Raw genomic sequence first — 57,139 nt, forward strand, 5'->3', positions numbered from 1 at the left:
TTGGTGATGGCCATGGTCATCCCGCGGTCCTTGAACGAACCGGTGGGGTTCATGCCCTCGAACTTGAGCCACACCGTGGAGCCCGTGAGCTCGGACAGCGCCCGCGCCTGGATCAGAGGGGTGCCGCCCTCTCCCATGGTGATGACCTCGGTCTGCTTGGTGACCGGCAACCGGTCCTTGTACTCGTTGATGACGCCCTGCCAGACGTGTGCCATGCCGCGTGCTCCTCGGTTCGACTCGTGGCCCCGCGCCGCGTGGTGCGCGGGGCGCTCAAGAATTATTCTCCGGCTTCCACCGGTGTGACGGACACGATGTCCCGCACCACGTCCAGCTCGCGCAGGGCCGCGACCGTGGCCATGAGGGACGCGTGTCGGCCGCTGTGCGTCACGAGCCGCAGCTGGGACATCCCGGGGGCGTCCGGGTCCTCGATCTGCAGCATCGTGGAGATCGAGACCCCGTGGTCCGCGAACACCTGGGCCAGTTGCGCGAGCGCACCCAGTCGGTCCGTGACGGCCACCGTGATGGACAGCCGCGTGGTGGCGTCGTCCATGCTCACGGCGGGCAGCGCCGCGTAGGCGTCGAGCGGGATGCCCTGAGCTCCCAGCGCGATCGCGCGCGCCGCGGAGACGAGGTCGCCCAGCACCGCCGACGCCGTGGGGTGACCACCCGCGCCCTGTCCGTAGAACATGAGGGAACCCGCGTTCGCGGCCTCCACGAACACCGCGTTGTACGCGCCGTGCACACCCGCGAGCACGTGGTCGCGCGGGATCATCACGGGGTTCACGCGCAGATTCACGCCGTCACCGCAGCGCTCGCCCACGGACAGCAGCTTGATCACGTACCCCGCCTCGCGGGCGGCCGCGACGTCCTGCGCCGTGATGCCCGTGATCCCCACGCAGTGCACGTCCGCGATCGTGTAGGTCGAGTGGAACGCGAGGGACGCGAGCACGGCGGCCTTGGCGGCGGCGTCGTGCCCCTCGACGTCCGCGGTGGGGTCCGCCTCGGCGTAGCCGAGCTCCTGAGCTTGCGCGAGGGCGTCGTCGAACGCGGCCCCCGTGGTGTCCATCTGGTCCAGGATGAAGTTGGTGGTCCCGTTCATGATGCCCAGGAAACGGTTGACCCGGTCCCCCGCGAGCGAGTCGCGCATGGGGCGCACGATGGGGATCGCGCCGGCCACTGCGGCCTCGTAGGACAACTGGGCGCCCGATGCCGCCGCGGCGTCGTGCAGTTCGCGCCCGTGCTCCGCGAGCAGCGCCTTGTTGCCCGTGATCACGGACTTCCCGGCGTTCAGGGCACGCAGCACTCGCGTGCGCGTGGGTTCGATCCCGCCGGTCAGCTCCACCACCACGTCCGCGGCGTCGATCACCGCGTCCGCGTCCGTGGTCAGCAGTTCCGCGGGCAGCTCCGTGTCCCGCGGGGCTTGCGGATTGCGCACGGCCACGCCGCTCAGTTCCAGGCGCACGCCGCTGCGCAGGGCCAGCTCATGGGCGTGGTTGAGCAGCACGCGGGCCACCTGGGAGCCCACGGTGCCAGCACCCAACAGGCCCACTTTCAGCACGGGCGTCTCGCGGTCGGTTGCGGGTGAAGTGTTCATGGCTCCTGGTGTTCTGTCGGGGGCTTGCTGTCGGGGCGTGTCAATGGGTAGGGCCGCGCCCCGCGGGCGGTCGCGGCTCGGTGGGCGCGGCGGGGCGGCGCGGCGGGGCGGCGTCCGGCGCGGTGGCGGGGTGCGACGTCGCTCGCGTACCTCGACCGCGCCGGGCGGCTCACACCCCGGTGTCGCGGGCGAGCAGATCCGTGAGGGACTCGCGGCGCACGATCTCGCGGGTGTCCCCGTCCGGTGCGACCGCCACGATCCCGGGGCGGGGCAGCCAGTTGTAGTTACTGGACAGGGACCAGCAATACGCGCCGGTCACGGGCACCACGAGCAGGTCACCCGCGGTGACGTCCCCGGGGAGGTAGACGTCCTTGACCACGATGTCACCGGACTCGCAGTGCTTGCCGACCACGCGCGAGAGCACGGGCGTCTCCTCGGACACGCGGTTGGCGAGCACGGCGGTGTAGTCGGCGTCGTAGAGCACAGGACGGGCGTTGTCGCTCATGCCGCCGTCCACGGACACGTACCGGCGCTGCACGCCCGGGCTGACCGTGACCGTCTTGACGGTGCCCACCGTGTAGACCGTGCACCCGGAGGGCCCGGCGATGAACCGGCCCGGTTCGAAGGACAGGTGCGGGGTGGGCAGATCCGAGGACTCGAGCACGGAAGTGAGCAGCGGGGCGAGGTCCGCGGCGATCGCGGCGACCTCGCGCGGGCTGTCCGCGGCGGTGTACGCCACACCGTGGCCGCCACCCAGGTCGATCTCGGGCAGCGTCACGTCCCAGCGCTCGGCCACGGTCTCGCGCAGCGCGAAGACGCGCTCGGCGGCCTGACCGAAGCCCTCCGCCGCGAAAATCTGGGATCCGATGTGGCAGTGCAGCCCGCGCAGGTCCAGTGCATCGGAAGCGTCAACGCATGCAGCCACGGCCACGAGTGCGGGAGAGTCCTCCCCCTCCTGCACGGGGTTCAGCGAGAGTCCGAACTTCTGGTCCTCGTGGGCGGTCGCGATGAACTCGTGCGTGGACGCGTGCACCCCCGGGGTCACGCGGATCATCACGGGCGCGCGGGTGCCGCGGTCGCGGGCCAGCCGTGCCACGAGCTCGATCTCGGCGAGCGAGTCCACGACGATGCGTCCCACGCCCACCTCGAGGGCCCGGTCGAGTTCCTCCGCGGACTTGTTGTTGCCGTGCAACGCGATCCGGCCCGGGGCCACACCCGCGGCGAGCGCCACGGCGAGTTCCCCGCCGGAGGCGGTGTCGATATTGAGGCCCTCCTCCGTGGCCCACCGCGCCACGGCGGTGTTCAGCAGGGCCTTGGAGGCGTAATAGACCTCGAGTTCCACGCCGAGAGGATTCAGGGCGGCCTCGAACGCCTCGCGGAAACCGCGGGCGCGGTCCCGGAAGGTCCGTTCAGAGACCACGTAGCTCGGGGAACCGTGGCGCGCGGCGATCTCGGTCACGGGCACGGAATCCACGGTGACGCACCCCGTGTCATCCCGGGCGTACTGGGACGTGAAGACCACGGGGTCCAGTGCCGCGGGGTCCGCGGGGACCTGCAGCCAGGCCGGGGCGAGCGGGTGGGCGGGAGCGAGTTCGGTCATGGGATCACATCCTTTCGGGAGCGGAGACGCCCAGCAGGTCCAGCCCGTTGGCGAGGACCTGGCGCACGGCGTCGTTGAGCCACAGGCGGGTGTGGTGGACGGGCGCCACGGGGTCGTCGCCCTGCGGGGTGACCCGGCACGCGTCGTACCAGCGGTGGTACGCCCCAGCCAGGGCCTCGAGGTGGCGCGCCACGCGGTGCGGTTCGCGCAGGGCCGCGGCCTGGGCGACGACGGACGGGTACTGTCCGAGCGCGGCCAACAGGTCCGCTTCACGCGGGTGCTCGAGCAGGGACGCGTCGAACCGGGCGGCGCCGGCCTCGTCCGTGCGCGCGACACCGGCGGCGTGGGCGTTGCGTTCCACAGCGCACGTGCGTGCGTGGGCGTACTGGACGTAGAAGACCGGGTTCTCGTTGGAGCGCTTGGTCAGCACGTCCAAATCGATGTCGATGTTGGAGTCCACGGAATAGCGGGTCAGCGAGTACCGCGCGGCGTCCACGCCCACGGCCTCCACGAGGTCCTCCATGGTCACCACGGTGCCCGCGCGCTTGGACATCCGCACCGCGGTGCCGTCCTTGACCAGGTTGACCATCTGACCGATCAGCACCTCGACGGCGTCCGGGGAGTCCCCGAGCGCGGCCGCGGCGGCCTTGAGCCGGGCCACGTAGCCGTGGTGGTCCGCGCCGAGCATGTAGATGCACAGGTCCGCGCCACGGTCCCGTTTGTTCTTGAAGTAGGCGATGTCCCCCGCGATGTACGCGGCGTGACCGTCCGACTTGATGACCACGCGGTCCTTGTCGTCCCCGTGGTCGGTGGAGCGCAGCCACCACGCTCCGTCCTCGAAGTACAGCGCGTCCGAGGAACGCAGCTGGTCGAGCAGCGTCTCGACCTGGCCGTCCTCGAACAGCGAGTTCTCGTGGAAGAAGACGTCGAAGTCCACGCCGAAATCGTGCAGCGAGGATTTGATCTGGGCGAACATCAGTTCCACGCCCGCGGCGCGGAAGACCTCCTGCGGGTCCTCGGACTCCAGGGCGTCCGGGTGCTGGGCCAGGACCTCGTCCGCGATCTCGGAGATGTACTGCCCGCCGTAGCCGTCCTCCGGGGCGGCCTCCCCGCGGGCGCGGGCCAGCAGGGAACGGGCGAAGCGGTCGATCTGGTTGCCGTGGTCGTTGAAGTAGTACTCCCGCACGACCGAGGCACCCTGCGCATCCAGGATCCGGGCCAGGGAGTCACCCACGGCGGCCCACCGCGTGCCACCCAGGTGGATTGGACCGGTGGGGTTCGCGGAGACGAACTCGAGGTTGATGGTCGTGCCGGACAGGGTGTCCGCGGTCCCGAAGGCGCGCCCCTGTTCCACGATCGACTGCGCGAGCTCACCGGCCGCGGCGGCGTCGAGCGTGACGTTGAGGAAGCCCGGACCGGCGATGTCCACCGTCTTCACACCGGGGACGGCCGACAGGCGCTCGGAGAGGATCTGCGCGACGTCCCGGGGGGAACGGCCCACCTTCTTGGCCACCTGCATGGCCACGGTGGTAGCCCAGTCCCCGTGCTCACGGTTCTTGGGTCGCTCCACCTTCGCGTGCGGGAGTTCGGCGCCATCCACCGGGGTCAGTTCACCGGCGGCCACGGCGTCTTGCAGGCATGCGGACACGGCGGAGGAAAGTTCTTCAGGAGTCACTGTGCCAGTGTAACGGCGCGGGAGCACCCCGCTCGATCCGCGTCGATTGGTGCGCCCGCGCGACCTGGTAGTATCGTCGAGTTGTCGTCGCGGGCCTCGTTCTCGGGTCCTGTGACACGGCACGCCCGCGTAGCTCAGTGGATAGAGCGTCTGCCTCCGGAGCAGAAGGTCGTAGGTTCGAATCCTGTCGCGGGCACCACGAATGCCCTCCCCTCGGGGAGGGCATTTTCGCATTTTGGGGACCCCCACGCCCTACGGGGCCGGCACCCGGATCGCGGGTGGTTCGAGCTAGCGGGTCAGCGGTGACCGCGGCGCTGCTCGCGGGTCCTCAGGTGGGGGTTCAGCTCGAGTGGGTCGTACTCATTGACCACGGAGTCGCTGCCGTAGTGCTCTTCAAGCAGTTGGTCCTCCTCCACCGGGCGGGGTGGAGCCGTGCGCCGCAGCACGACCCCCACGATCGTGAGCAGGCCACCCACCGCGAGGGTTCCGAAACCCACCGCGATCATGGTCCACCCGCGAGTGTTCAAGGGCTCTCCCCCGTGGTCCGCCGCGGCCCGGCTCATGGCCACGAGTGCCTCCGGGAGGGTGAAACAACACACGAACAACAAAAGCAGCCCCACCGCGGTGATGACGGACGTGAAACGTTGTCTGCGGTGGGGCTGCTTCATAAGATCAATGGCCTTCCGGTGACACCCCCGGAGCGGAGGAACCACCCGTTGGGGCGCCGTGGGCGGGGGCACCCCGGGACGGGGCACCGGCCGGTTCGGCGCTGCGAGCTGTCTCCAGAAGCGTAGCGTCATCCAGGGCGGGTTCGCCCGTGGCCGCTTGCAGCTTGCGGAACTCGGCGAGCAGATCCGCCACGGTGGCCTCGGCCTTCTGCTGCGCGTCCAGCTCGAAAAGGATGCGACCCTCGTGCATCATGATGAGCCGGTTGCCCAGCCGCAGGGCCTGGTCCATGTTGTGCGTGACCATGAGCGTGGTCAGGTGACGCTCGTTCACGATCCGCTCGGTGATCTCCGTGACGTGCTGCGCACGCTGGGGATCCAGGGCGGCCGTGTGCTCGTCCAGTAACAAGATCTCGGGTGCGGAGAACGTGGCCATGAGCAGGGACAGCGCCTGGCGTTGCCCGCCGGACAGCAACCCCACCTTGGCCCCCAGCCGGTGCTCCAGACCCAGTTCGAGGGTCTTGAGCTCCTGCTCGAACTCGTGGCGTCGGGCGCGGGTGACGCCGCGCGCGAGACCACGGGAGCGACCGCGGCGCTGCGCGATGGCCATGTTCTGCTCGATGCTCAGGGTGGGCGAGGATCCCTTCATGGGGTCCTGGAACACCCGGGAGATCCACGTGGCCTTGCGGTGTTCGGGAAGCCGCGTGACGTCCCGGTCCCCCACCATGATCCGGCCGCTGTCCGGGATGATCGTCCCGGACACCGTGTTGAGCAGGGTGGACTTGCCCGCACCGTTGGAGCCGATGACCGTGACGAAGTCCCCGGGGTTGACCGTGAGGCTCACCCCGTTCAACGCCACGCGTTCGTTGACCGTCCCGGCGAAGAACGTCTTGTGCACGTCCTGTACGTTCAACATTCGATCACGCTCCCGTTCGTCCGGACACACCGGCGTCCACGGTGCGCCGGGCGCGGGATCGCACGTCCGCCTGCACCGCTTGCGCGGCCCTGAGGGTGCGGTGGCGCTTCCACCGCTTGTACACGCCGAGCTGCGGCAGCACGAGCGCGATCACCACGAGCACCGCGGAGATCAGCTTCATGTCCGAGGGGTTCAGTCCCGCCTGCAGCGCCACGGTGATCACCAGGCGGTACAGCACCGAGCCGAGGATCACCGCGAGCGTGGCGATCACCACGGTGCGCGTGCCGAAGATGCCCTGGCCGAGGATCACGGAGGCGAGGCCCACGACGATCATGCCGATGCCCATGCCGATGTCCGCGAAGCCCTGGTACTGCGCGATCAGGGCACCGGACAAGCCCACGAGGGCGTTGGACAGGCACAGACCGAGGATCTTCTGCCGGTCCGTATTCACCCCGAAGGAACGGATCATCTCCGGGTTGTCACCCGTGGCCTGCATGGCCAGGCCGGCGTCCGTGTACAGGAACCAGTCCAGTGCGAGCTTCACGAGCAGCACACCGACCAACAACAACAACACTCCCACGACCGTCCCCTGCAGCCCGGCCTCGCGCAGGGGCGTGAAGACGGTCTCCTCGCGCAACAGCGCGAGGTTCGCCTTGCCACCCATAAGCCGCAGGTTCACGGAGTACAGGGCGGTCATGGTCAGGATGCCCGCGAGCAACCCGTTGATCCGCGCCTTGGTGTGCAGCAGCGCGGTGATCAGACCGGCGAAGGCGCCGACCACGAAGCCCACGACGGTCGCAAACCACGGGCTGCCGCCGTGCAGGATCACCATGGCCGCGGTGGCCGCCCCGCTCGTGAAGGACTGGTCCACGGTCAGGTCCGGGAAGTCCAGCACGCGGAACGTGAGGTACACACCCAGGGCCATGATCGCGTAGATCAGCCCCAGTTCGATTCCAGCGATCACCGGCGTTACTCGATGACCTGGTCGGCCTGGTCCCGCAGGCTCTGCGGGATCTCCACGCCCATGGCCTTGGCGGCCTTGGCGTTAATGATGAGCTTGGTTTCTTTCTGGGACTCCACGGCCATCTCGCCGGGCTTGGCGCCGTCCTTGAGGATGCGCACCGCCATCTCACCGGTCTGCTTGCCCAGGTCCGTGTAGTTGATCCCCTGGGTTGCCAGGGCACCGCGCTCCACGGAGTCGCCCTCACCCGCGATCAACGGGATCTTCTTGGCCTCCGCGGCGGAGATCACGGCCTCGAGCCCGGCTACGACCTTGTTGTCGGTGGGCACGTAGATGGAGTCGGTGTCGAAGGACTCGGCGGCCTGGGCCACCTCCGCCGTGGTGGTCACGGTCTTCTCCTCAACCTTCAGACCCTCGGCCTGCGCGGCCTTCTTGGCCTCGTCCACCTGCACCTGGGAGTTGGTCTCTCCGGAGCTGTAGATGATGCCCACGGACTTGGCGCCAGACTTGAGCTTCTTGATGAGCTGGATCTGCTCGGCCACGGGGTTCATGTCCGTGGTGCCGGTGACGTTGGCGCCGGGCGCATCCATGGAGTTCACGAGCCCCGCGTCCACGGGATCGGTCACGGCGGTGAACAGGACGGGCTTGTCCGTGACGGCCTGGGCCAGGGACTGGGCGGACGGCGTGGCGATGCCCAGGATCAGATCGTCGTTGGAGGACGCGAAGTTGGAGGCGATGCTGGTCGCGGTGGCCTGGTCGCCGGAGGCGTTCTGCACGTCCAGGGTCAGGTTCTCACCCTCCGTGTAGCCGCCGTCCTTGAGGGCCTGCACGAAACCTTCGCGGGCGGCGTCGAGCGAGGGGTGCTCCACGAACTGCGAGATGCCCACGGTGACCTTCTTGGTCTCACCGGACTGCCCACCGTTGTCGGATCCGCAACCTGTGAGCAGCAACGCCGCGGTGGTGGCCACGGCGGCGACCGGGAGTAAACGCTTCATGACGGGTAATTCCTTTCCCCGAGGATCAATGATGAGTGGATATTATCTAACAATCGGTCGAAAAAGAGACGCAGCTCACATGTGCGGACAATCGGGCGCGTCGTCGGGCTCCCGCAGCGGCCCGTGGGCGCGTGTCGGCCGGGGCCCGTAGACTCTTCCGTTGACATGACTGAGCCCCGCATCCAGCCCCGCATCGTGTACCCGAACGACCTCCCCGTCAGCGCGCGCCGGGAGGACATTATGGCCGCGATCCGCGATCACCAGGTCGTGGTGATCGCGGGTGAGACCGGTTCCGGCAAGACCACCCAGCTGCCCAAGATGTGTCTGGAGCTGGGTCTGGGGGACGGCGGTCTGATCGGTCACACCCAGCCGCGCAGGATTGCGGCGCGTTCGGTGGCCGAGCGCATCGCCCATGAACTCGGGCAGCGCGTGGGCGACACCGTGGGCTACCAGGTGCGCTTCACGTCCGAGGTGGGCAAGGACTCGCGGATCAAGCTCATGACGGACGGCATCCTGCTGGCCGAGATCGGCCACGACCCGCAGCTGTCGCGCTACAACGCGATCATCATCGACGAGGCCCACGAGCGCTCCCTCAACATCGACTTCCTGCTGGGCTACCTCAAGCGACTGCTCCCCCAGCGCCCGGACCTGAAGGTCGTCATCACGTCCGCGACGATCGACCCGCAACGCTTCGCCGAGCACTTCGTGCTGCCGGACCCGCAGCACCCGGACGCCGACCCAGAGCCCGCCCCGATCATCGAGGTCTCCGGGCGCACCTACCCCGTGGAGATCCGCTACCGGCCACTGGCCCAGGAGCGCAGCGGGGACGGCGGCGAGGACGAGGACAACACCGGCGACGGGCTCGTGGACGAGGACCGCGACCCGATCGACGCCGTGTGCGACGCCGTCGTGGAACTCTCGCGCGAACCCCGCGGGGACATCCTCGTGTTCTTCGCGGGCGAGCGTGAGATCCGGGACGCCCAGGACGCGCTGCACAAGGTCATCGACTCGCACCGCTCCCTGGCCGGGACCCAGATCCTGCCGCTGTTCGGGCGGCTGTCCATGGCCGAACAGAACCGCGTGTTCGCGCCGTCCTCGCACCGCCGGATCGTGCTCGCGACCAACGTGGCCGAGACCTCGCTCACGGTCCCGGGCATCAAGTACGTGATCGACCCGGGCACCGCCCGGATCTCCCGGTACTCGGCGCGCACCAAGGTCCAGCGCTTGCCCATCGAGCGCATCTCCCAGGCGTCGGCGCGGCAGCGCGCTGGGCGCTCGGGGCGTACGTCCGACGGCGTGTGCATCCGGTTGTACTCCGAGGAGGACTTCGAGTCCCGGCCGGAGTACACGGACCCGGAGATCCTGCGCACGAACCTCGCCGCGGTCATCCTGCAGATGATCTCGGTGGGCGTGGTGGAGCAACCCCACGACATCACCCAGTTCCCGTTCGTGCAGAAACCCGATGCGCGCGCGGTCAAGGACGGCGTGGTGCTGCTGCGCGAACTCGGTGCCCTGCGCTCGGGTGCGGCGGACGCGGGCGACGACGCGGCGTCGTCGTCCGCGCGTGACGGGCACCGGGGGCGGCGCTCGCGGTCCGGGCGCCACCTCGGTCGGCAGAGCGGACCGCGGGGTCCGCTGACCCGCACGGGCGAGGTGCTCGCCGCGCTGCCGGTGGACCCGCGGCTGGGCCGGATGATCGTGGAGTCGCAGCGCCGGGGGTGCGTGCGCGAGGTGCTCGTGCTCACGGCCGCGCTCACGGTGCAGGACCCGCGGGAACGCCCGCTCGAGAAGCGCCAGGCGGCGGACGAGTTCCACGCACGCTTCCGCGACAAGACCTCCGACTTCCTGTCCTACGGTCTGCTGTGGCAGTACCTGCAGGAGCAGCAGAGCGAGCTGTCCTCGTCCCAGTTCCGCAAGCTGTGCCGACGCGAGTACCTGAACTTCCTGCGGATCCGCGAGTGGCAGGACCTCTACGCGCAGTTGCGACAGATCGCACGCCAGGTGGGGATCGATGCCGGGGCGTCCCGGGAGATCGACGTCGCCTCGCACCAGGAGGCCGTGCACAAGAGCCTGCTGTCCGGGCTGCTGAGCAACATCGGCGTGCGGGACGAACGCACGCGCGAGTACCGCGGCGCGCGCGGGACCAAGTTCGCGATCTTCCCGGGCTCGGCCCTGTTCAAGACGTCCCCGGACTGGCTCGTGTCCGCGGAGCTCGTGGAGACCTCCCGATTGTGGGCGCGCACCAACGCGGCGATCAAGCCCGAGTGGGCCGAGGAGATCGCGCCGCAGCTCGTCAAGCGCAGCTACTCCGAACCCCACTGGTCCCGTTCCCGCGGGGCCGTGATGGCGTACGAGAAGGTCACGCTCTACGGGCTGCCCGTGGTGTCCGAGCGGCCCGTGTTGTTCTCCCGGATCGATCCCGAACTCTCCCGGGAACTGTTCATCCGCCACGCGCTCGTGGAGGGCGACTGGCAGACCCGCCACACGTTCGTCAAGCGCAATCGCAAGGCCCTGGCCCAGGTCGAGGAGCTCGAGAACCGCATGCGCCGCAAGGACCTGCGCGTGGACGACCAGGTGCTGTTCGACTTCTACGACGCGCGCGTGCCCGCGGACGTGGTCTCCCAGCGGCATTTCGATGCGTGGTGGAAGAAGGCCCGCCAACGGGACGAGCACCTGCTGGACCTCACTCCCGAGGACCTGATCGCGCCCGAGGTCGCGGAGCTGGACACGGCCTCCTTCCCGCGGTCCTGGACCGTGGCATCCCCGGACGGCGAGCTGAGTCTGGACCTGGACTACGAATTCGCGCCCGGGGCGGAGACCGCGGACGGCGTCACGGTGCGGGTCCCCGTGCTGTTCCTGGACCGCCTGGCCCCCGAGCAGTTCGAATGGCACATCCCCGGGCTGCGTGTCGAGCTCGTGACCGCGCTGATCAAATCGCTGCCCAAGGCCGTGCGGCGCAACTTCGTGCCCGCCCCGGACACCGCCGTCACCGCCGTGAAGCACCTGGACGCCGAGTTCGATCCGGCCCGCGATTCTCTCCTGGAGTCCCTGGCCACCGTTCTGCGGCGGTTGCGGGGCCACCCCGTCCAGGCCTCGGACTTCCACCCGGAGGCCCTGCCCGCCCACCTGCGCATGCGCTTCGAGGTGCGCGACGCCCGCAACTCGGTACTGGGCCGGGGCGACGACCTCACGGAGCTCAAACAGCGGTTGCGGCCCAAGGTCCGCGCGGCGCTCGCCGAGTCCCTCGGGGGCGCTGCGGCCCAGCTGTACGACGCCGCTCGGGGCAGCACCGAGGGTTCGGCCTCGTCCGGTGACGACGCCGCCGCGGCCCGTCGCGGTCGCGGCAAGCGGGGCTCGGCGCGACCGGGCCCAGGGACTTCCCCCGGATCCGGCGCACCCCAGGCCGCCTCGCTGGAACGCACCGACCTCACGGCGTGGCCCGAACCCGATCCGCCGCGCCGCGTGGAGACGACCGTGGCGGGTCAGACGGTCACGGGATACCCCACACTTGTGGCGGTGCGGGACACCGATGCTTCGCAGCCACCCCGCGTGGACCTGCGGATCCTGAGCGACGCGGAGGAGCAGCGCGCCGCGCAACGCGACGGCGTGATCGCCCTGCTGCACCGGACCCTGCCGTCCGTGCACCGCTACGTGGTGGACCACCTGAGCCAGAAGGAACGGTTGATCTTCACCCAGAACCCCCACGGCTCGGTCGAGGCGCTCATCACCGATTGCACGATCGCCGCGATCGACCGGCTGGTACCCGAGGAGCCGCCGTTCACGCGGGACCAGTTCCGGGCGGTCGCGGAGCACGTACGCGCCGAGCTGATCGACACGGTCTTCGCCGTCACCGCGCTCGTGACCACCGCGCTCACCGAGTCCAACACCGTGCGCAAACGGTTGAAGAAACCCGGGTCACTCGGGGCGGTCGCCGCGTTCAAGGACATGTCCGAGCAGCTCTCCCGCTTGATCCATCCCGGCTTCGTGGCCCGCACCGGGTGGCGGGCCCTGCAGCACGTGCCGCGCTACCTCGCGGGGATCAACGTGCGCCTGGACAAACTCTCCGGCCACCTGCAGCGGGACGCCGTGGCCATGCAGACCGTGCACGATCTCGAGGCCGAGTACCGCGCCGCGGTGGACGCCGTCCCCTCGACCGTACCCACGCCCGCTGCGCTGCGGGCCGTGCGCTGGGACCTCGAGGAACTGCGCATCTCGTTCTTCGCGCAGGAACTGGGCACTGCGCACACGGTGTCGGAGAAGCGGATCCGCAAGCGGTTGCGCGAGCTCGGCTGAGTGACACCGGCGGTTAAAGCCCGCCGGCGACGGGTGCAATGCACCTGCCGCCGGTGCCCGTGAGCGAGGCCGTCGGTCGCTACTGCTGCGGGACCTCGTCGTGGTGGCCCTGGGCCTCGAGGGCCTCGCGGATCCGGCGGGCCGACTCGTCCAGGACCGCGGGGTCCGGGTCCTGATCCACCTGGGCGAAGTCGAACTCCTCGATCGAATTGGTGGGCCACACGTGCAGGTGGGTGTGGGGCACCTCGAAGCCCTGGATCATGAGCCCCACCCGTTTGGGCGTGAACGCGGCGTCGATGGCCTTGCCGATGAACTGGCTGACCTTCATGAGGTGCATGGCCAGCTCCACGGGTAGGTCCACCCACGCGTCGATCTCCTGGCGCGGGACCACCAGGACGTGGCCCTGGGACAGGGGCTGGATGGACAGGAAGCCCACGCAGTGCTCGTCCGCCCAGACGAACCGGCCGGGCAGTTCGCCCTCGATGATCCTGGTGAACACTGAACTCACGGTGATGTCCTTTCCGTCGGGTGGAACCGGCTGGTGGCCGGATGGGTCATGCGGTGTGGAGCTCCACGCTCTCGCGAGTGTCCAGGTGCCGGTACTCGGTCCCGTAGACCTGCGAGAAATGCTTGACCTGCTTCTCCACGACACCGAAGCCGGTCTCGGAGAGCAGCGCGTCGTGGATCTGGTACACCCGCTGCGCACGGGTCGCGATGATGAAGTCGATGACTTCGGACATCTTGGACCACGGGGCGTGCAACGGGACCAGGACCGTGGGAACGGTGAGCCCGTGCGGGACGGTGAAGGAGTCCCCGGGGTGGAACACGGCGTCGTCGATCACGTAGCCCACGTTGGCGATGGTGGGGATGAGGGGGTGGATCAGTGCGTGCTGACCCCCGTACGTGGCCACGGAGAACGGCCCCGCGGTGAACGTGGTGTCCGCCGACACGGCGTGCAACCGGTCCGTGTCCGTGATGTGCTCCGCGAGCTTCTCGATCACCTGGCCCGGGGCATGCACCGTGAGCTCGGGATCCGCCGAAAGGGCGGCGCCCAGCCGCTCGGCGTCGTAGTGGTCCGGGTGCTCGTGGGTGATGAGGACCGTGTCCGCTCCGCGCAGTGCCTCCTCGACCTCGGAGAACGTGCCCGGGTCGATCACGAGCACCGCGCCGTCCTTCTCGAGGCGCACGCACGAGTGGGTGAACTTGGTCAGCAACATGGCTTCACCCTAGCGGCTCGGTCCGGCCGTGACGACGCCGCCTGTGCATGTCCGCGCCGCACGTTAAGATGTCCCGGACGGCCGCTCGCGGAAAGGACACCTGGGTTGAGCACCAAGACCACCGGAACCGCGGAGGTTCGCAACACCAAGCAGCGCCGTGCCGTGACCGGCGCGCTGCAGGGGTTGGAGGACTTCATCTCCACGCAGGACCTGCACCGGCTGTTGCGCGATCGCGGACAGTCGGTGTCCCTGGCCACCACGTACCGGATCCTGCAGTCCATGGCCGAGCTGGGTCAGGTGGATGTGCTGCGCAACGCCGAGGGCGAGGCCATCTACCGCCGGTGCGAGGCCGAGCACCACCACCATCACATCGTGTGCCGCTCGTGCGGCGCGGCCGTGGAACTCGAGGCTCCGGACGTCGAGACATGGGCGGAGGAGACCGCGCGCCGCTACGGTTACGCGGACGTGGACCACACCGTGGAGATCTCCGGGATCTGTGCCGAGTGCGGGGCCCGGGGCCGCGTCGAGTCCTCCGACGCCCGAGAAACCGCGAAACCCGCCCGGTGACCCGGATGTCACGCCGCGAGATCCTGCTCGTCCACAACGGCGCCTCCCTCGTGGGCCGGAACGCGTGCGAGCGCGCCGTGGGCATCCTGCGGGCCGGCGGCTACGACCCCCGACCGCTCAGCGCGGCCACCGCCCAGGCCCTCTCCCGCGATCTCACCAAGACCCTGCGCGACGCGTCCACCCGGATCGCCGCGGTCGTCGCGGTCGGCGGAGACGGCATGGTCCACCTGGTCCTGCAGTCACTGAACCGGTTGCGCGAGCAGGGCGTCGAGTTCCCGTTCGGGCTGATCCCGGCCGGTTCCGGCAACGATCTGGCCCGGTTCCACGGTGTACCCGTGGGGGACGTCGAACGCGCGGCGGGCCGGGTGCTGCGCGGACTCGAGTCCCCCGAACGCAGCATGGACCTCGTCCACGTCACGTGCGCGGACGGCAGCCACCACGTGTGCGCGACCGCGGTGTGCCTCGGCCTCGACGCCCGCGTGAACGCGCGCGCCAACCGCTGGTCCAGCGTCACGCACTCGGTCAAGTACGTCGCCGCGCTCGCCGTGGAGGCCGTCTCCATGCGCGCGCGGCGTTACGACCTGAGCTGGACCGGCCCGGACGGCGCGTGCCACGTGAGTGACCGCACGCTGACTTTCCTGGCGCTGACCAACACCTCGTCGATCGGGGGCGGGCTGACCATCGTTCCCCGCGCGGATCCCACGGACGGCTCGGGTGAGCTGTTCATGGTCTCCGACGTGGGCGCGCTGCGGCTCGCGTGGCTATTCCCCCGCTTGTTCCTGGGCACGCACGAATCCCTGCGGGAGGTCACCGTGGTGCCCGCCACGGCCGCGACCGTCGCGGCCCACGGTATCCCTTCCGAGCCGCGGGACGCGGCCTACGGCGACGGCGAACGGTTGGGTCCGCTGCCCGCCTCGCTCAAGGTGCTCCCCGCCGCGGTGCGCGTCCTGCTCTGAACCGCGCGACCGGCGCCGAGCGGCGTCGTCGACCGCGGTGTCGAACGGCGATACGACGACGAGCGCTCACGCACCGCGCGCACGCACCGCGAGACGAGCCACACGACGAACGAGATGGTCGTGACGTACGGGCTGATCGGGACGTTGCCGCCCAGCGCCAGGAGGATCCCGCCCACCATGGCGAGCTCGGCGAAGACCACGGAGAGCACCACGGTGCGCGCGGGACTCGAGGTGAGGTTCATGGCCGCCGCGGCCGGGGTGATCAGAAGCGCGAGCACGAGCAGCGCGCCCACGATCTGCACGGACATCGCGACCGAGATCCCCAGCACGACCATGAATATGATCGCCAACGAGCGCATCGGCAGCCCCTTGGCCCGGGCCACGAGCGGGTCCGTGCTCGCGAACGTCAGCGGCCGCCACACCACAAGCAGCGTGGCGAGCACCACCACGGACAGCACGATCATCGACGTCAACTGCAGGGAGGACACGGAGACGATCTGGCCCGTGAGCAGGGAGAACTTGTTGGAGGATCTGCCCTCGTAGAGGGACAGGAAGAGGATCCCGAGCCCCAGGCCGAAGGGCATGAGCACGCCCACGAACGAGTTGCCCTCCCGCGCGCGCAGGCCCATGAACCCCATGATGAGCGCGGCGAGCACGGACCCCGCGAGGGACCCGGTGACCACATCGGAGCCGACCAACAGGGCCGCGGCGGCACCGGCGAAGGACAGCTCCGCGATCCCGTGCACCGAGAACGCGAGATCGCGCATCATCACGAACGTGCCCACGAGCCCGCCCACCAAGCCAAGCACCGCGCCCGCCCACACGGAGTTGCGCAGCAGGGACAGCAGTTCGCCGTAGTTGTCGAAGACGAACACGGAACCGAACAATGAGTTCCAGTCGATCGCGGCTAGGCTCACAGGATCAGCTCCTCCGGGGAATCGGTGTGGTGGGAGCTGTCCGGGCGCCCGGCCACGAGGATGCGACCGTTGCTGCGCAGCACCTCGACGCGGGTCCCGTACAGCTCGGAGAGCACGTCCGAACGCAGCACCTGGTCCGGCGTGCCGATCCGGAACGAGCCGTTGGCCAGGTAGAGGATCCGGTCCACGTGCTCGATGATCGGGTTCACGTCATGGGTCACGAAGACCACGGCGCACCCGCTGCGTTCACGTTGTTCGTGCACGAGCTCGCTCACCACGTGCTGGTGATGCAGGTCCAGGGACAGCAGGGCCTCGTCGCACAGCACGAGCGTGGGGTCCGCAGCGAGCGCCTGGGCCACGCGCAGGCGCTGTTGCTCACCCCCGGACAGCACGCCCACGGGGGCGTCCGCGTAGTCGGTGGCACCCACGCGTTCGAGCAACTCGTCCACGGTGCGGTGCACGCGGCGTGGATGCAGTCGGATCCCCCAGCGGTGCCCGTCCACGCCCTGCGCCACGAGGTCCCGGGCCCGCAGCGGCGTGCGCGCCGGGAAGCCGCGCTGTTGGGGCACGTACCCCACGCGGGCGGCGGCGGCCCGCGGACGGGTCCCGTTGACGCGTACGGTCCCGCTCGTGAGCGGGAGCAGTCCCAGCAGCACGCGCAGGAAGCTCGTCTTGCCGGTCCCGTTGGAGCCCAGGACCGCGAGGTACTCCCCCGGGGCGACGTCCAGGTCCAGACCGGACCACAGGGTGCGGTCCCCGAAGACCAGGCGCGCGTCCCTGAGCCGGACGACGGCGTCGTCGGCCCCGGAACGGGCGGCCACCTCGGGTGCGGATTGGGGTGCGTTCATGTCCCTACTTCTGGAGCGCGTGGGCCACGCGGTCCGCGTTCTGCGTCATCCACTGCTGGTAGTTCAGCCCGTCCGGGATGGTCTCGGTGAACTCCACCACGGGCTTGCCGGCGTCCCCGGCGGCCGAGCGCAACCGGTCGGTCTGCCCCGTGGAGGTCTGCTTGTTGAGGGCGAGCAGTTTCACGTCGCTTCCCTTGACGAGCCCGAGGGTGTCGTTGAGCACCGCGGGTGCGGCGTCGGAGCCGGCGTCGATGGCCTCGGTGAACGCCTGCGGGGTCTGGTCGTGCAGGCCGGCGTCTTGCAGGAGGTACCCGGGCAGAGGCTCGGTCGCGATGTATCCGCCCGAGGCTTTGATCCCCTCGACCTTCTGTTCGACCGTGCCGAGCTCGTTCTTCACGCGCGCGGCGTTGTCCCGGTAGTACTGGGCGTTCTGCTGGTCCACCTGGCCGAGCTGCTCGGCCATGCGGTCCACGACCATCTGCATGCTCTCGACGTCGTACCACACGTGCTCATTGAAGTCGCCGTGGTGGTGGTGTCCGGAGCCGTGGTCGTGGTCGTCGTGCGCGTCCTCTTCTCGCTGCAGACCGGAGGCCTCCACGGCGTCCACCACGTGCTGGCCGTCGGAGGCCAGATCGGTCATGAACTGGTCGTACCCACCCCCGTTGCACACCACGACGTCCGCCTTCTCCACCTTCAGCCGGTCCTGGGGGGTGGCCTCGTAGGAGTGGGGGTCCTGGGCGCTCGAGTCAATCACGGGGGTCGCGGAGACCTTGTCGCCACCCACCTGGGACGCGAGGTCCGAGTAGACGTTCGTGGAGGTGACCACGGCGATCTTCCGCGCACCGGGCGAACCTTGCGCGTCCGACGCGGTCCCGCTCGAACACCCGGCGAGCGCGAGACCCACCACCACGCCCGCGCCCAACACGCTCGTCCTACCCTTGCGCACGCTGCGCCCTGCGGTCATCGTCCATCTCCCTCGTCCGACCCCCGGCTCCCGCCAATGAGAATCAATGTCATGTAGCCGTGCGTGAGCATATCATGAACCATTCTCAATAAGGGGCGTGGTGAGAACGGGCCGCTCAGGCCCAGGACTCCGAGCGGGGGCGGCCCTCGTCGTACCCGGACTGGGACTGGATGCCCACCACGGCGCGCGCCGCGAACTGCTCGAGCGTGGCCGCACCGGCGTACGTCATGGAGCTGCGAACCCCGGAGGTGATGTGGTCGAGCAGGTCCTCCACGCCGGGGCGCTGGGGGTCCAGGTACATGGTGGAGTTGGAGATGCCCTCCTCGAACAGGGCCTTGCGGGCCCGCGCGAAGCGGTCCTCCCCGGCAGTGCGGTGGCGCACGGCGCGCGCCGAGGCCATCCCGAAGGACTCCTTGTAGGCGCGCCCGTTGGCGTCAATGTTGATCTCACCGGGGCTCTCGTGCGTGCCCGCGAACCAGGATCCGACCATCACCTGGCTCGCGCCGGCCGCGAGCGCGAGGGCGACGTCGCGCGGGTGCTTGACCCCGCCGTCGGCCCACACGTGCTTGCCGAGATCGGCCGCGGCCTCCGCGCACTCGACCACGGCGGAGAACTGGGGGCGACCCACGGCGGTCATCATGCGCGTGGTGCACATGGCCCCGGGGCCCACGCCCACCTTGATGATGTCCGCACCCGCGCCCGCGAGGTCTCGCACGCCGTCCGCGGTGACCACGTTGCCGGCCACGATCGGCACCCGGGGGTGCAGGGCCCGCACGGTGGACACGGCCTCCAACGCTTTGATCTGGTGACCGTGGGCGGTGTCCACCACGAGGACGTCCACCCCGGCCTCGAGCAGTTGCTCGGCCTTGCCGGAGACGTCCCCGTTGATTCCGACCGCGGCACCCACGCGCAACCGGCCGTCGTCGTCCAGGGCGGGTGCGTAGATCGTGGAACGCACCAGGCCCTGGTGGGTCAGGATGCCCACGACCTCGCGTCCGCGCAGCACCGGGGCCACGTTGACGCGCGCGGCGGACATCGTCTCGTAGGCGGCGCGCAACACCTCCGGGTCGGAGTCCACGGGGAAGTCGCTGTCCTGGAACTCGGGGCCCTCCGAATGCGCCAGGTCCCCCAGTTGGGTGAAGCGGTCCACGTCCCGGCAGTCGGAGTCCAGGACCATGCCGGCGTAGTGCTCGTCCGCGTCCACGACGATGACCACGCCGTGGGGGCGTTTGTGCATGATCCCCAGGGCGTCGTGCACGGTGTTGCTGCGGTGCATCACCACGGGGGTCTCGTAGCGCGGCGAGCGCTGCTTGACCCACGAGGTCACCTCCGCGATCACGTCCAGCGGGATGTCCTGGGGCAGGATGCCCAGACCGCCGCGCCGGGCCATGGTCTCGACCATGCGCCGCCCGGTCACCGCGGTCATGTTCGCGGCCACGAGCGGGATGGTGGAACCGGTGCCGTCCGCGGGGGCCAGATCGACGTCGAACCGGGAGGTCACCCGGGACATCGAGGGCACCAGGAAGACGTCATTGTAGGTCAGGTCCGTGGTGGGTGTCGTCAGGAATCGCACAAGAGGAGAGTCTACGTGCTCCGCCGCGGGCCGGCGGGCGGGCCGGCGGGTAGGTGGCAACCGTCCAGATGCCTCACTAGACTGAAAAACCGGTACGGCTTTGCGTGCGCGAAGCCAGTTCGCAAGTCCCGCGGCCGGTAAGCTCCGTGGGAGCCACACGAGGGCCGCAAGGACCAGCTCGCCGCCCGGGACACCCAGCACAGATGGAAGAGGCGTATCACTAGTGCCAGACCAGCCGCGTCACCTTATCCCTGAAGAATTTGCCGGCAACGAATGGCTCGTGGACGAGTTGTTCGACAAGTACCAGGCGGACAAGAACTCGGTGGACAAGAAGTGGTGGCCCATCTTCGAACAGATGGCCGGCGACGACCAGTCCGATACCCAGACGTCCGACACCAAGACCTCAGCAGCCGCCCCGTCCCAGGGGGCGGCTGCGCGGACGTCCGGGGGTGATCGTCCCGCTGGACGGCGCGACGACGCCGCCGCCAAGACGTCCGCGGACAAGGCCTCCTCCGGGACGGCGTCAACCTCGTCCAAGACCGAGCAGAACACCTCCGGTGCCGGCGCGGAGGCGCCCAGGAAGGCGCAGCGGGCCAAGTCCCCGGCGCCGTCGACCACCGGTTCCAAGGCGAAGGGACGACCCGAAGGCGTGGACACCGAGACCGAGACCAGCGAGGGCTCCGGAACCAAGCGCCCCATCCGGGCGCAGCCGGAGGACCGTGCGAAGGACAAGGGCCAGGACAAACCCGCCGAGGACACCGTGGTCAAGCTGCGCGGTCCCGCCAAGGCCGTGGCCGCCAACATGGACGCCTCCCTGACCGTGCCCACCGCCACCACGGTGCGCGCGGTGCCCGCCAAGCTGCTGATCGACAACCGCCTGGTGATCAACTCGCACTTGGCCCGTAACCGCGGCGGCAAGGTGTCCTTCACCCACCTCGTGGGCTACGCCGTGATCCGCGCGCTCGCCAACTTCCCGTCCCAGAACGTGATCTACGACGAGGTGGACGGCAAGCCCGCCGCGGTGCATCCCGCGCACGTGAACTTCGGGATCGCGATCGACATCCCCAACAAGGACGGTTCCCGCAACCTGGTGGTGCCCAACATCAAGGGTGCGGAAGAGATGTCCTTCCAGCAGTTCTGGACCTCGTACGAGGACATCGTCAAGCGCGGGCGCAATGGCGCGCTGACCATGGAGGACTACGCGGGCACCACGGTGTCCCTGACGAACCCCGGTGGCATCGGCACCGTGCACTCGGTGCCGCGACTGTCCAAGGGCCAGGCGTGCATCATCGGCGTGGGTGCGCTGGACTACCCCGCCGAGTACAAGGGTGCCTCCCCCCGCACGATCGCGCGCAACGCGGTCTCCAAGGTCATCACCCTGACGTCCACGTACGACCACCGCGTGATCCAGGGCGCCGGTTCGGGTGAGTTCCTCAAGCTCGTGGAGCACTACCTGCTGGGCGGCGATGACTTCTACGACCACATCTTCGAGGCCCTGCGCATCCCCTACGAGCCCGTCCGCTGGGCCGTGGACAACCAGGTCAACCCCGAGATCCAGATCAACAAGGTCGCCCGGATCCAGCAGCTGATCCACTCCTACCGCGTGCGCGGTCACCTCATGGCGGACACCAACCCGCTCGAGTACGTGATGCGCAAGCACCCGGACCTGGACATCCGCACCTACGGGCTCACCCTGTGGGACCTGGAGCGCGAGTGGCCCACCGGCGGTTTCGGCGGCCAGAGCCTGCTCACGCTGCGCGTGATCCTGGGTCGGCTGCGGGATGCCTACTGCCGCACCGTGGGCGTGGAGTACATGCACATCCAGGAGCCCGAGCAGCGCGAATGGTTCCAGTCCAAGCTCGAGCGTGACTACCAGAAGCCCGCGCGCGAGGAGCAGTTCCACATCCTCGAGCGGCTCAACGCCGCCGAGGCTTTCGAGACCTTCCTGCAGACCAAGTACGTGGGTCAGAAGCGCTTCTCGCTGGAGGGCGGCGAGTCGCTGATCCCGCTGCTGGACGCGATCATCTCCGAGGCCGCGGATGCTTCCCTCGCGGGTGTGGGCATCGCGATGGCCCACCGCGGCCGCCTCAACGTGCTGACCAACATCGCCGGGAAGTCCTACGCCCAGGTGTTCCGCGAGTTCGAGGGCAGCCAGGACCCGCGCGCCGCCGAGGGCTCGGGTGACGTGAAGTACCACCTGGGCACCGAGGGCGTGTTCACCTCCGACAACGGCAACGAGACCCAGGTGTACCTGGCCGCGAACCCCTCCCACCTGGAGGCCGCGGACCCGGTGATCGAGGGCATCGCCCGCGCCAAGACGGACGTGCTGGGCGCCGGGCCGGAGGGTAACGGTGAGTACCCCGTGCTGCCCATCCAGGTCCACGGTGACGCCGCGATGGCCGGACAGGGCATCGTCTACGAGGTCATGCAGATGTCCGGGCTCGAGGCCTACAACGTGGGTGGCACCATCCACGTGGTGGTCAACAACCAGGTGGGCTTCACCACCGCGCCCTCTGCGGGCCGCACGTCCACGTACTCCACGGACGTCGCGCGTACCGTGCAGGCCCCGATCTTCCACGTCAACGCGGACGATCCCGAGGCCGTGGCCCGTGTGGCGCAGCTCGCGTTCGAGTACCGCCAGCGGTTCCAGCGCGACGTTGTGATTGACCTGGTGTGCTACCGCCGCCGCGGGCACAACGAGGGCGACGACCCCTCGATGACCCAGCCGTTGATGTACTCCCTGATCGACGGCAAGCGCTCCACGCGCAAGGTCTACACCGAGAACCTCGTGGGCCGCGGGGACATCACGCAGGAAGAAGCGGACCGCGCTCTGAAGGACTACCAGGAGCGCCTGGAGCGGGTCTTCGCCGAGACCCATGAGGCCCAGACCTCCACGGTCCCGCTCGTGACCGGGGACGCCGCCGCGATCGCCAACATCGAGCGGCCGTCCGCGCAGCAAGCCGATTCCGGGGTGTCCGTGCCCAAGACCACGGCCATCTCCGAGGAAGCGGCTCACCGCATCGGTGACGCCTACGTGGACCTGCCCGAGGGCTTCACGATGCACCGCAAGCTGCACAAGCTCGCGGAGAAGCGCCGCGAGATGACGCGCGAGGGCGGGATCGACTGGGGCATGGGCGAGCTCATGGCCTTCGGTTCGCTGCTCATGGACGGTGTCCCGGTGCGGATGTCCGGTCAGGACGTGCGCCGCGGTACGTTCACGCAGCGCCACGCGGTGTTCTTCGACGCCGAGAACGGTGCCGAATGGACCCCGCTGAACCACCTCTCCGCGGACCAGGCACGGTTCTCGATCTACAACTCCTTGCTCTCCGAGTACGGCGTGCTGGGCTTCGAGTACGGCTACTCCGTGGAACGCCCCGAGGCGCTCACGGTGTGGGAGGCGCAGTTCGGTGACTTCACCAACGGTGCGCAGACCATCGTGGACGAGTTCATCTCCTCCGCGGAACAGAAGTGGGGTCAGCGCTCCAACCTGGTGATGCTGTTGCCGCACGGCTTCGAGGGCCAGGGACCCGACCACTCTTCCGCGCGCATCGAGCGCTTCCTGGTGCTGTGCGCGGAGAAGAACATGATCGTGGCCCAGCCCTCCACCCCGGCCAACCACTTCCACTTGCTGCGCCGCCAGGCGTACTCGCGCCCGCGCCGGCCGCTGATCGTGGCCACGCCCAAGCAGCTGCTGCGCCTGAAGGCCGCGGCGTCCCCGGTGGAGGAGTTCACGCAAGGCGGCTTCCAGACGGTCATCCCGGACACCGCCGGGCTCGACGACGCCAAGGTCACCGACGTCATCCTGGTCTCCGGTCGGTTGTACTACGACCTCGTGACCCAGCGGAAGAAGTCGGACGACCACTCCACCGCGATCGTGCGCGTGGAGCAGCTCTACCCGCTGCCCGTGGACGAGATCAAGGAACAGCTGGCGCGCTACCCGGAGGCCCGGATCCTGTGGGCTCAGGACGAACCCGCCAACCAGGGTGCGTGGCCGTTCATGGCCGTGAACCTCGTGCCGCAGCTGGACCGCCCGGTCACGCTCGCGTCCCGGCCCGCCTCGGCCTCCCCCGCCAACGGCTCGGCCAAGCGCCACACGGCGGAGCTGGAGACCCTGGTGCAGCAGGCGTTCGCCCGCGGCGAGTGAGTGCCGCCCGGCGCACGGTCCCGCGAGCTGCGCGGCGTCGTACGCCCCCGCCCGATCACCGGGCATGATCCGCCCGGGGGGCCGTCGCGAGACGGCCCCCCGGGTCCCAGCTAGCGAAGGATGTAAGAAGAGTGGACCAACGCAGGATCCGCATTGTGGCCGTGGGAGACGAATTGTTGGCCGGCGTGGACGACCCCCGCGCGCTCGGCTGGTTCGGACGAGTCATGGCGCGCACCCCCCGAGACGTGGTTCCCGTGGACGCCTACAATCTCGCCGCGCCTGGTCAGGGCAGTGAGACCCTCAACGACCACTGGTTCGCGGAGGCTTCCCGCCGCTTCGATTCCGCGTGCGACAACCGTCTGGTGATCGCACCGTCCGCCCTGGACATCGACCTGGGGATCACCTCCGCCCGGTCCCGGCTGAACATGGCCAACATCGTGGACCAGGCCACCCAGAACAACACCAAGGTGCTCGTCGTGGGTCCCCCGCCCACCCTGGACCCGCAGCGCAACCGCAAGATCGCGGACCTCTCCGCGGCCTACGGGGATGTGACCACGCGGCGCAACCACGTGTACGTGGACACGTTCAACCCCCTGCAGCACCACGAGCAGTGGCGCAAGGACCTCGCCGCCAACCACGGCAACCCCGGTCAGGCCGGCTACGGGCTCATCGCGTGGCTTGTGCTGCACCGCGGGTGGTACGAGTGGCTGCAGCTGCCCGAGCCGCGCTGAGGCTCTCGCCTCTCACCGTGGCGACCGCGGCGACCGCCGCAATGCGGGCGGCGGTTCCGGGTGACACCACCCGCGGCGCTGGCCGCAGGGTCCGGGGGCACCCCTATGGCATGGGCGGCACCGGAGCGGTGGCATGAGCACCGCCCGGAATGTGAGATACTGACAGACGATGTCCCAGCCAATCATCGCAGGAGGTACATCATGAGCAAGCGTGGACGTAAGCGCAAGGATCGTCGCAAGAACTCGGCAAACCGCGGCAAGCGGCCCAATTCCTGAGGTTCGGCGAACGCATCACGAAGCCCCCGTGACCGTCATCGGTCACGGGGGCTTCGCTCTGTCCGAGGGATCCGCGTCATCGGGTACTTCGTTCCCCGGGTCTCTGCGCGGCTGAGCACTCACGCCGCTGGGCGCCGCCGGCGACTCATCCCGCCCGGTACCGGCGCCGCCCGGTCCTCAGGCAGCGGGGTGCTCGTTGCACTGGGCGTCGATGCGCGCGAGGATCGAGCGCTTGAGCTCGTCCGGCGCGGTCTCGCAGCACGAACGCTTCACCACGGAGCGGATCACGCACTCCAGGTTGTACTCGCGCTCGCAGTCGGCGCAGTCCGTGAGGTGCTCGTGGATCTCCGCGAGGTCCTCGGTGGTCAGTGCCCCGTCCAGGTACTCGTAGATCCGCTGGATGCGTTCGTCGGTGCAGCCGTTGTGACACGGTTTCGCGGTCATGCTCTAGCCTCGATCCTTCGCTCGTGCGCCGTCCTTGGTCTTCTTCTGGACCTTGGACGTGTCGAATCCTCGTTCTTGGGCGTAGTCGCCCAGTTTCTCGCGCAGAAGCTTGCGGCCACGGTGCAACCTGGACATCACGGTTCCGATGGGCGTGTCCATGATCTCGGAGATCTCCTTGTACGCGAATCCCTCCACGTCCGAGAAGTACACCGCCAGGCGGAACTCCTCGGGCAACTCCTGCAGGGCTCGCTTGACGTCCGAGTCCGGCAGGTGGTCCAACGCCTCCGCCTCGGCAGAACGCAGTCCCGTGGAGGTGTGCGACTCCGCGCGGTGCAGCTGCCAATCCTCCACGGTGTCCGTGTTGGCCTGGCGCGGTTCGCGTTGCCGCTTGCGGTACAGGTTGATGTACGTGTTGGTCAGGATCCGGTACAACCAGGCCTTGAGATTGGTCCCCGGCTTGTACTGGTGGAACGCGGAGAACGCCTTGGTGTAGGCCTCCTGCACTAGGTCCTCGGCATCGGACGGGTTGCGGGTCATGCGCAATGCCGCGGCGTAGAGCTGGTCCACGTACTGCATGGCGTCGCGTTCGAAACGCTCACGGCGCTGCTGAGTGGTTTCCGCTCCGGAGGGCACCTCTTCGGGGTGTTCCACCGGATGGGAATCGTGAGTTCGCTGATCGTTCATCACGTCCCAGTCTAAGGTGGGGGCCGTCATCCTCCGCCGTCACCCACTTCCCTGGTCGTTGCCGAGTGTTACGTCACATATGTGGCGCTTCTGTACACCGTGGATAACACGCACGCGCCGTGCGAGTATTCCCGGCGGCGGCGCGAACTCGGGCCGATAGGATGGCTACAGTGCGTACCCGGAGATGCCGGGGCCGTAAGGAGGAGAACCATGAGCATTGTTCGTCGTCTCGCCCGCCCGCTGCTCGCCACCGGTTACATCGCCGGGGGCGTCAACGCGTTCCGCAACTCGTCCGCTGCCGCGAAGCAGTTGGACCCGGTCCTCAAGGCCCTCGAGAGCGCCGCCCCGCAGGTGCGCCCCGTGACCGCCAACCGCGCTCAGGTCGCGCAGGGCATCGCCGCCGCCCAGGTCGTCGCGGCGTCGCTGCTCGCCGCGAGCAAGCTCCCGCGCCTGTCGTCCACCGTGCTGCTCGGCACCACCGCGCTCAACGGCTACACCCAATACCGCTCCGCGGACGCGAGCACCACCGAGGGCAAGGCCGCCCGCAGGTCGGACCTGCTCAAGAACGTGTCCCTGCTGGGTGCCGTGATGATCGCGGCCGTGGACACTTCGGGCAACCCGTCCCTCGTGTGGCGCGCGAGCCACCTCGCCGACGACGTCCGCAAGAACGCGGTCAAGGTCGGCAAGGACACCAAGAAGAAGCTGGAGCAGGCCGAGAAGGCCGTCCAGGACGCCGTTTCCAACTAGGAGCACCGCCCCACGTGATGCCGAGCAACGGCGAACCGCAAGCCCTGGATGCCGCTCACTGGCGGGCCCCCTTCCCGGAGGGGGCCGCCGTGAGAGGCACGGTGGCCGTCCCCGGTTCCAAGTCCCTGACCAACAGGTATCTGGTCCTCGCGGCCCTCGCCGACGAACCGTCCGTGCTGCGCAAGCCGTTGCACTCGCGTGACAGCAGGCTCATGATCACCGCGCTCGAGCAGTTGGGCGCGGTGATCGAAGCGCTACCGGACCAGGGGCCGTTCGGTCCGGATCTGCGGATCACCCCCCTGCCCCGCGCGCACACTCTCACCGGGCCCGTGGCCGTGGACTGCGGTCTTGCGGGTACCGTGATGCGCTTCGTCCCGCCCCTGGCGGCGCTATGTTCCGGGGTCGTGGATTTCGACGGCGACGCCGGAGCGCGCGTCCGACCCATGGGTCCCGTGATCGCGGGGTTGCGCGAGCTCGGCGTGTCCGTCGAGGACGACGGCCGGGGCACGCTGCCGTTGCGGGTCGTCGGCACCGGATCGGTGACCGGGGGCACCGTGACGATCGACGCGAGCGGCTCGTCCCAGTTCGTCTCCGCGCTACTGCTCTCCGCGGTGCGCTTCAACTCCCCGCTCGTACTGCACCACGAGGGCGGCTCCGGTGTGCCCTCACTACCGCACGTGGACATGACCGTGTCCGTGCTGCGCGACGCCGGTGTGGCCGCCGAGCGCATCGGTGACACCGCGTGGCGGGTCAGCCCGAGCGACGTCGCCGGCCTGGACGTGACCGTGGAACCGGACCTGTCCAACGCCGGACCGTTCCTGGCGGCGGCCGTGGTCACGGGCGGGACCGTGAGCATCCCCGACTGGCCCGCCCACACCACGCAGGGCGGGGACCAGTGGCGGCGGATCCTGCCCCTGTTCAGCGCGGACGTCCGTGTGCAGGGCAGCACGTTCACCGTGACCGGTCCGGACGAGATCGCCGGGGTGGACCTGGACCTCTCGGAAGCCGGCGAGCTCGCGCCCACCGTGGCCGCGATCTGCGCGCTAGCCACCGGCCCCTCCGTGCTGCGCGGTATCGCCCACCTGCGCGGGCACGAGACCGATCGGCTCGCCGCGTTGCGCACCGAGCTCAACGCGCTGGGTGGGAACGTGGAGGAGACCGCGGACGGACTTCTGATCACCCCCACTGAGCTGCACGCCGGAGTCTTCCACAGCTATCACGACCACCGCATGGCTACCGCGGGAGCCATCCTGGGCCTGCGCGTGCCCGGGATCCGGGTGGAGAACATCGCCACCACCGCCAAGACGCTTCCCGATTTCCCGGGCATGTGGGACCGCCTCGTACGGCGGGGTTCCTGACGCAGTGGCCCGCAGGACCTGGGACGAGTCCGACGTCCGGATCCGCGCGAACAAGCGCGGCTCCCGCCCTCGCACCAAGCAGCGACCCACGCACGAGGACGCCGTGATCGTACGTGTGGTGGCCGTGGACCGCGGCCGGTACACGTGCGTGGTGGGAGAGGACGAGGAACAACCGCGCACGGTGACGTGCGTGCGCGCCAAGGAGCTGCGGCGCCGGCCCATCGTGCCCGGGGATCTCGTGGGCGTCGTGGGTGACGTCACCGGTGCCCCGGACACCCTGGCACGCATCGTGCGGATCGAACCGCGCGCCACCGTGCTGCGTCGCAGTGCCGATGACAGCGATCCCGTGGAACGCGTGATCGTGGCGAACGCGGACCGGCTCGTGCTCGTGCTCGCGGCGGCCTCTCCCACCCCCCGCACGGGATTCGTGGACCGCGGGTTGGTGGCGGCATGGGACGCGGGAATCACCCCCGTGGTGTGCATGACCAAGTCCGATCTGGCCGATCCCACGGAGTTCCTGGACTACCTCCACGACCTGGACGTGATCACCCTCAGCACGCAGCGCGCGACCGACCGCGGCGAACGACCCGAGGCCGGCATCCACGAGCAGTCCCTGGCCGTGTCCCCCGATTCCCTCGAGCGGTTGCGGTCGTTGCTGGACGGTCATGTGAGCGTGTTCCTGGGGCCCTCCGGCGTGGGCAAGTCCACGCTGGTCAACGCCCTCACGGGAGCGCAGCGGGCCACCGGCGGCGTCAACGACGTCACGGGCCGTGGCCGGCACACGTCGTCCTCCGCGCGTGCCCTCACGGTGCCCGGAACCCGCCCCGGGACCTGGGTCGTGGACACCCCCGGGATCCGTTCCCTGGGTCTGGCCCACGTGCCCGAGGAGGAACTGCTCAACGCGTTCACCGACCTGGTCCCCGCCACTGCAGACTGCCCTCGCGGGTGCCTGCACACGGAGGATTCCCCCGGGTGCGCGCTGGACGCGTGGGTGCACCGCCCGGGGGCCTCCCCGGCGGCCCCGCAGCGGCTCGAATCGCTGCGCAGGTTGCTCGCGGCGTCGCGCGGGCAGACACAGCGGGGGGACAGCGAGAAGCAGCTCGGACAAGCGATAACGTAGACGCATGCGTGCACCCAGCAGTTACACGGACGACCTCCGCCTGGCCCACATCCTCGCGGATTCCGTGGACGGACTGACCATGAAACGGTTCAAGTCCCAGGACCTCACCGTGGAGACCAAACCCGATCTCACACCCGTGACGGACGCGGACCGCGAGGCCGAACAAGTGATCCGCGCGCAACTGGGGCGCGTACGCAACCGGGACGCCGTGATCGGTGAGGAGTTCGGGACCACGGGTTCGGGCGGCCGCCAGTGGGTCATCGACCCGATCGACGGCACCAAGAACTACGTGCGCGGCGTACCCGTGTGGGCCACGCTGATCGGTTTGATCGAGGACGGTGAGGTGGTGTTGGGCGTGGTGTCCGCGCCGGCGCTCAACCGCCGTTGGTGGGCCGCCGCCGGGTCGGGGGCCTTCACGGGGCGCTCACTCTCGCAGGCCACGCGCTTGTCGGTCTCCTCGGTCAACCAGCTCTCGGACGCATCGCTGTCCTACTCGTCCCTGAGCGGATGGCGGGATCTGGGTGTGCGCCAGCAGTTCATCGAGCTCACCGATTCCGTGTGGCGCACGCGGGCCTACGGGGACTTCTGGTCCTACTGTATGGTCGCCGAGGGCGCGGTGGACCTCGCGTGCGAACCCGAACTCAACCTCTACGACATGGCCGCGCTCGTGCCCATCGTCACCGAGGCCGGCGGGCGTTTCACGTCCCTGGCCGGGCAGGACGGTCCCTTCGGGGACAACGCCCTGGCCAGCAACGGTCTCCTGCACGACGCCGCTCTGGACGTCCTCGGTACCGGCGCCCCCCAGGACTGAACGAGCCCGGTGTCACGTGCGTGACACCGGGCTCGTCCGTCTCATCCGAGGGGCGGGATCACCCGCGGGGACCTCAGGAGTTCAAGGAATCGTTGAGGGCGTTCTGCACGCACTCCTGGTACGCGGCGTCGTTTCCGGCCACCGCGAGGTCCATGCAGTCGGCGGCCTGACCGAAGACCCAGGCGAACAGCACGGCCATCAGGATGCCTCCCAGCAGCGCGAGTGCGGAGAGTACGATGCCCACGACCGCGAGCGCCGGGGAACCACGGCGCGACTTACGGATCTTGACCACGCCGATGATGCCGAGGATCAGGCCCACGAGGCCCAGTACACCGCCCAGACCAGCGAGCCAGAACGTGAGGATGCCCAGGATACCGAGCACCAGTGAGGCGATGCCCAGCCCGCGGCCCGGCACCGGAGCGTAGGGGTTGCCGTAGCCGTCCTGGTTGTCGTAACCACCCTGGTTGTACTCGTTCTGGTAGTGGGTGGGGTAACCACCCTGGGTGTCCTGGCCCTGGACGCCGTAACCCTGCTGGGGGTAGCCGCCGGCGCCGTAGCCCTGGTTGCCGTAGCCATGATTACCGTAAGCCTGGCCGCCGTAGGACTGCTGACCGGACTGGCCGTCACCGCCGTACTGGGTGGAGAGACCGTACTGGTTGGACGAGCCGTACTGATCGGACGTGCCGTACTGGCCGGTGGTGCCGTAGCCGCCGGCCTGAGAGGCGTTGTTCCCGTAGCCCTGGCCGCCCTGTTGAGCGGACGGATCGCTGTACTGGCCGTACTCGGGCTGCTGCGTCCCGCCCGCACTCTGAACCCGGTCGTCGGAGTACTGACCGTACTGCGGCTGGTCCCGGTGGGAGGCCGAGGACGAACCCGACTGATCGTTGGACCGCTCACTCATGGAAGCGCCTACCTCTCGGTTTCGATGATGGGTTTCCGGCTCAAGTCTTCCACATCGCACCGGGAATGCCGGGGGACGCCCCAGCCCACCCCGCTCGGGCACGCCCCTTCCGGCCGCCTTGAACCACTGTGCTGCACCACGCACATGTACCGGCCGGTACACGGTTTTATCGCAGTACAGTTGTCCCCGGGGCGCGGGCGTGGGTCCTGGCCCTCGTTCCATGTGCGGACTGCCCAGGCCCGGGCCCACCGCCGCAAGGTGCGGAAGGTCCCTGCCAGGGACCTCCGCCCCCAGGTAAGGTCGGCCCACCTCACCGCACTTCTCCACACCTCACTGCACCGCAGAGATCTCCAGGCGGACACAGTCCGGGTCCCGCTCCCCCGATCCCACGAACACGGTGTGGTTGAGCCACGTACACGGCCCGTCCTCGTCCGCGGTGAGCACGGGGCGCATCGGAAGTACACCCGCTGTGGGTCCATCGGGATCCCCTGGGCGATGGCCCGGGAGTCCTCCGCGCTGGCCACCCGCATCGCACGGTTGCCCACATAGACCGGGTGACCCTCGGCGAGTTCCAGGACGTACTTGGCCTCGAGCCAGGGGATCTCGGTACCAACCACCTGGTAATCGGCTCCCACGGGCAGCACACGCCCGGAGCCGTGGGGACCGGTCACTGCGCCGCCGGTGATCGGTACGACCCTGCGTGTTCCGGCGGCGGTCCGGCCCACGGTCAGGGGTGCGGCCACTTCCACCCGCACGGTGAACGCGTGCCGAAGGACTGGGGACTGTGGGGTCCGTCCTGCCTCCACCCTAGGTCCGAGGACTCCCGCCGGTCGGGCACGCATGCGGACATGGACCTCGGGTCCGCCGGACTCCCGTGCTTGCCCCTCCGAACGCGGACCCCTGGACACAAATATGTCCCGATAACGCACTCGGAGCCATCGGCCGCGTGCTTTTTCGGGACTCAGATGTTCCCGGGCTCAGGCAAACAAAAAGACCCTGAACCATTGGTTCAGGGTCTTCTCACGTCCTGGGACAGGACGACAGTGGAGATGGGGGGAATTGAACCCCCGTCCGATGCAGCATTGTCAGGGCTTCTCCGGGTGCAGTGTGCTTACAGGTTTCTCAGTTCCGGTCATCTCGCACACGAGTGACCGCCGAACTCAGTTACGTAAGAGTCCCACGAACGCCCGTAACCTGCGTCCGCAGCAGTGACCTTCTAGCTGATGGCAGGATCCAGGTCGAAGGTGAACCTGGGCTGCCAGACTGCTGTCGCTACTTACGCAGCGAGAGCGAAGTCAGTGCGCTTGGATTTGGCACTTATTGTTTTACAGAGAGCGTTTACGAGATAACTCTGCGTCCTCGACCCGCTTCCCCTGTCTCAACTCACATCGTCGAAACCGATCATCCCCATATTCATTTTTCAATGAGCTTCCACGTGCCAGCGGATCTCAGTGACTCGCCCGCTCATGGACACATCAGATTACGCCCACCCTAGCCATACCGTCAAATCGGCAGGGGCCGCGGACCGGGCTCCTCGGACCGCGCCGGCTCCACCCGTGCTGCCCTACCCTGGCCCTCCCCCGCGGGATGCCCTAGGGTGTAACGCATGTTCCGATGAGCCGTTCGACCTCCCCGCGCCCGTGGCCGCTGCCCGGCGGGGATCCCGGCTATCCGAGGACACCCATGGCTCATCCCCCGCATTCTCCCGCCACCCCTCATACGGCCGCGCACATCCGCGTGTCCGGCGTCTCCGCCTCCTACGGCTCCCACCGGGTGCTCACGGACATCAGCTTCTCCGTGACCGCGGGTGATCCCACGGGTCTGATCGGAGAGAACGGTTCCGGCAAGAGCACCTTGCTGCGCATCATGGCGGGCCTGCACGCGCCCGACACCGGTGAGGTCCGCGCCGTCGGCCCCGACGATTCGCTGCGCGTGGGCCTGCTGCACCAAGAACCCCCCTTCGCGCCGCACGACACCGTGGCCCAGGCCGTGGAGTCGGCGGTGCGGACCGTGCGGGACGCAGCATCCGTCGTCGACCGCGCAGCTGACGCCCTCGCCCGCGCCCCGGAGGACGAGGGCGCAGCCACCGCGTACGCCGCCGCCCTGGACACTGCCGAACGGATCGGCGCGTGGGACGTGGACACCCGCATCGACGTCACTCTGGGCGGGCTCGGCCTGGGAGGCGTGGGTCGTGACCGGCCCACGGGTGCCCTGTCCGGCGGACAGCGCTCACGGCTGTCTCTGGCCTGGCTGTTGCTCTCCACCCCGGACGTGTTGCTGCTCGACGAACCCACGAACCACCTGGACGACGCCGCCACGGACTTCCTGCGCGCGACCCTGCGGTCGTGGCACGGACCGGTGCTGCTGGCGAGCCATGACCGCGCATTCCTGGACACCGCCGTGACCTCGCTCGTGGACCTGGACCCCGCACCCCGACCGCATGCCGTCACCTCGGACCTCGTGGGTGACGGCACCGGGACGGGCATCGGCGTGACCCGCTTCGGCGGCACCTATTCCCAGTACGTGCTCGCCCGCATGGATGCCCGCGAGCGCTGGGAACGCACGTATCGGGACGAACAGGCGCAACTGAAGAAGCTCCGCGCGGCCGTGCGGGAGCAGCAGACCGTGGGCCACAGCGACCGGTCCCCCAAGACGGAGGGTCGTGCGGCGAAGAAGTTCTACGCGGACCGCAACGCCGCGGTGGTCTCCCGACGGGTCAACGACGCGCGGACCCGCCTGGCCACCGTCGAAAACGAGCAGATCCGCAAGCCACCCCGGGAGCTGTACTTCCAGGGACTCACCGCGGGTTTGTCCGGATCGGAGGCCGCACTGCACCGCACGGGCCCGGTACTGACCGCCTCCGCGGCCGAGGTCGCGGGACGGATGGCACCCGTATCCCTGGCCGTGAGCGCGGGTGAGTCGTGGCTCATCACGGGTTCCAATGGCGTGGGCAAATCCACCCTGCTGAGCCTGTTCGCCCGGCGACTGGAACCCACGCACGGTTCCGTGCACGTCGCACCCGGCGTACGCGTGGGGTTATTGGACCAGGACGCCACACTGCCCGGCGCCGACCCGGAGCGCACGGCGGCCCACATCTACCATGAGCTCGTGGGAGAGAGTCGCGCGGAGACCGTTCCCCTCGGGACGTTCGGCCTGCTGGCCGGGCGGGACGAGAACCGGCGGGTCGGTGAGCTCAGCGTGGGGCAGCGGCGTCGGCTCGCCCTGGCGGTGCTGCTCGCGGACCCGCCGCACGTGTTGTTGCTCGACGAGCCCACCAACCACTTCTCACTCGTGCTCGCCACGCAGCTCGAGGCGGCGGTGCCCGACTACCCGGGGACCGTGCTCGTGGCCTCCCACGATCGCTGGTTGCGCAGGAACTGGACCGGCCGGCACCTCGCACTGGAGGTACCGGCCGGGACGCCGTGAGTCGAAGGGCTCAACCGCGCATGTTGCGGTAGCGCATGGCGCGCTGGGCCTCGCGGTTGTCCTGCTTCTCTCGCAGGGTCTGACGCTTGTCGTACTCGCGCTTGCCGCGGGCCACCGCGATCTCCACCTTCACGCGCTTGCCGTGCACGAAGTACAGGGACAGCGGAATGATGGTGTAACCGGCCTCGCGCGTCTTGCCCGCGATCTTATCCAGCTCGGAGCGGTGCAACAGCAGCTTGCGCCGCCGCCGCGCGGAATGGTTGGTCCACGAGCCCTGCAGATACTCCGGGATGTGGGCGTGTTCGAGCCACAGCTCGCCGCGGTTGTCGAACTGGCAGAACGCGTCCACCAGGGACGCCCGCCCCATGCGCAGCGACTTCACCTCGGTCCCCATGAGCGCTAGTCCGGCCTCGTAGGTGTCGTAGATGTTGTAGTCGTGGCGCGCCTTCTTGTTGTTGGCCACGATCTGGCGGCCGTCATCAGCGTTCTTCTTGGCCATCGGCCTGTTCTTCCTTCACCGGGTCCCGCCGGGGACGACGCCGCTGTCCCGGCCCGGGGTGCGCGGGGCACCTGCCGGGCGGGGCGGCGTCGTCGTGCGGCGTGGAGCCCTTAGTCCTCGTCGTGCTGGCGGGCGTCCGCGCGCCAGCGAATGCCTTCGTCGATGAACGAGTCGATCCCGCCGTCGAACACGGAACTGGGATTGCCCTCTTCGTAGTTGGTGCGCAGATCCTTGACCATTTGGTAGGGGTTGAGCACGTACGAGCGCATCTGGTCACCCCAAGATGCCTTCACGTCCCCCGCCATCTCCTTCTTCTTGGCGTCCGCTTCCTGCTGGCGCAACAGCAGCAAGCGGGACTGCAGCACGCGCAGCGCGGCCGCGCGGTTCTGGATCTGCGACTTCTCGTTCTGCATGGACACCACGATGCCCGTGGGGATGTGGGTCATGCGCACCGCGGAGTCGGTCGTGTTCACGGACTGACCACCGGGACCCGAGGAGCGGAACACGTCCACCTTCAGCTCGGACTCCGGGATCTCAATCGTGTCGTCGGACTCGATGAGCGGGATGACCTCCACCGCGGCGAAGGACGTCTGGCGCCGCCCCTGGTTGTCGAACGGAGAGATCCGCACGAGCCGGTGCGTACCCGCCTCCACGGACAGGGTCCCGAACGCGTAGGGCGCCTTGACCTCGAACGTGGCCGACTTCAGACCCGCCTCTTCCGCGTAGGAGGTGTCCAGGACCTTGGTGGGGTACCCGTGGCGCTCCGCCCAGCGCAGGTACATGCGCATGAGGATCTCCGCGAAGTCCGCGGCGTCCACACCACCGGCGCCCGAGCGGATGGTGACCACGGCCTCGCGTTCGTCGTACTCGCCGGCCAGCAGGGTCTGGATCTCCAGTTCGGACAGCGCCTTGCGGATGGACTCGAGTTCCTCCGCGGCGGCGTCCCGGGTGTCCTGATCGTCCTCCTCCTCCGCGAGTTCCACCATGACCTCGAGGTCGTCGATGCGCCCGGAGATCTTCCTGAGCCGGTCCAGCTTGCTCTGCTGGTGCGAGAGCTGCGAGGTGACCTTCTGGGCCTCGTCCGGGTTGTCCCACAGGTCCGGGGCCGCGGCCTGCTCGGACAGGACGACGATCTGCTTCTTCATGGACTCGACGTCGCTGACCGCCGCCACGGAGTCGTAGGTGGCTCGGAGGGCACGGATTTCTGCAGCGTAGTCAATGGAGGCCATGACACATCACTTTACGTCATGGCCCCCGGGTCCGTGAGTCGGTAGGATTCCCTGCGACCCCACTGCTGAGGAGCCCGCCGATGGAACGCCCCACCGTACTCGCACTCATCCTGGCGGGAGGCAAGGGGTCTCGACTGGGCGCCCTGACCGATTACGTGGTCAAGCCCGCGTTGCCCGTGGGCGGCACGTACCGCTTGATCGACGTGTCCCTGTCCAACCTGGCGCACTCGCACATCCCGGACGTGTGGATGGTGCAGCAGTACCTGCCCCACGACCTCAACGCCTACATGGCCGGCGGTCGCCCGTGGGACCTGGACCGCTCCCACGGCGGGCTGCAGATCCTGCCGCCTTACGAGGGGTCCCACGGCGAGGGTTTCGCGAGCGGCAACTCGGACTCCATCTACCGCCAGAGCACGATCATCCGTGAGGCGGACCCGGATCTGGTCCTCGTGCTCTCCGCGGACCACCTCTACACGATCGATTTCCGGTCCGTGGTGGACACCCACCTGACCAAGCGCGCTGATCTGACCATGGTCACCACCGAAGTCCCCGAGGATCCCTCCCGCTACAGCGTGGTGCGCACCAACGAAGCCGGCCAGGTCATCGAGTTCGCGTACAAGCCCGAGGAGCCCAAGGGCAACCTTGTGGCCGGTGAGATGTTCCTCTTCTCCACGGACGTGCTGCTGTCGGCGCTGGACACCCTGCAGTCCGAACTGGGCGAGCTGGGCGACTACGGCGAGGACCTCATCCCCTACGTCCTGGAACACCACCGGGTGGTCGAGCACCGGCACCTGGGGTACTGGATGGACCTCGGGACCGTCCAGTCCTACTGGACCGCGCAGATGCAGCTGATCGACGGCGACGGCGCGACCCTCGACGATCCCGCATGGCCCATCTGGAGCGGCCAGGTTGCTCCCCCACCCGCGTTCATCACCGACGACGCCGCGGTCTCCCGGTCGTACGTGGCCCCCGGGGCGCGTGTGGCCGGCACCGTGGAACACTCGATCATCGGCCAGAACTGTGTGATCGAGGCCGGGGCCGTGGTGCGCAACTCCGTGCTGCTCGACGACGTGCACGTGGGTCCCACGGTGGAGCTCATCAACGTGGTCGCCGATTCGGGTGCGGACATCACCGGCGGTTCGCAGCGCGGTTCCGCGCAGCACGTCACGGTGATTGACCGCACCGGTACCGTGAGCCAGCGAGAAGCGTTCGACACCTCCGCGGTCCTGCCACGGAACCACGAACAGTACTGATCTCCTCCTTCGAAAGGTCGTCTTGTCATGAGCCGTTCCCGATCCACCCTGGGCCCCGTGCTGCGCCAGGTGCTGCGCTCCACCGTGCGCCGCCAGGCCACCCGCCGCCTCATCGGCGTGGTGCCTCCCGTGGCCGCATACCGCCGGGTGGCCACCGCCCGTCGCTTGCTGCGTATGCTGCGCCGCTGAGTCATGCCCACTGCAATGTGGCGAAGGCACGGCCGGGAATCTCCCGGCCGTGCCTTCGTCATATCGGTGCTTCGTTCAGTGCGGTGCATCACGCGTAGCGTGGCCGTGCTCCTAGCGGTGCGTGGTTCATAGCGACACCTCGCTTGTAGCGGGGCCTCGCTCATGGCGGAGCGTCACTCGTGACGGCACCCGTCATCGGGCCGTTTGGGGCATCGGGCCCAGGCGCAGGATCAGGAGGCCCACGGACACCGAGGGAGCACCGTCGTGCTGGACGACGGCCCAGGAGGTTGCGCGTGCGGTGTCGGTTGTGGTGGTCGGAGCATCGGTCATGGCAGTCCTACTTATCACGGAAAGTCACTCCGCCAGTGACGCGTCAACGGTACACAACACGTCACCTGTGAAACCGCTGGTCAGACGGCAAACCGGGTGAGGTGAATCACCGCTGCATGACGGCTCGCGCGTCCCCCGTGGCGCTGATCGGGACACCCGCCGGGATGAACACGTTGACCACCGGCGGATGCACCACGGCCGAAAGCGTGACCTGGGCGGTCGTCCCGTCCGCCGATCCCGTGGGCGCCGCGAGGGACAGCCCGCTGACATCGTGGAAAGCCCCCACGGTCCCCAGGTAACTCGTGGCCGAGGCGGCCACCGCCCCGTTCGTGAGGATGGGTGTGGGCGGACCCGAACCGGAGCGGTCCACGTTCGTGAACGTGTCCGCGGCGGCCCCCGCCGCCCGATCGGCGAGCGATTGAAGTTGCCGCTCCCCCACGTACACGCTGGTGATCGCCATGACTGTGACCACCAGGAGCAGAGTCACCAGGGCGAAACCGATCATCACGATCGTGGTCTGTCCGGAGTCAGGATCCTCGGGGTTCGCACGATGCGGTTCATCGCGGTCCTGGCTCGTCCCCTGCGCCGGGCACTCGTGTGGCCGCGGCCCGTCGAGGTCGTCGATCTGCGCAGTCGCGATACCGATGAGGGGCCGCATCACGTCGCGGCCGGATAGCATCGCACGCATCATGAGTACCGCCCCGCGATCACGGTGACGTCCGAGGACAGCGTGGCGATCCTGGCTGTGACGAACCCCGGCATCAAGGGGAGTTCCACGGTGACGGTGGCGTGGACCCGGGCCACCGAACCGGGTGTCTCACACGTCCCGTCCGAACAGCTCACCGTGACAGCGAGGTCCCGCGGGTCGAAACCGTGATCCTGGGCCGCGACGGCGGCGACGTCGTGCACCCTTACGCGATTGAGGTCCTTGGCCTCGAGAACGGACACGGCCTGAGCCGCCTGGTCCGCCGCCGCGACCACGGCGAGCGAGCCCGCCTGGACCCGGGCCACCGTGACCACCAGGTACATCACGGGCACGAGCAATAGCAGGCCCAGTCCGATGAACTCCACGATCGCGCTCCCCCGGTCCGGATCGTCCCCGGAACCGCGCCGCGCGAGGACCTCACGAATCCATGTCGACCGCATGCCCACTCACCTCCAGCGCGCGCGGCGGGCCCAGCGTGGCCACGACCGGCAGGGGCGAGACCACACGGATCTCGACCGCCGGCAGTGACCCCACGCTGGTACGGGACACGGAGATGTCCCGCGCATAACTCGTGCCCACGGTGTCGGTGATGATCCCGCGCGTGCGGGCGATGCCGTCCTCGTCGGTGCGGTCCGCGAGGCTCGCGTACCGGGCCCCGGCCGCGGCGGCGTCGATCAGGGTGTTGCGCACGTGCAGCGCGAATCCCACCTGCAGAATGAGGCCGAACAGCACGATCGCGAGCGCGAGGACCATGACGTATTCGGCCACCGCGTTGCCGGCGTCCGGGTCGAGCGCGGGGTCAGAGGCCCGAGACGCGGTTGATGGCATCCTGGAACAGCCCCTCCAAGGCGGGCCGGGCGATCAGCAACAACCCCGCCACCAGCACCGCGGACATGAGCGTAAGCATGACCCAGCCGGGTACGTCCCCCCGATCCGGGTGGTCATTACTCGGTGCGAGCCGAGCGGGCAGGGAGACGGTCAGCAGCCACACGGTGGCCGCATGACAGCGCATCAGGTGTTTCATGATTTTCTCCTTGTGTCGTCAGTGAGTTCGGGAGCCGATCCGTCAGAACCCCAGGTCCAGGACCGCGAGTCCGGGGAACACCGCGAACATCACGCTCAACGGCAGGATGAAGAACACGACCGGGACGAGCATCGCGATCTCTTTCTTGCCGGCGATCTCCATCAGGACCCGTTTGTCGTGGTCCCGCACGTCCTGAGCTTGGGCTCGCAGCACGTCAGCGAGCGGGGTGCCCCGTTCGATGGCGACGACGATGCCGTCCACGAACCTGCCCAGCGCCACGACGTCGGTGCGCGCCGAGAAGTCCTGCAGCGCCGTCGTCAATCCGGACCCGGCGCGCGTCTGGGCGAGCACCGCTCGGAATTCCCCGACCAACTCGCCCTCCGCGACCCGGCACACCCGTTCGAGCGCGCCCACGGTGCTTTCCCCGGCGCCTACCGCGAGCGCCATGAGCTCTGCCACGGCGGGGAACTCGGCGAGCATGCGCTTCTCCCGGCGCTGGATACTGCGGCTCAAGAGGTAGTTACGCAGCCATACACCGGTCCCCGCGCCGAGGACGGCACCCACGGCGAGGATCGCGATGTTCACGTCCGCCCGCAGCACCAGGGCCATTCCGATCACGCTGCCCACGACCGCTCCGGCCACACCGAAGAGCACCTGTTCGGCGCGGTAGTCCATGACATCCTTACGGGAACCGTCCCGCACGAGTCGTCGGGCGAGGACGTCCGCGTTGGAGAACAGGGGCGCTGCGCGCTGAAGGATCCAGTGCATGAGGGCGTTGCCCGCCGCACCCGTCAGGGACTGGCCGCGGGAGCGCCGTGAGCGCCAGGGGTAGTCCCCGAGTCCGGCGGAGAGCTCCGCGGCACGCAGTTGCGGGGCGATCCGGTCCGCGAAGCTGGGCGCTCCCACGGCCTTGGCCGCGGCAAGGATGAGCCACAGTCCCAGCGAGAGGACGAGTCCGAGCACCCCGGACAGCACGGTGAGGTTCATCGCAGCACTCTCCGCTCGGTGGGTAAGGCGCCCAGGCGCAGCATGAGCTGGTACGCCAGCACCGAGATCGCGAGCCCACCCAGGAGCACGGCGGCGCCGGTGGCCGTGTTGTAGGCGCGGACCGCTGCGGGTTGGGTGGCCATGAGCGCGAGGATGAGCCACGGTGCCGCCACGGACAGCCGAGCGGCGTTCACGGTCCAGGACTGCCGGGCTTCCAGTTCACTGCGGGTTCGTTCGTTCTCCCGCAGGAACTCGGACAGGGTGCCCAGCAACTTCCCCAGATCGGTGCCGCCCACCTCGCGGGTCACGCGCAGCGCCTCCACGATGTTGTCCGCCACGGGATCGGCGAGCCGCTGCTTGAGCATGGTCAGCGACCCGTGGAGCTGACCGCTAGCACGGTAGTCGGCCGCGAACTGGGCGAACGCGGGTCGCAGGGGTTCCGGTCCCCGGTACTGCAGTTGCATCAGGGCTTCGGGCAGGCCCATCCCCGCGCGGATCGCGGAGCGCACGTGGTCCACGACGTCGGGCCAGACCTCGCGCAGGACGGCCGTGCGACGTCGTGCGCGCCGTTTGACGAGCCACAGCGGGAGGCACAGTGTCACGAGGAAGACGCACAGGCCGAACACCGCGGCGGACGTCAGCGCCAGGATCAACACCCCCGCCACCAGGGCGAGAAGCAGGCTCAGCCCGATGAACGCCGCGGGTGACAGGCCCGGGAGATCCGCCCGTAACAACAGGGTGGGGAGGTAGCCTGCCCGCGCGTGTTTGGTCCGCGCGGCGGGTGGCCGGGTCCAGCACGACCACCACACGAGGAACACCCCGGTTCCCAGCAGTACTCCGAACAACGCACTCATGGGTCTCGCCGCCCCGTTCGCGACGCGTCGTCCGCGGGCGTGGCGTTGCGGCTGGCATCGTCGGACGCGGTACTCGCCGGAGCGTCGTCGTGAATCAGCGACGCCGGAGAATAACCCGCGCGCGTGAACTTGTGGGCCGAGGGCAGCTCCGAGGCCACCGCGCGCAGGGCACCGTCCTGTAAACGGAAGATCGGGTACGTCTCGATGACGCCGTTCTCCACCCGGTTACCGATGCCCAGGATCTCGGCGACGTACCGGTGACCCGAGGGCGCGCGGTGACAATGGACGACCAGGTCGAAGCACGAGGCCACGGTGGGTACCACGAACGCGCTACTGATGTTCTCGCCCGCGAGCAGCGGCAGGGTGCAGATCTTGGTCACGGCATCGCGGGCAGAATTGGCGTGCAGCGAGCACATCCCCGGCAGCCCGGCATTCAGCGCGATGAGCATGTCCAGGCTCTCGGCCTCGCGCACCTCCCCCACGACCAACCGGTCCGGGCGCATGCGCAGCGCTTCCTTCACGAGCCGGCGCAGCGGGATCTCGCCCGTGCCCTCGAGGTTCGCTTGGCGGCACTGCATGCCGACGACGTCGCGCAGCGCCACCTTCAGCTCGAAGACCTCCTCGACCGTGATCACCCTCTCCCGCGGGCCGATCGCCGCGCACAAGCAGTTGAGCAGGGTGGTCTTCCCGGCCTGGGTGGCCCCCGACACCAGGATGTTCAACCCGGCATCCACCGCCGCATGCAGGAACTGCGCGGCCTGGGTGGTGAGCGAGCCCAACCCCACCAGATCCTCCAGGCGGCGGGCCCGTGCCACGAACTTGCGGATGTTCACCGCCCAATGCGCCCGGGTGACGTCCGGGATCACCACGTGCAACCGGGAACCGTCCGGCAGGGAGGCGTCCACGAACGGGGAACTCAGATCCAGGCGGCGCCCCGACGACTTGAGCATGCGCTCCACGAGGGTGCGCACGTGTGACTCGCTCAGCACGAGACTCGTCAGCTCGGATTCGCCGTCGCGGGCGATGTAGATCTCGGTCGGGCCGTTGATCCAGATCTCCTCGACCTCGGGATCATCCAGGAACGGCTGCAACGGACCGTACCCGGCCACCAGGTCCAGCACCGTCTTACGGGCAGCCTCAAGGTCCTGCACCCGCGGCAACCCCGCACGCGCCGAACGCACGTCGTACTCCGCCACCACAGCGGCCACGATCTGACGGGTGGGCTCCACCTCATGCAACGGATCCAACCCGCTGCGCCGGATCTGCTCACGCACATCCGCCTCGATCAACCCGATCGCGTCCTCGGCGACCCCTACGGCCATGACTCCCCCTGGGATTCCCCCGAACCCGTTACCGGCTGGTCAACTCTGCAGGGAACGCTAGGGGAAATCGCAGCTGATCGACACGACACGGCACCCGGTCTGTGGATAATCCCGCTGACGTGCACCGATGAACCCGGCCATGGGCGTCATGTTTCGACCCACTATGCAACTGCATCGAGTGTGATCGGCATCACGACCAATGGGGCAGGACTCGCTAGTCCGGCCGAGCTGGTCGCCGTGACGTGACTGAGAGACTTGGACCTCTGCAGCACGAGCTCCGTGCGGGGCCAACGGCGCAAGTTGAGAATGAGCGTGCGCTCCGGCCGCCTTACGATGACGCCACCGATGGAAGGAGGGAAGAGTGGCCAAGCACCTGTTTCTGCCTAAGACCCACCCCCTCTCTCGCTTTTCTCGACGAAACAGGCTCGATCTCCCGAGACGGATTCTTCGCTGTCGGCCTTCTCCTTCACCCGGGCCTCCCCGGGTTCTGCGCAGCATGCAGAAGTACCGAGACCGAACCCATGACTACGGCAAGTTCCACCTCACGGATCTCACCCAGGGCGCCCTCAATACTTACGAGGGCTTCGTGGACACCGTCTTGGCCGACAGCGACTTCCGTTTCTTCTGTTGCGTCGCTGCTCGAGATCCTGCCGACCCGGTGGCACGGTTCGCAGATCCGTGGACGGCCTACCTGAAGTTGTTCGAACGGTTACTCATAGGGGCGATCCGACCGGGATAAATAACGTCTCACAGCGGGACTCGCCGGTTCCCGGTCGCCCAAGGCCCTGCTCGCAGACCATGTCGCTCAACGATGTGGTGTGCCCGATTTCTTGACCGAGAGGAAGACTGCGTGCCTCGGCTTGAGGATGTATGACCATGCCTCTCGGCCCGGCATCGCTGGGCCCGATGTCGGGGAGTAAAATGACTATGTACCGGGTGAGGGCCTCTGGCCTATAGCCCGGTATTTTCTTGCTGTGCGGAACCCGGCCCAGCGGCGTTGTACCCGGACGAGTACCCCGACGATGGCGCCTCCACAGGCCGACCCAGCGGCGAGGTGTGGCGGAAGGCGCGCACCGAGCGGCGCTCGCCGTGGGCGGCGTCGGGCTCCCAGGGCTTCTCGGTCTCCGAGATGGCGATGTGCCGGGCGATGCGGGTGAGCTTGACCTCCTCCGCACGGCGGTGCTGCGCTGTGGTGTACTGCGTGACCATGAACAGCACCACGAGCGCGTAGAGCACCAGGTCCGTACCACGGCCGATGCCCAGGAACCGCGCGACGCTCGTGACGAGGTCCGGGACCAGGATCGAGATGGCCGCGAAGACGAAGAACGCGACGGCCGCGAGCCGGCGGATCGCCTGGTGCTTGGCGTTGGCCCCGCCGCGCACGAGCGTGAGCGCACCGTACGCCACGGCGAGGATGAGGACGATCTGGACCACGATGGTCATGTGGGGGCTCCCGCTACTTCACGAACAGTTCGGTCAGGATGTTCACACCGTTGAGCAGAGACTGGCCCTTGCCCTTGGAATACTCCGTGTAGATGATCTCCACCGGGTGCTCGACCCACCGGGGCTGGATCTGCGCGAACTGGTTGACGATCTCGGAGGCGTGGGCCATGCGGTTCTGTTTGAGGTGGATCTTGCCCAGGGTCCCCCGGTCGATGGCCCGCAACCCGTTGTGGGCGTCGGAGAGGTCCATCCCGCTCGTGAACTTGGACACGAACGCCGCGGTGCGCAATACGAAGCGTTTTAGCGGTGAGACCTGCGTGCGGTCGTCCAGGAACCGGGAGCCCAGGACCACCTCGGCCTCACCGGAGCGGATGCGCTGAACCATGTCGTACGCGTCGATCACCCGGTGCTGGCCGTCGGAGTCAAACGTGACCACGCAGTCCATCTCCGGGTCTTGCAAGGCGTACTCGAAACCCGTCTGCAGGGCGGCACCCTGACCGAGGTTGATGGGGTGCTGGACCACCACGGCGCCGGCCTCGCGGCAGATCCGTGCGGAGTCGTCACGGGAGCCGTCGTCCACGCACACCACGTGCGGGAACGTCCGGCGGAGGTTCTCCAGGACCTCCCCCACCACCTGGGCCTCGTTGTACACGGGCATCACAATCCACGCTCGACTCACCCGACCATTGTTCCATAGCGCGACCGAGCCACCGGCGTGCCGGCGCCATCCCAGCAGTGCGTCTGCGGGGATCGTCGCTGGCGTCTCCGACTTCCCCGGCGGGCGGGCGCCGCCCGATTGCACCCTGTGGGGTGTGCACGAGCCCCCGCCAGCCCCGTCCACTAAACTTCCCACGTACCCCGCCCCGTTGACATCTGGAGTCATGGATCCCTTGAGCTGGCCAGAAGCACTTCCCCCGTACGCTCTCGTAGCACTCCTCGTGGTCCTCCCCGGCACGCTGCTCAGCGTGGCCCTGGGGTTGCGGGGGCTCGCCCGATGGGCGTCGGTGGTGCCGCTCTCCGTGGCCGGCTTCTCCGTCTCCGCCGTCATCTTCGGTTTCGCGGGCGTGCCGTGGAACCCACTCACGGCGTCCGCGGCGTTCGTGGTCGCGGCCGTTGTCCTGTGGCTCGTGCTGTGGCCCTCACGACGCCGCCGCACCGGTCCGTGGGCCGGGACCGTCCCGCTGCGGGAACGGATCACTAGCCCCGCCGTGGCCGTGGTGTGCGGTGCGGTGCTGGGGATCGGGATCGTGGTGCAGCGACTGCACCTGATCATGCAGCGCCCCGATGCCATCTCTCAGACCTACGACGCGAACTTCCACTACAACGCGGTGCGCTACATCGAGGACACCGGATCCGCGTCCTCCCTGACCCTGGGTGGGTTGGGCGTCGTGGAACCGAGCTTCTACCCGGCGGCGTGGCACAACACAGTGGCGTTCGTGGCCCAGGTCGCCGACCTGCCCGTGGCGCTCACGGCGAATGCCATGACCATGATCGTGTGCGGCATGGTGTGGGTGCTGGGGAGCCTGTACTTCACCACCCGGCTGCTGGGTTCGCGTCCCGCCGTGGCGGTGGCCACGGGGCTGATGGCATCCAGTTTCCCCGCGTTCCCGTACCTGCTGAGCTTCTACGGCAACCTGTACCCCAACACGCTCTCCATCGCCATGCTGCCCCTGTGGCTGGGTCTGCTCGCGGATGCCCTGGGGTTGTCCCGGGAGCCCTACCTGCGCTCGAAACTCGCCCTGTGGCTGACCCTGCTCGCGGTCACCGGCGCCATGGGTCTCGCCCACCCCTCCACCGTGGTGGTGGGTCTCGCGCTGCTGTGGATCATGCTCGTGACCGCGTGGTGGCGCACGGTGCGCCGGACCCGCCCGTGGTGGATCAAGGTCCTCGGGGCCGTGGGTCTCGTGGCGATGCCCGCGGTGCTGCAGCAGATCTGGTTCGCCGCGCGCGCCTCCCAGACCGCGTCCTCGTGGCGGCCCCACGTCACCGAGGCGCAGGCCCTGGGTGAGGCCCTCGCGACCGTGCACCCGGACGCCCCCCACCTGCCGTGGGTCCTGGTCCTGCTGGTCCTCGTGGGCGCGGGGAGCCTGCTGCGCCACACCTCCCGCTGGGTGGTGGGAGCATGGTTGTTCCTCGTGTGGCTCTACGTCCTGGTGGCCGCCTCGCGGGACTACTCCTTCCGCTACGACTGGACCGGTGTCTGGTACAACGACTCCCACCGGATCCTGGCGTTGATCCCCGTGGTCGCGGTGCCGCTCGCCACCGCGGGTGCCGTGGCGATCCTGCGCTGGATCGTCTCCCACGTGCGCCAGGCCCTCGGTCGGGCCGCGCGCAGCCGCCGGGCCTCCCCCGCCGTGCGGGACACCGCCGCCCGGATCAGGCCCGTGGTGCGTTCCCGCGGCGCGGCCGTGGTGGGCGGGGTGCTCGCCGTGATCGTCGGGTGGCTGCTGATCCAGACGCAACCCATGACCGACATCGTGGAGTACGGCAAGACGGAGTACGCGAGCGGGGTCGACTACCAGTTGCTCACCCCGGAGGAGCTGCAGCTGCTGCACGAGCTGCCCGAGTACGTTCCCCCGGGAGCCACGGTGTACGGCAATCCCCTGACCGGGACCTCCCAGGCCTACTCGGTCGCGGACGTGGACGTGCTGATTCCGCACAACGGCCTGATCGCGGACAAGGACGTCTCCACGATCGTCCACCACCTGGACGAGCTCACGACCGATCCCGCGGTGTGCCCCGCGCTGCGCCGCCACCACGTCCAGTTCGTCCTGGACTTCGGCACGCAACAGGTCAACCCGTTCGCGTACTTCGACACGACCGGCTACTCCGAGCTCACACCCGAGAACGGGTTCGAGTTGATCGCCCAGACCGGTCCCGAGGCCAAGCTGTACGAGATCACCGGTTGCGACTGAGCGGCCCTCCGGCACACGACGACGCCGCCGCGAGACAGGAAATCTCGCGGCGGCGGCGTCGTCCGAAGGTCGGGAAGCGGGGGCGGGCTCAGCCGGCCAGGGGCCCGTCCAGGTCCGGGTCGTACTGGGGCACGAACTCCTCGCCACGCTCGGCGGCCTCGCGTGCCTGCCACTCGCGCTTGCGGCGCTTGTCCTCGAGGGCGCGCGCGAGGCCTTCCGCGTGCTCGCGGCGCACCTCCTCCTCGGGCTGGTTGCGCATGTAGGCGACGGCGCCGTAGACGTTGCCGTCGAAGACCTTGTTGCCGTGGTCCATCACGATCCCGCGTTCGCAGATGTCCATCACGAGGTTGAGGTCGTGGGAGACCACCACGAGGGTCTTGCCCCGGCGCACGAGGTCCTTGATCCGACCGATGCATTTCTTCTGGAACGGCTCGTCCCCCACGGAGAGGATCTCGTCCACCAGGAAGACCTCGGGGTCGGTGTGGATGGCTACGGAGAACGCGAGGCGCAAGTACATGCCGGAGCTGTAGAACTTGACCTCGGTGTCGATGAACTCGGCGATCTCGGAAAAGGCCACGATGTCGTCGAACTTGGCGTCGATCTCCGCCTTGTCCATCCCCAGGATGGCGCCGTTGAGGTAGACGTTGTCGCGGCCCGTGAGATCCGGGTGGAACCCCGCGCCCACCTCGATGAGCCCCGCCACGCGCTCCCGCGTGAGCACCTCCCCCGAGTCCGGGTTCATGACCCCGGAGATCATCTTCAGGGTCGTGGACTTGCCCGAACCGTTGAAGCCCAGCAGGGCCACGGTCTCACCGTCGTAGACGTCGAACGAGACGTCGTTGAGTGCCGTGAACTTGGCCGTGAGGTCCCCCTTGCGGCCCTTCACGAGCCACACGAAGGCCTCCTTCATGGAGCGGGTGTGGCGCAGCACGAACTCCTTGGTCATGTGCCTGACCCGGATGGCGACGTCCGCCTCGGTGCGCCCGGGGGTGTGCGGGGTGACTGAACTAGACATGATTCACAGCTCCTGCGCGAAGTTGCCCTCTTGGGACCGGAAGAGCCGGTCCGCGATCACGAAGAGGATCAGGCTGGTGACGATGGCCAACGGGGTCCAGCCCGTCATCAGGTGGGGCGGGACGTGCCAGATCTGCGGGTTATCCGTGGTGGGGAACCAGAACCCGTAGTGGAACAGTTCCACGGCCACCGTGAGGGGGTTGACCATGTAGACGTAGTACACCCAGTCCCACAGCTTCTCCCGCACCATGGTCCACATGTAGAGCACGGGCGAGGCCCACGTGGAGACCATGACGATCAGGTCCACGATGTTCTCCGCGTCCCGGAAGAACACGTTGAACGTGGTGAACAACATGCCCAGGGCCAGGGAGAACAGGGCGATGATCAGCGTCCCCACGACCACGGCCAGCAATTGTTTGAGGCCCGGGCGCCACCCGGTCACGAGACACGCGAGCAGCAGGATGGCCAATTGCGGGACGAAGTGGATGAACGCGACCAGCAGGTTGGACACCGGGAACAACTGCCGTGGCAGGTAGATCTTCTTGAGCAGACCGCCGTTGGCCACCACCGAACGCGATGCGTTGCCGAAGACCTCACCGAACAGGTTCATCACCACGATCCCGGAGAACAGGTAGACCGCGAAGTTCTCGATCCCCCGGTTCAGGTCCAGGAACACGCCCATGGCGATGTAGAACACCAGGAACTGCACGCCCGGCTTGAGGTAGGACCACAACAGACCCAGCACCGTGCCGCGGTACCTGATCTGGATCTCCTTGTCCACGATCAGCTTGAGCAGGAACCTGTTGGCGAACACGTCCCGCAGGCCGCGGTCCTGCCCCGGAGGCCGCAACTGCGTCGCGGGGGGTTGCATTTCCATCTGCCGTCCTTTCCTCGCACGGGCCGTTGTGCGCCGTGACCGGATACACGCCGACGCCGCACGCGGAAGTCTGCGTGCGGCGTCGTGCAGGGGCCAAATTACTGTGCGGGGCCGTTCTCCGCAAAAGTCCGCGCCCACGCGTCCACCGAGGTGATCTCCGGGAGGGCGGCGCGGTACTGCTCGCTCAGCGCGTCCCACCGGGAGAGCAACTCGGCGTGGAGCTTGACGCTCTCCACCATGAGCTCACGGACCTGAGCGGGATCCCGGCGGTACCAGGACGCCCCGGTGCCGTCCGCGTTGGAGACGATCGCCGAGTCCAGGGACGCCAGGTAGGACCAGTGGCTGTCCATGTGCGCCACGCTGGCCTCCGGGTACTCCTTGGCCATGTCCCGCACGGGGCGCAGCGTCTGCTTCAGCACGGTGCGCACCGCCCACGGGATCAGCTGCGCCTTGGTCGGAGACTTGGGAGCCCCCATGGTGCGCGGGGGCTTCTTGCGCCGGACCGGCGGCAGAGTGGCCGGGTCCTTGACCACGCGCGCGTCCGAGTACTCGTCCTTCATGGCGCGGATCTCGGGCATGCGGGTGGGCAGCATGGCGTGCAGCCCGTCCGGGCCGTCCAGGACGTCCTGGATCGCGAGCAACACGGACTTGGCCGGGTAGTACTGCATGGACACCACGTGCTTGGTATCCGTGGTCAGGGACTCGCGCAGCATCCGCCCACCCTTGGCGAACGGCGAGTGCAGCAGGGCCGCGATCAGGCGGTTGCGTTCGTGGAAGTACGCCTGCCAGTCCACGGCGTCGTCCTTGTCCGCCCACGACACGTGCCACACGGCCGCACCCGGCAGGGAGATGGTCGGGTAGCCGGCGGCCTTGGCGCGCAGCGAGTACTCGGAGTCGTCCCACTTGATGAACACGGGTAGGGACAGCCCGATGTCCTCGAGGACCACGCGCGGGATCAAACACATCCACCAGCCGTTGTAGTCGGCGTCCCAGCGCCGGTGCAGCTGGGGGCGCGAACGCAGACCGCGCTCGGCGAAGTCCACGCCACCCAGGCCGTCGATGGGACCCCACAAGAACCGGTAGGGGTTCACGACCTCCGCGTACGCGTTGAGCAGGGGCTTGTTGTACATGTCGAACATGTGCCCGCCCACGATGGACGGGGTGTGGCACATGTCCGCGAACGCGGTCGCCCGCAGCACGCCCTCGGACTCGAGCAGGATGTCGTCGTCCAGGATCAGGACGTAGTCGGACTTCTCCACGCCGTTCGGGGTGTCCCGGCCGCGCACGACCTCGTACATGTTCCGGGCGAAACCACCGGAACCGCCCATGTTCCCCTGCCGGATCATCCGCAGCTTCCCGCGCATGGCCTTCTCGGCCTGCGGGAAATCGGGTTCGTCCTGGACCAGCTTGTTACCCTGGTCCACGATGATCAGCTCGTCGAGGACCTCGTCCAGGCCGTCCGCCTCGGCAATGGTCTTGATCGTGTTGACGCAGTAGTCCGGGCGGTTGAACGTCGTCACACCCAGGGTCACCCGACCCACCGGGCGGCCATGGGACGGCACGAGCCAGGACGCCGCGTCCAGGACCATGCCCTCCTCGTCCGCGATCAGGTCGAACCAGTACCAGCCACCGTCACCGAACGGGGCCAGCGTGAGCTCGAACTCGCACGTGGTGCTCCCGCTGACCCGACGGTCCTCGACGCGCTGCGCGACCCCGCGAGCATTCGTGCGGTACACGATGAGCGATCCGGCACCCGTAGTGCGCACACGCAGCACCACGGACTCGGCCACGGTCCAGCGGCGCCAGTAGGACGCCGGGAACGCGTTGAAGTAGGAGCCGAACGAGACGCGTCGCCCGGCCCGGATCCGCACCGAACGGCGCGAGAGGATGTCGTCCGGGTGCTGGTTGGCGGTGTCGGCGCCGGCCGAGGACGGGCCGTCCCGGTTGATGGGACCGTCGATGTACAGCGGCAGGGCGTCCAAGTCCTTGTTCGCGGGGAACACGACCCGGGCTACCTCCCGCAGGTCCTTCGCCGTGCTGGGCTCCGTGTTGATCTTGGCCAGGTACTCCTGGTCATCCGGGGTCTGCGGTTCGGGCTGGCTGGCCTGTTCCACGCGTTCGCTGCTCACTCGTCCACTCCTCCGCTGCTCAGGGGCGCACCGGAGGTGAAATGCGGTGCGATCTTGTTGTCCACCATGGACAATGCCGAGCCGATGGCCATGTGCATGTCCAGGTACTTGTAGGTGCCTAGGCGGCCGCCGAACAACACCGACGACTCCTCCTTGGCCAGATCCCGGTACGCGAGCAGCTTCTCGCGGTCCGCCTGCGTGTTCACGGGGTAGTAGGGCTCGTCACCCTTCTCGGCGAAACGCGAGAACTCTCGCATGATCACGGTCGCGTCCTTGGTGTAATCACGCTCCGGGTGGAAGTGGCGGAACTCGTGGATGCGCGTGAACGGGACGTCCTCGTCCGGGTAGTTCATCACCGAGGTGCCCTGGAAGTCCTCGATGTCCAGGACCTCCTCCTCCAGATCGATCGTGCGCCACGAGAGGTCGCCCTGGGCGTAGTCGAAGTACCGGTCCACCGGGCCCGTGTAGACCACGGGGACCTGGCCCACCACGTTCGACTTGGAGAACTCCTGGGAGTCGTCGAAGAAGTCGGTGTCCAGGCGCACGTCGATGTTCGGATGGTCCGCCATGCGCTCGAGCCACGCGGTGTACCCGTCCACGGGCAGGCCCTCGTGGGTGTCGTTGAAGTAGCGGTTGTCGTACGTGTAGCGCACGGGCAGCCGGGAGATGATGGACGCGGGCAGGTCCTTCGGATCGGTCTGCCACTGCTTGCCGGTGTAGTGCTTGATGAACGCCTCGTACAGCGGGCGCCCGATCAGCTGGATGCCCTTGTCGTTGAGGTTCTGCGGATCCGTGCCCGCCAGTTCACCGGCCTGCTCGCGGATCAGATCGCGCGCCTCCCCCGGGGAGTACGCCGCGCGGAAGAACTGGTTGATCGTGCCCAGGTTGATGGGCATGGGGAACACCTCCCCCTTGTGCCGGGTGTACACCCGGTGCACGTAGTTCGTGAACGCGGTGAAGCGGTTCACGTACTCCCACACGCGCTCGTTCGAGGTGTGGAACAGGTGGGCCCCGTAGCGGTGCACCTCGATCCCGGTCCGCTCCTCGTTCTCGCTGTAGGCGTTGCCGCCCAGGTGGGAACGCCGGTCGATCATGGTGACCCTCAGACCCATTTCTCGCGCCGCTCGTTCCGCCACGGTCAAACCGAACAGACCCGAGCCCACGACCACCAGATCAGTGTTCATGTGTTTCTCCTAGCATCTTCCGCGATTCATGCACGGACATCGTCTGGCCTAAAAATACCGGACACCACCCCGTGCGCCCTGTGTGACCCACGCAGCGCCGCGCCTCGTGAGCGCCGTCACACGGCGGCGTCGTGCGCGGGGTGCGACGCCGCTCGGCCGCTTCGGCGACGGCGCCGCAGCTCCGAGCACGGCGGGGTTCACGCACCGCCGCACCGGGATGACAGCGCGGCGCGCGCTCCGCGTTCAGCGGGCGTCCCGGGTGAAGCCGCTGAGCACCCACGCGGCGGCGGCTCGCCCCGACGCCGCGAGCGACGCGTTCTCGCGGGCCCACGTCCGACGGCGCTCACGCGCGCCCTCGCGCTCACCCGAGCGGGCGTCGTCGAGCGCGCGTTCCATGGCGTCCGCGACCGCCTCGGGGGTGAACTCCACGGGCGTTCCCAACCGGTTCTCGGACACGAGGCGGGCACCCGCGCCCACCCCGGCGTAGATGGACGGTGTGCCGCACGCGGCGGCCGCGTAGAGCTTGGTGGGCTTGGAGAAGTCGTACCCGGTGTGCGGGATGACGGAGGCGAGGGCGGCCACGGCACCCCGCAGGAACGCCGCGGTGCGCGCCGGGGGCTGCACGCCGTGGAACACGACGTTGTCCGGGGCCAGCCGCGCGGCGACCCCCTGGACGCGGGTGAGGTCCGACCCGCGCCCCAGGACGTGCAGGGTCACCCCGGGGTGGCGCGGCAGGATCCGGGCGAGCGCCTCGATGAAGATGTCCATACCCTGCCATTCGGACACGGACCCCGCGTACACGAAATACGGTCCGTCCCACGGTTCGGCGGGGCCGTCCGCGGTGAAGGTGTCGGTGTCGATCCCGTTCTCGGCGAGGAACATCTTGTCCCGCCCGACCCCGGTCACGCGGCGCAGTTCCTCGCCCATCGACTCGGACACCGTGATCACACCGCCGGCGCGCCGGGCGGACACGGTCTCCGCGACGCGCATCAGCTGCGTCACCACCGAGGGGACGTCCATGTTCAGGGTCGCGGAGGTCCACACGTCCGGGTTGTACCAGATGTACGGACGACGCCGCAGTGCACTCGACAGCCACACCGCGAGTCCCGTGGTGGGGGGTGGTTCGCTCACCACGATGTCCGCGTCCATGGTGAGGAGGCGGGCGAAGGCCTGGACGTCGAAACTCAGGTACTGGGCCACACCGCGGACGTAATCCTCGCTGTCCCGCAGAACGGGGACCCGCACGATGCGGTACGGCTCGTCCACCGTGGCCGCAGCCATGGCGCGGGGCGGGTTCGTGGTCAGGACCGTGACGTCGGCCCCCTCGGCGGCGAAGCCCCTGGCCAGGGCGGCCAGACGGAAGGACGCGGCCGCCGGTTCGGGGAGGAAGATTCGGCTGACGATGACAACCTTGCGGGGTCTCATGGCCTTTACTGTCTCATGATTCACGCCCCAATCCGGACCGCGTCCACGGCGCGTGCATGGGCGTTCGGTGGGAAGATCGGCCCGCGGTGAGCCCACTGCACGAGCGAGCCCTTGTACTCCCCCGCGCCGCGCGGATCCACACGGCGGGACGTGTCCTCGCCGCGGGCGGTCACCGGCGGGTGAAGTGCTGTCATGCAGTTGAGTCTCCGGATCACGTGGGCCGGTTCTGGCGTGGTCCACACCGCGCACCTCACCGCCGCATCGGGTGCGCGCGGGGCGGACCTGCGCGCCGAACTCGCCCGACTCCTGGGGACGCCGTGCACCGCCGTGGTCTCGGGCGTCGATCTCGCGGCCGCGCGCGTGGGCACCCCGCCCCTGACGGATGGTGCCACGGTGGTCCTGACCCCGGAGGCACGGACCCTCGACGACGCGGACGTGCCGGCCGGGCCCGCTCAGGCCTCGACGCCGGGTCCCCCATCCCCGGTCGAGCCGCTCGCGGATCCACAGGAGACCGCGTATCTCGTGGCCGTGGAGGGCGTCGGGGTGGGAACGCGCCTCCCGCTGGCCCGCGGAACGCATCAGCTCGGCCTCACGCCCCACGAGCCACGATTGCTCCCCGCGTCGCAGCTACGGAAAGATCCCGCCCACCCGACCCTGATCATGGATGACGTGGGCCTGCGGGTGCTCCCGGGAGGCGCAGCACTGCGGCACGGCGACCGGGTCCGCGTGCGGGCGGACGGTCGCGCGTGCACCCTGCGGGTCTCGTTCCCCCCGGCGCACACCGAGGACCTGGCCTGGCCGGATCCGGCGGTGCCCCCGGCAGGATTCACCGCCCAGGAGGCGGATCCGGCCCACCCCTTGCGTGTGGACTCCCCCGCGGTCGGGAAGTCCCGGATCGCCCTGATCACGGGTCTGCTCCCCCTCCTGGCCGGGATCGGTATCGCGGTGGTCACCCACTGGTGGTTCTTCCTGGTCTTCAGTGCCCTTGGTGCGGTCACGTCCGCGGTGGGTTGGTTCGGCGAGTGCGGCGCGCGGCGCGATCATCGACGTCGCCTGGCCGCGGCACTCCAACGGGACCTGCGCCGCTGTGAGAAGGCGGCGCCGTCGGCTGCGGAGATCGTGGCGCGCGGCCGGGCGGTGCGCAGCCCGTCCCGGAGTGACGGCGGCGGACCCCGCCCGGCCACCGCACTGTCCCATGACGCGACAACGCCCGGACGGATCGGCGCCCCTGCTGAGCGGACACGTCGGTGGGTCCGGCTGGGTCACGCGGCACGGTCCGCGCACATCGTCGGTGACCGTGCGACGGCGCCTCGCGCGGCATTCCACTCCCACGCTCCCGTGTTACTGGATCTGGCGGGGATCGGCAGCCTGACCCTGGTTCTCGACCGGGAACGCGCGGAGGGTGTTCTCCATGCCCTGGCCGTGCAGTTGTTCACGGGGCCCGCGGCGCTCGCCGCATTGCGCGTGTCCCCGGGCATCACGTGGCGCCCGCCCGTGGCCCACGATCTGCTCGCAGCACCCCGCGAGAATCCCACGGCCTCTTCACCGGACCGGGACGTCGCGTTGGAGGTCGTGACACCGGCGTGGGCCGCCACCGCGCCGGCCACGCCCGGGACGCTTCGCATCATCATGACGGCAGACCCGGAGGGTGCCCCCGGGGACACCGTCGTCACCGCGGGACCGGACGGCCTGCGGCTCAGCAGCCGAGTGGTCCATGCCGTTCCGGGGCTTGCGGAGACCGGGCTCGGGACGCACCTCGCGTTCACGCCGGACACCGTGACCTTCGACACCGCAGAGGCGGCGATCCGCGCGTGGCGACGAGCCGCGGGAGGCGCTCACGGTGGGCCACTGCCTCGCCGCGTGGGCTCGCACGAGCTGGTGGCCGCGCACCTCGGTCCGACCTCCACCTCGCTCGTCGGCACGTGCCGTGGCGGGTCCGCCGCTCGTCCCCAGCCCGCGACGTCGAACGCAGCGCTGGCCGCGGTGTTCGGCGTGTCATCCGCGGGGCCGGAGGACGTCCGGCTCGACGACGAGAACCCGCACCTGCTCGTCGCGGGCACCACGGGATGCGGGAAGTCGGAAGTGCTGCGCACCCTCGTCACGGGGCTCGCACACGCATTCCCACCCGAGCGCCTGGAATTCGTGTTCATCGACTTCAAGGGCGGGGCGGCCCTGGCCCCACTGACGGGGCTACCGCACGTCACGACCCTGCTCACGGACCTGGGACCCGACGAGGTCCGCCGCGCCCTGGCCTTCCTACGCTCCGAGGTGCAGCGCCGCGAGCGGGTCCTGTGCTCCCTCGGGCTCAATGATATGGCGCAGCTGCTGTGCGCCGCGAGCAGTGCACTTCCCCTACGGGAGCTCGTGGTCGTGGTGGACGAGGCCAGGATGCTCACGGATGCCTTCCCGGATGCGGGGCAACAGCTCGCGGTAATTGCCGCGGTGGGCCGTTCCCTCGGTGTGCACCTCGTGCTCGCGACCCAGCGTCCCCAGGGTGCATTGAGCGCGGACGTGCGCGCCAACATCACCCAGGCACTGTGTCTGCGGGTGCGCAGTGATCAGGAGTCGATGGACGTACTCGGAACCGCCGCGGCGGCCCGCATCGCCCCGGGCATCCCGGGCCGCGGGTTCCTGGACCGCGGGGACGGCCCGCCCGTGGAGGTGCAGGCGGCGGTCCTGACCCGCATGATCCCACCGCGACCCGAGCCCCTGGTGCTTCGTTTCGATCCCGGACCCCTTCCGAGCCCGCCCGCCGCGGGAACCGGGCACGTCCGCCTCACCGCGTCCTCGGAGCGGGAAGCCGGGGTCACGGCCGCGGTGCGCGACGTCTCCCGTGCCTGGCACGGGTATCCGCCGCCCACCTCCACTGATATGGCATCGTCTCGCGTTCCCGCCGACGCCGCTGTCCCACCGCCCCTGCCCCGCCACGTGCCCGCGGTGCGCACCGACGGTGACGAGGTGGATCTGGGTGCCGCGGAGAATCCGGCGGCCCACTGGTGCGGGCGGGTCTCGTGGCACCCGTGGCAGGACGGGCCGCTGTTGCTGATCGGACGCCCCGAGGCCACGCGCAAGGGACTGCGCGATGTGCTGCGGCGCTGCGCCCACATCCGGATCCCGACCGCCACGGACGAGGCACACACGGGGGTGGCGGTGTACGTCCTCACCGCCTCGGGCCAGCCCGTGGAGGGGCTCACCACGGCGGACGGTCGGCCCCTGCACCCCGCTGTCCGCGGCTGTGCCCGTGCGGACCAGCCCGGGGACGTGGCCCACCTGGTGCGACAACTCCATGAGGGGCTCGAGCACGCGTCCACCGTTCCCAGGGATCTCCCGTCACGCGCCGTCCTCGCCGTGGACGACTGGGATCGCTGTTGCCAGG

Annotated in this window: 51 protein-coding genes, 1 tRNA gene, 1 other RNA gene and 1 pseudogene (1 of these 54 running past the window's edge); 17 read left to right on the forward strand and 37 right to left on the reverse strand. The window is 68.8% G+C overall.

Features of this window, described 5'->3' with window-relative positions:
- The 4 genes from B3I25_RS07075 to argS form a co-directional block, all read right to left on the reverse strand.
- Positions 1-215: threonine synthase (locus tag B3I25_RS07075; protein ID WP_286738418.1), on the reverse strand; the 215-nt coding region annotated here is incomplete at its 3' end.
- A gap of 62 nt (positions 216-277) precedes the next feature.
- Positions 278-1,594, reverse strand: coding sequence for a homoserine dehydrogenase (locus B3I25_RS07080; protein ID WP_193519880.1), 1,317 nt, complete (start codon positions 1,592-1,594; stop codon positions 278-280).
- Positions 1,595-1,763: 169 nt separating this feature from the next.
- On the reverse strand, positions 1,764-3,194 hold the full coding sequence (gene lysA, locus B3I25_RS07085; RefSeq protein WP_286738419.1) for a diaminopimelate decarboxylase: 1,431 nt from the start codon (positions 3,192-3,194) through the stop codon (positions 1,764-1,766).
- Positions 3,195-3,198: 4 nt separating this feature from the next.
- The gene (gene argS / locus B3I25_RS07090; protein ID WP_179861337.1) at positions 3,199-4,869 is read right to left on the reverse strand and encodes an arginine--tRNA ligase; all 1,671 of its coding nucleotides are present in this window, start codon (positions 4,867-4,869) and stop codon (positions 3,199-3,201) included.
- A gap of 123 nt (positions 4,870-4,992) precedes the next feature.
- On the opposite strand from argS, the gene B3I25_RS07095 reads away from it, so the two are divergent.
- Positions 4,993-5,068 (forward strand) — tRNA-Arg (locus B3I25_RS07095).
- Positions 5,069-5,165: 97 nt separating this feature from the next.
- On the opposite strand, the gene B3I25_RS07100 is transcribed toward B3I25_RS07095, so the two are convergent.
- From B3I25_RS07100 to B3I25_RS07115, 4 genes are read right to left on the reverse strand one after another with little or no spacing between them, the layout of a single operon-like run.
- On the reverse strand, positions 5,166-5,537 hold the full coding sequence (locus B3I25_RS07100; protein WP_064845341.1) for a hypothetical protein: 372 nt from the start codon (positions 5,535-5,537) through the stop codon (positions 5,166-5,168).
- A gap of 4 nt (positions 5,538-5,541) precedes the next feature.
- On the reverse strand, positions 5,542-6,450 hold the full coding sequence (locus B3I25_RS07105; protein WP_167318346.1) for an ABC transporter ATP-binding protein: 909 nt from the start codon (positions 6,448-6,450) through the stop codon (positions 5,542-5,544).
- A 4-nt stretch (positions 6,451-6,454) separates the two neighbouring features.
- Complete coding sequence (locus tag B3I25_RS07110) at positions 6,455-7,414, reverse strand: ABC transporter permease (protein WP_085106359.1); 960 nt, start codon at positions 7,412-7,414, stop codon at positions 6,455-6,457.
- Between the two features lie 5 nt (positions 7,415-7,419).
- Positions 7,420-8,406 carry an ABC transporter substrate-binding protein gene (locus B3I25_RS07115; protein ID WP_286738422.1) on the reverse strand — a complete coding sequence of 329 codons (987 nt, stop codon included), beginning with the start codon at positions 8,404-8,406 and terminating at the stop codon, positions 7,420-7,422.
- Between the two features lie 165 nt (positions 8,407-8,571).
- Between B3I25_RS07115 and hrpA the strand changes: the two genes are divergently transcribed.
- Positions 8,572-12,699 carry an ATP-dependent RNA helicase HrpA gene (gene hrpA, locus B3I25_RS07120; protein WP_286738423.1) on the forward strand — a complete coding sequence of 1,376 codons (4,128 nt, stop codon included), beginning with the start codon at positions 8,572-8,574 and terminating at the stop codon, positions 12,697-12,699.
- 79 nt (positions 12,700-12,778) lie between these two features.
- Here the strand turns inward: hrpA and B3I25_RS07125 are convergent, their stop codons facing one another.
- Entirely contained in the window at positions 12,779-13,207 is a 429-nt protein-coding gene (locus B3I25_RS07125; RefSeq protein WP_131332664.1) for an HIT family protein, read from the reverse strand.
- A gap of 46 nt (positions 13,208-13,253) precedes the next feature.
- Positions 13,254-13,916: an MBL fold metallo-hydrolase gene (locus tag B3I25_RS07130; RefSeq protein ID WP_144930691.1), complete on the reverse strand. Its 663-nt coding sequence runs from the start codon at positions 13,914-13,916 to the stop codon at positions 13,254-13,256.
- Between the two features lie 105 nt (positions 13,917-14,021).
- Here B3I25_RS07130 and B3I25_RS07135 point away from each other — a divergent pair, with 105 nt between their 5' ends.
- Positions 14,022-14,483, forward strand: a complete 462-nt coding sequence (locus tag B3I25_RS07135) for a Fur family transcriptional regulator (RefSeq protein ID WP_064845348.1) — start codon at positions 14,022-14,024, stop codon at positions 14,481-14,483.
- A gap of 5 nt (positions 14,484-14,488) precedes the next feature.
- Complete coding sequence (locus B3I25_RS07140; protein ID WP_286738560.1) at positions 14,489-15,439, forward strand: diacylglycerol/lipid kinase family protein; 951 nt, start codon at positions 14,489-14,491, stop codon at positions 15,437-15,439.
- On the opposite strand, the gene B3I25_RS07145 is transcribed toward B3I25_RS07140, so the two are convergent.
- The 4 genes from B3I25_RS07145 to B3I25_RS07160 form a co-directional block, all read right to left on the reverse strand.
- Positions 15,361-16,356: a metal ABC transporter permease gene (locus B3I25_RS07145; protein WP_286738424.1), complete on the reverse strand. Its 996-nt coding sequence runs from the start codon at positions 16,354-16,356 to the stop codon at positions 15,361-15,363. The genes B3I25_RS07140 and B3I25_RS07145 overlap by 79 nt on opposite strands.
- Complete coding sequence (locus tag B3I25_RS07150) at positions 16,353-17,204, reverse strand: metal ABC transporter ATP-binding protein (protein ID WP_286738425.1); 852 nt, start codon at positions 17,202-17,204, stop codon at positions 16,353-16,355. The genes B3I25_RS07145 and B3I25_RS07150 overlap by 4 nt, the downstream gene beginning before the upstream one ends.
- 4 nt (positions 17,205-17,208) lie before the next feature.
- Entirely contained in the window at positions 17,209-18,168 is a 960-nt protein-coding gene (locus B3I25_RS07155) for a metal ABC transporter solute-binding protein, Zn/Mn family (protein ID WP_286738426.1), read from the reverse strand.
- A 115-nt stretch (positions 18,169-18,283) separates the two neighbouring features.
- Positions 18,284-19,741 carry a GuaB1 family IMP dehydrogenase-related protein gene (locus B3I25_RS07160; protein WP_131332659.1) on the reverse strand — a complete coding sequence of 486 codons (1,458 nt, stop codon included), beginning with the start codon at positions 19,739-19,741 and terminating at the stop codon, positions 18,284-18,286.
- A 223-nt stretch (positions 19,742-19,964) separates the two neighbouring features.
- Between B3I25_RS07160 and B3I25_RS07165 the strand changes: the two genes are divergently transcribed.
- The 3 genes from B3I25_RS07165 (at position 19,965) to B3I25_RS12425 (ending at position 24,892) form a co-directional block, all read left to right on the forward strand.
- Positions 19,965-23,885, forward strand: a complete 3,921-nt coding sequence (locus B3I25_RS07165; RefSeq protein WP_286738427.1) for a multifunctional oxoglutarate decarboxylase/oxoglutarate dehydrogenase thiamine pyrophosphate-binding subunit/dihydrolipoyllysine-residue succinyltransferase subunit — start codon at positions 19,965-19,967, stop codon at positions 23,883-23,885.
- A gap of 131 nt (positions 23,886-24,016) precedes the next feature.
- Positions 24,017-24,616, forward strand: coding sequence for a GDSL-type esterase/lipase family protein (locus tag B3I25_RS07170; protein WP_206398955.1), 600 nt, complete (start codon positions 24,017-24,019; stop codon positions 24,614-24,616).
- Positions 24,617-24,817: 201 nt separating this feature from the next.
- The gene (locus B3I25_RS12425) at positions 24,818-24,892 is read left to right on the forward strand and encodes a 50S ribosomal protein bL37 (protein WP_098054049.1); all 75 of its coding nucleotides are present in this window, start codon (positions 24,818-24,820) and stop codon (positions 24,890-24,892) included.
- Between the two features lie 177 nt (positions 24,893-25,069).
- On the opposite strand, the gene rsrA is transcribed toward B3I25_RS12425, so the two are convergent.
- Together rsrA and B3I25_RS07180 are read right to left on the reverse strand one after the other, a co-directional pair.
- Positions 25,070-25,336 (reverse strand): mycothiol system anti-sigma-R factor, encoded by a 267-nt coding sequence (gene rsrA, locus B3I25_RS07175; protein ID WP_064845835.1) that lies wholly within the window; start codon positions 25,334-25,336, stop codon positions 25,070-25,072.
- A 3-nt stretch (positions 25,337-25,339) separates the two neighbouring features.
- The gene (locus B3I25_RS07180; RefSeq protein WP_064845834.1) at positions 25,340-26,020 is read right to left on the reverse strand and encodes a sigma-70 family RNA polymerase sigma factor; all 681 of its coding nucleotides are present in this window, start codon (positions 26,018-26,020) and stop codon (positions 25,340-25,342) included.
- Between the two features lie 210 nt (positions 26,021-26,230).
- On the opposite strand from B3I25_RS07180, the gene B3I25_RS07185 reads away from it, so the two are divergent.
- From B3I25_RS07185 to hisN, 4 genes are read left to right on the forward strand one after another with little or no spacing between them, the layout of a single operon-like run.
- On the forward strand, positions 26,231-26,767 hold the full coding sequence (locus tag B3I25_RS07185) for a DoxX family protein (protein ID WP_064845833.1): 537 nt from the start codon (positions 26,231-26,233) through the stop codon (positions 26,765-26,767).
- 17 nt (positions 26,768-26,784) lie between these two features.
- Positions 26,785-28,125: a 3-phosphoshikimate 1-carboxyvinyltransferase gene (gene aroA, locus B3I25_RS07190; protein ID WP_286738429.1), complete on the forward strand. Its 1,341-nt coding sequence runs from the start codon at positions 26,785-26,787 to the stop codon at positions 28,123-28,125.
- Positions 28,126-28,129: 4 nt separating this feature from the next.
- Entirely contained in the window at positions 28,130-29,245 is a 1,116-nt protein-coding gene (gene rsgA, locus B3I25_RS07195) for a ribosome small subunit-dependent GTPase A (protein ID WP_286738431.1), read from the forward strand.
- 4 nt (positions 29,246-29,249) lie between these two features.
- Complete coding sequence (hisN, locus tag B3I25_RS07200) at positions 29,250-30,056, forward strand: histidinol-phosphatase (protein WP_064845830.1); 807 nt, start codon at positions 29,250-29,252, stop codon at positions 30,054-30,056.
- A gap of 73 nt (positions 30,057-30,129) precedes the next feature.
- On the opposite strand, the gene B3I25_RS07205 is transcribed toward hisN, so the two are convergent.
- From B3I25_RS07205 to ssrA, 4 genes and pseudogenes are all read right to left on the reverse strand, one after another.
- On the reverse strand, positions 30,130-30,957 hold the full coding sequence (locus tag B3I25_RS07205; RefSeq protein ID WP_286738433.1) for a DUF4190 domain-containing protein: 828 nt from the start codon (positions 30,955-30,957) through the stop codon (positions 30,130-30,132).
- Positions 30,958-31,287: 330 nt separating this feature from the next.
- Positions 31,288-31,401: a DUF3237 family protein gene (locus tag B3I25_RS07210; RefSeq protein WP_206478652.1), complete on the reverse strand. Its 114-nt coding sequence runs from the start codon at positions 31,399-31,401 to the stop codon at positions 31,288-31,290.
- A gap of 59 nt (positions 31,402-31,460) precedes the next feature.
- Positions 31,461-31,799: pseudogene (locus B3I25_RS12430) on the reverse strand (DUF3237 family protein); the annotation flags it as partial.
- A gap of 199 nt (positions 31,800-31,998) precedes the next feature.
- Positions 31,999-32,366: a transfer-messenger RNA gene (gene ssrA / locus B3I25_RS07215) on the reverse strand.
- Between the two features lie 274 nt (positions 32,367-32,640).
- Here ssrA and B3I25_RS07220 point away from each other — a divergent pair.
- The gene (locus B3I25_RS07220) at positions 32,641-34,383 is read left to right on the forward strand and encodes an ABC-F family ATP-binding cassette domain-containing protein (RefSeq protein ID WP_286738436.1); all 1,743 of its coding nucleotides are present in this window, start codon (positions 32,641-32,643) and stop codon (positions 34,381-34,383) included.
- 10 nt (positions 34,384-34,393) lie between these two features.
- On the opposite strand, the gene smpB is transcribed toward B3I25_RS07220, so the two are convergent.
- The gene (gene smpB, locus B3I25_RS07225; RefSeq protein ID WP_055085472.1) at positions 34,394-34,882 is read right to left on the reverse strand and encodes an SsrA-binding protein SmpB; all 489 of its coding nucleotides are present in this window, start codon (positions 34,880-34,882) and stop codon (positions 34,394-34,396) included.
- 110 nt (positions 34,883-34,992) lie between these two features.
- Positions 34,993-36,111 (reverse strand): peptide chain release factor 2, encoded by a 1,119-nt coding sequence (prfB, locus tag B3I25_RS07230; RefSeq protein ID WP_085106374.1) that lies wholly within the window; start codon positions 36,109-36,111, stop codon positions 34,993-34,995.
- Positions 36,112-36,191: 80 nt separating this feature from the next.
- On the opposite strand from prfB, the gene B3I25_RS07235 reads away from it, so the two are divergent.
- Both B3I25_RS07235 and B3I25_RS07240 read left to right on the forward strand, forming a co-directional pair.
- Complete coding sequence (locus B3I25_RS07235; RefSeq protein ID WP_286738440.1) at positions 36,192-37,364, forward strand: glucose-1-phosphate adenylyltransferase family protein; 1,173 nt, start codon at positions 36,192-36,194, stop codon at positions 37,362-37,364.
- A 27-nt stretch (positions 37,365-37,391) separates the two neighbouring features.
- Entirely contained in the window at positions 37,392-37,553 is a 162-nt protein-coding gene (locus tag B3I25_RS07240) for a hypothetical protein (protein WP_156523380.1), read from the forward strand.
- 436 nt (positions 37,554-37,989) lie between these two features.
- On the opposite strand, the gene B3I25_RS07245 is transcribed toward B3I25_RS07240, so the two are convergent.
- The 7 genes from B3I25_RS07245 to B3I25_RS07275 are packed head-to-tail and all read right to left on the reverse strand — an operon-like array spanning position 37,990 to position 42,776.
- Complete coding sequence (locus B3I25_RS07245; RefSeq protein ID WP_286738442.1) at positions 37,990-38,562, reverse strand: pilus assembly protein TadG-related protein; 573 nt, start codon at positions 38,560-38,562, stop codon at positions 37,990-37,992.
- 8 nt (positions 38,563-38,570) lie between these two features.
- Positions 38,571-39,029, reverse strand: coding sequence for a hypothetical protein (locus B3I25_RS07250; protein WP_231885499.1), 459 nt, complete (start codon positions 39,027-39,029; stop codon positions 38,571-38,573).
- Positions 39,007-39,417: a TadE/TadG family type IV pilus assembly protein gene (locus tag B3I25_RS07255; protein ID WP_286738444.1), complete on the reverse strand. Its 411-nt coding sequence runs from the start codon at positions 39,415-39,417 to the stop codon at positions 39,007-39,009. The genes B3I25_RS07250 and B3I25_RS07255 overlap by 23 nt, the downstream gene beginning before the upstream one ends.
- On the reverse strand, positions 39,389-39,613 hold the full coding sequence (locus B3I25_RS07260; protein WP_131332647.1) for a hypothetical protein: 225 nt from the start codon (positions 39,611-39,613) through the stop codon (positions 39,389-39,391). Before B3I25_RS07260 ends, B3I25_RS07255 begins: the two co-directional genes overlap by 29 nt.
- Positions 39,614-39,655: 42 nt before the next feature.
- The gene (locus B3I25_RS07265; protein WP_286738446.1) at positions 39,656-40,600 is read right to left on the reverse strand and encodes a type II secretion system F family protein; all 945 of its coding nucleotides are present in this window, start codon (positions 40,598-40,600) and stop codon (positions 39,656-39,658) included.
- Positions 40,597-41,454 (reverse strand): type II secretion system F family protein, encoded by an 858-nt coding sequence (locus B3I25_RS07270; protein ID WP_193519897.1) that lies wholly within the window; start codon positions 41,452-41,454, stop codon positions 40,597-40,599. Before B3I25_RS07270 ends, B3I25_RS07265 begins: the two co-directional genes overlap by 4 nt.
- On the reverse strand, positions 41,451-42,776 hold the full coding sequence (locus tag B3I25_RS07275; protein WP_241180774.1) for a CpaF family protein: 1,326 nt from the start codon (positions 42,774-42,776) through the stop codon (positions 41,451-41,453). Before B3I25_RS07275 ends, B3I25_RS07270 begins: the two co-directional genes overlap by 4 nt.
- Before the next feature lie 496 nt (positions 42,777-43,272).
- Here B3I25_RS07275 and B3I25_RS07280 point away from each other — a divergent pair, with 496 nt between their 5' ends.
- Positions 43,273-43,515 carry a hypothetical protein gene (locus tag B3I25_RS07280; RefSeq protein ID WP_098053999.1) on the forward strand — a complete coding sequence of 81 codons (243 nt, stop codon included), beginning with the start codon at positions 43,273-43,275 and terminating at the stop codon, positions 43,513-43,515.
- 212 nt (positions 43,516-43,727) lie between these two features.
- Here B3I25_RS07280 and B3I25_RS07285 read toward each other — a convergent pair whose 3' ends face one another.
- Positions 43,728-44,219, reverse strand: a complete 492-nt coding sequence (locus tag B3I25_RS07285; protein ID WP_286738450.1) for a DUF2304 domain-containing protein — start codon at positions 44,217-44,219, stop codon at positions 43,728-43,730.
- A gap of 13 nt (positions 44,220-44,232) precedes the next feature.
- The gene (locus B3I25_RS07290; protein WP_183085827.1) at positions 44,233-44,898 is read right to left on the reverse strand and encodes a glycosyltransferase family 2 protein; all 666 of its coding nucleotides are present in this window, start codon (positions 44,896-44,898) and stop codon (positions 44,233-44,235) included.
- Between the two features lie 211 nt (positions 44,899-45,109).
- Here B3I25_RS07290 and B3I25_RS07295 point away from each other — a divergent pair, with 211 nt between their 5' ends.
- Entirely contained in the window at positions 45,110-47,134 is a 2,025-nt protein-coding gene (locus B3I25_RS07295) for a DUF6541 family protein (protein WP_349676529.1), read from the forward strand.
- A gap of 88 nt (positions 47,135-47,222) precedes the next feature.
- Here B3I25_RS07295 and B3I25_RS07300 read toward each other — a convergent pair whose 3' ends face one another.
- The 6 genes from B3I25_RS07300 to B3I25_RS07325 form a co-directional block, all read right to left on the reverse strand.
- On the reverse strand, positions 47,223-48,149 hold the full coding sequence (locus tag B3I25_RS07300) for an ABC transporter ATP-binding protein (RefSeq protein ID WP_286738452.1): 927 nt from the start codon (positions 48,147-48,149) through the stop codon (positions 47,223-47,225).
- A gap of 3 nt (positions 48,150-48,152) precedes the next feature.
- The gene (locus B3I25_RS07305) at positions 48,153-49,025 is read right to left on the reverse strand and encodes an ABC transporter permease (protein ID WP_286738453.1); all 873 of its coding nucleotides are present in this window, start codon (positions 49,023-49,025) and stop codon (positions 48,153-48,155) included.
- 98 nt (positions 49,026-49,123) lie between these two features.
- Positions 49,124-51,154: a glycosyltransferase gene (locus B3I25_RS07310; protein ID WP_286738454.1), complete on the reverse strand. Its 2,031-nt coding sequence runs from the start codon at positions 51,152-51,154 to the stop codon at positions 49,124-49,126.
- Positions 51,151-52,338, reverse strand: a complete 1,188-nt coding sequence (glf, locus tag B3I25_RS07315; RefSeq protein ID WP_286738455.1) for a UDP-galactopyranose mutase — start codon at positions 52,336-52,338, stop codon at positions 51,151-51,153. The genes B3I25_RS07310 and glf overlap by 4 nt, the downstream gene beginning before the upstream one ends.
- A 243-nt stretch (positions 52,339-52,581) precedes the next feature.
- A complete protein-coding gene (locus B3I25_RS07320) occupies positions 52,582-53,763 on the reverse strand; it encodes a glycosyltransferase family 4 protein (protein ID WP_286738456.1) in 1,182 nt (393 codons plus the stop codon).
- Positions 53,764-53,783: 20 nt separating this feature from the next.
- Positions 53,784-53,957 carry a hypothetical protein gene (locus B3I25_RS07325; RefSeq protein ID WP_156523378.1) on the reverse strand — a complete coding sequence of 58 codons (174 nt, stop codon included), beginning with the start codon at positions 53,955-53,957 and terminating at the stop codon, positions 53,784-53,786.
- On the opposite strand from B3I25_RS07325, the gene B3I25_RS07330 reads away from it, so the two are divergent.
- Positions 53,956-57,139 carry the 5' portion of an FtsK/SpoIIIE domain-containing protein gene (locus B3I25_RS07330; RefSeq protein WP_286738457.1) on the forward strand. It continues 1,193 nt past the right edge of the window, so only the first 3,184 of its 4,377 coding nucleotides appear in the window; the start codon lies at positions 53,956-53,958; its stop codon lies off the right edge, out of view. The two genes, B3I25_RS07325 and B3I25_RS07330, sit on opposite strands and share 2 nt — an antisense overlap.

The sequence above is a fragment of the Kocuria sp. UBA1838 genome (assembly GCF_002338785.1).
Lineage (GTDB): Bacteria > Actinomycetota > Actinomycetes > Actinomycetales > Micrococcaceae > Kocuria > Kocuria marina.

Excerpts from the sequence above, each read along its gene's own strand:
- B3I25_RS07080 (WP_193519880.1), bottom strand. The coding sequence starts at position 1,594 with ATGAACACTTCACCCGCAACCGACCGCGAGACGCCCGTGCTGAAAGTG.
- lysA (WP_286738419.1), bottom strand. The coding sequence starts at position 3,194 with ATGACCGAACTCGCTCCCGCCCACCCGCTCGCCCCGGCCTGGCTGCAG.
- B3I25_RS07100 (WP_064845341.1), bottom strand. The coding sequence starts at position 5,537 with ATGAAGCAGCCCCACCGCAGACAACGTTTCACGTCCGTCATCACCGCG.
- B3I25_RS07105 (WP_167318346.1), bottom strand. The coding sequence starts at position 6,450 with ATGTTGAACGTACAGGACGTGCACAAGACGTTCTTCGCCGGGACGGTC.
- B3I25_RS07115 (WP_286738422.1), bottom strand. The coding sequence starts at position 8,406 with ATGAAGCGTTTACTCCCGGTCGCCGCCGTGGCCACCACCGCGGCGTTG.
- hrpA (WP_286738423.1), top strand. The coding sequence starts at position 8,572 with ATGACTGAGCCCCGCATCCAGCCCCGCATCGTGTACCCGAACGACCTC.
- B3I25_RS07130 (WP_144930691.1), bottom strand. The coding sequence starts at position 13,916 with ATGTTGCTGACCAAGTTCACCCACTCGTGCGTGCGCCTCGAGAAGGAC.
- B3I25_RS07140 (WP_286738560.1), top strand. The coding sequence starts at position 14,489 with ATGTCACGCCGCGAGATCCTGCTCGTCCACAACGGCGCCTCCCTCGTG.
- B3I25_RS07150 (WP_286738425.1), bottom strand. The coding sequence starts at position 17,204 with ATGAACGCACCCCAATCCGCACCCGAGGTGGCCGCCCGTTCCGGGGCC.
- B3I25_RS07155 (WP_286738426.1), bottom strand. The coding sequence starts at position 18,168 with ATGACCGCAGGGCGCAGCGTGCGCAAGGGTAGGACGAGCGTGTTGGGC.
- rsrA (WP_064845835.1), bottom strand. The coding sequence starts at position 25,336 with ATGACCGCGAAACCGTGTCACAACGGCTGCACCGACGAACGCATCCAG.
- B3I25_RS07180 (WP_064845834.1), bottom strand. The coding sequence starts at position 26,020 with ATGAACGATCAGCGAACTCACGATTCCCATCCGGTGGAACACCCCGAA.
- B3I25_RS07185 (WP_064845833.1), top strand. The coding sequence starts at position 26,231 with ATGAGCATTGTTCGTCGTCTCGCCCGCCCGCTGCTCGCCACCGGTTAC.
- aroA (WP_286738429.1), top strand. The coding sequence starts at position 26,785 with ATGCCGAGCAACGGCGAACCGCAAGCCCTGGATGCCGCTCACTGGCGG.
- hisN (WP_064845830.1), top strand. The coding sequence starts at position 29,250 with ATGCGTGCACCCAGCAGTTACACGGACGACCTCCGCCTGGCCCACATC.
- B3I25_RS07205 (WP_286738433.1), bottom strand. The coding sequence starts at position 30,957 with ATGAGTGAGCGGTCCAACGATCAGTCGGGTTCGTCCTCGGCCTCCCAC.
- B3I25_RS07220 (WP_286738436.1), top strand. The coding sequence starts at position 32,641 with ATGGCTCATCCCCCGCATTCTCCCGCCACCCCTCATACGGCCGCGCAC.
- smpB (WP_055085472.1), bottom strand. The coding sequence starts at position 34,882 with ATGGCCAAGAAGAACGCTGATGACGGCCGCCAGATCGTGGCCAACAAC.
- prfB (WP_085106374.1), bottom strand. The coding sequence starts at position 36,111 with ATGGCCTCCATTGACTACGCTGCAGAAATCCGTGCCCTCCGAGCCACC.
- B3I25_RS07235 (WP_286738440.1), top strand. The coding sequence starts at position 36,192 with ATGGAACGCCCCACCGTACTCGCACTCATCCTGGCGGGAGGCAAGGGG.
- B3I25_RS07240 (WP_156523380.1), top strand. The coding sequence starts at position 37,392 with ATGAGCCGTTCCCGATCCACCCTGGGCCCCGTGCTGCGCCAGGTGCTG.
- B3I25_RS07245 (WP_286738442.1), bottom strand. The coding sequence starts at position 38,562 with ATGCTATCCGGCCGCGACGTGATGCGGCCCCTCATCGGTATCGCGACT.
- B3I25_RS07250 (WP_231885499.1), bottom strand. The coding sequence starts at position 39,029 with ATGCGGTCGACATGGATTCGTGAGGTCCTCGCGCGGCGCGGTTCCGGG.
- B3I25_RS07255 (WP_286738444.1), bottom strand. The coding sequence starts at position 39,417 with ATGCCATCAACCGCGTCTCGGGCCTCTGACCCCGCGCTCGACCCGGAC.
- B3I25_RS07260 (WP_131332647.1), bottom strand. The coding sequence starts at position 39,613 with ATGAAACACCTGATGCGCTGTCATGCGGCCACCGTGTGGCTGCTGACC.
- B3I25_RS07265 (WP_286738446.1), bottom strand. The coding sequence starts at position 40,600 with ATGAACCTCACCGTGCTGTCCGGGGTGCTCGGACTCGTCCTCTCGCTG.
- B3I25_RS07270 (WP_193519897.1), bottom strand. The coding sequence starts at position 41,454 with ATGAGTGCGTTGTTCGGAGTACTGCTGGGAACCGGGGTGTTCCTCGTG.
- B3I25_RS07275 (WP_241180774.1), bottom strand. The coding sequence starts at position 42,776 with ATGGCCGTAGGGGTCGCCGAGGACGCGATCGGGTTGATCGAGGCGGAT.
- B3I25_RS07280 (WP_098053999.1), top strand. The coding sequence starts at position 43,273 with ATGCAGAAGTACCGAGACCGAACCCATGACTACGGCAAGTTCCACCTC.
- B3I25_RS07285 (WP_286738450.1), bottom strand. The coding sequence starts at position 44,219 with ATGACCATCGTGGTCCAGATCGTCCTCATCCTCGCCGTGGCGTACGGT.
- B3I25_RS07300 (WP_286738452.1), bottom strand. The coding sequence starts at position 48,149 with ATGTCTAGTTCAGTCACCCCGCACACCCCCGGGCGCACCGAGGCGGAC.
- B3I25_RS07305 (WP_286738453.1), bottom strand. The coding sequence starts at position 49,025 with ATGGAAATGCAACCCCCCGCGACGCAGTTGCGGCCTCCGGGGCAGGAC.
- glf (WP_286738455.1), bottom strand. The coding sequence starts at position 52,338 with ATGAACACTGATCTGGTGGTCGTGGGCTCGGGTCTGTTCGGTTTGACC.
- B3I25_RS07320 (WP_286738456.1), bottom strand. The coding sequence starts at position 53,763 with ATGAGACCCCGCAAGGTTGTCATCGTCAGCCGAATCTTCCTCCCCGAA.
- B3I25_RS07325 (WP_156523378.1), bottom strand. The coding sequence starts at position 53,957 with ATGACAGCACTTCACCCGCCGGTGACCGCCCGCGGCGAGGACACGTCC.